Annotated in this window: 34 protein-coding genes and 2 pseudogenes; 25 read left to right on the top strand and 11 right to left on the bottom strand. The window is 72.0% G+C overall.

Features of this window, described 5'->3' with window-relative positions; all coding sequences use genetic code 11:
- Positions 1-427 precede the first annotated feature (427 nt).
- The 4 genes from QCN29_RS30550 (at position 428) to QCN29_RS30535 (ending at position 5,053) form a co-directional block, all read left to right on the top strand.
- Positions 428-910: a trypsin-like serine protease gene (locus QCN29_RS30550; RefSeq protein WP_279932237.1), complete on the top strand. Its 483-nt coding sequence runs from the start codon at positions 428-430 to the stop codon at positions 908-910.
- A gap of 370 nt (positions 911-1,280) precedes the next feature.
- Positions 1,281-2,813, top strand: coding sequence for an FG-GAP-like repeat-containing protein (locus QCN29_RS30545; protein ID WP_279932235.1), 1,533 nt, complete (start codon positions 1,281-1,283; stop codon positions 2,811-2,813).
- Between the two features lie 432 nt (positions 2,814-3,245).
- A complete protein-coding gene (locus QCN29_RS30540; protein WP_279932233.1) occupies positions 3,246-4,058 on the top strand; it encodes an oxidoreductase in 813 nt (270 codons plus the stop codon).
- Between the two features lie 17 nt (positions 4,059-4,075).
- Complete coding sequence (locus QCN29_RS30535) at positions 4,076-5,053, top strand: AraC family transcriptional regulator (RefSeq protein ID WP_279932231.1); 978 nt, start codon at positions 4,076-4,078, stop codon at positions 5,051-5,053.
- A 121-nt stretch (positions 5,054-5,174) separates the two neighbouring features.
- On the opposite strand, the gene QCN29_RS30530 is transcribed toward QCN29_RS30535, so the two are convergent.
- Positions 5,175-5,678 (bottom strand): carboxymuconolactone decarboxylase family protein, encoded by a 504-nt coding sequence (locus QCN29_RS30530; RefSeq protein WP_279932230.1) that lies wholly within the window; start codon positions 5,676-5,678, stop codon positions 5,175-5,177.
- A 27-nt stretch (positions 5,679-5,705) separates the two neighbouring features.
- Here QCN29_RS30530 and QCN29_RS30525 point away from each other — a divergent pair, with 27 nt between their 5' ends.
- The 4 genes from QCN29_RS30525 to QCN29_RS30510 all read left to right on the top strand — a co-directional run bounded on the left by QCN29_RS30525 (position 5,706) and on the right by QCN29_RS30510 (position 8,681).
- A complete protein-coding gene (locus QCN29_RS30525) occupies positions 5,706-6,221 on the top strand; it encodes a MarR family winged helix-turn-helix transcriptional regulator (protein ID WP_279932229.1) in 516 nt (171 codons plus the stop codon).
- Between the two features lie 83 nt (positions 6,222-6,304).
- Positions 6,305-6,895: a Uma2 family endonuclease gene (locus QCN29_RS30520; RefSeq protein ID WP_279932227.1), complete on the top strand. Its 591-nt coding sequence runs from the start codon at positions 6,305-6,307 to the stop codon at positions 6,893-6,895.
- A gap of 92 nt (positions 6,896-6,987) precedes the next feature.
- Positions 6,988-7,578: a Uma2 family endonuclease gene (locus tag QCN29_RS30515; protein WP_279932226.1), complete on the top strand. Its 591-nt coding sequence runs from the start codon at positions 6,988-6,990 to the stop codon at positions 7,576-7,578.
- Between the two features lie 104 nt (positions 7,579-7,682).
- Positions 7,683-8,681: an aldo/keto reductase gene (locus QCN29_RS30510; protein ID WP_279932225.1), complete on the top strand. Its 999-nt coding sequence runs from the start codon at positions 7,683-7,685 to the stop codon at positions 8,679-8,681.
- A gap of 316 nt (positions 8,682-8,997) precedes the next feature.
- Here the strand turns inward: QCN29_RS30510 and thpR are convergent, their stop codons facing one another.
- From thpR to QCN29_RS30495, 3 genes are all read right to left on the bottom strand, one after another.
- The gene (gene thpR, locus QCN29_RS30505) at positions 8,998-9,561 is read right to left on the bottom strand and encodes an RNA 2',3'-cyclic phosphodiesterase (protein WP_279932224.1); all 564 of its coding nucleotides are present in this window, start codon (positions 9,559-9,561) and stop codon (positions 8,998-9,000) included.
- A gap of 392 nt (positions 9,562-9,953) precedes the next feature.
- Positions 9,954-11,339, bottom strand: a complete 1,386-nt coding sequence (locus tag QCN29_RS30500) for an MFS transporter (RefSeq protein WP_279932223.1) — start codon at positions 11,337-11,339, stop codon at positions 9,954-9,956.
- 32 nt (positions 11,340-11,371) lie between these two features.
- Positions 11,372-11,809 (bottom strand): MarR family winged helix-turn-helix transcriptional regulator, encoded by a 438-nt coding sequence (locus tag QCN29_RS30495; protein WP_240137834.1) that lies wholly within the window; start codon positions 11,807-11,809, stop codon positions 11,372-11,374.
- A gap of 137 nt (positions 11,810-11,946) precedes the next feature.
- Between QCN29_RS30495 and QCN29_RS30490 the strand changes: the two genes are divergently transcribed.
- On the top strand, positions 11,947-12,168 hold the full coding sequence (locus QCN29_RS30490; protein ID WP_279932221.1) for a ribbon-helix-helix protein, CopG family: 222 nt from the start codon (positions 11,947-11,949) through the stop codon (positions 12,166-12,168).
- Positions 12,169-12,296: 128 nt separating this feature from the next.
- Here QCN29_RS30490 and QCN29_RS30485 read toward each other — a convergent pair whose 3' ends face one another.
- Positions 12,297-13,781: an NCS2 family permease gene (locus QCN29_RS30485; RefSeq protein WP_279932219.1), complete on the bottom strand. Its 1,485-nt coding sequence runs from the start codon at positions 13,779-13,781 to the stop codon at positions 12,297-12,299.
- Positions 13,782-13,922: 141 nt separating this feature from the next.
- On the opposite strand from QCN29_RS30485, the gene QCN29_RS30480 reads away from it, so the two are divergent.
- Both QCN29_RS30480 and QCN29_RS30475 read left to right on the top strand, forming a co-directional pair.
- Positions 13,923-14,219: a DUF2530 domain-containing protein gene (locus tag QCN29_RS30480; RefSeq protein WP_279932218.1), complete on the top strand. Its 297-nt coding sequence runs from the start codon at positions 13,923-13,925 to the stop codon at positions 14,217-14,219.
- Between the two features lie 53 nt (positions 14,220-14,272).
- Entirely contained in the window at positions 14,273-16,873 is a 2,601-nt protein-coding gene (locus QCN29_RS30475; protein WP_279932216.1) for an HAD-IC family P-type ATPase, read from the top strand.
- A gap of 157 nt (positions 16,874-17,030) precedes the next feature.
- Here the strand turns inward: QCN29_RS30475 and QCN29_RS30470 are convergent, their stop codons facing one another.
- The 4 genes from QCN29_RS30470 to QCN29_RS30455 all read right to left on the bottom strand — a co-directional run bounded on the left by QCN29_RS30470 (position 17,031) and on the right by QCN29_RS30455 (position 22,955).
- Entirely contained in the window at positions 17,031-17,906 is an 876-nt protein-coding gene (locus QCN29_RS30470; protein ID WP_279932215.1) for an NAD(P)-dependent oxidoreductase, read from the bottom strand.
- The gene (locus QCN29_RS30465) at positions 17,903-18,634 is read right to left on the bottom strand and encodes an SDR family oxidoreductase (RefSeq protein ID WP_279932214.1); all 732 of its coding nucleotides are present in this window, start codon (positions 18,632-18,634) and stop codon (positions 17,903-17,905) included. The genes QCN29_RS30470 and QCN29_RS30465 overlap by 4 nt, the downstream gene beginning before the upstream one ends.
- Before the next feature lie 26 nt (positions 18,635-18,660).
- On the bottom strand, positions 18,661-19,626 hold the full coding sequence (locus QCN29_RS30460) for a LysR substrate-binding domain-containing protein (RefSeq protein WP_279932213.1): 966 nt from the start codon (positions 19,624-19,626) through the stop codon (positions 18,661-18,663).
- 176 nt (positions 19,627-19,802) lie between these two features.
- Positions 19,803-22,955, bottom strand: coding sequence for a sacsin N-terminal ATP-binding-like domain-containing protein (locus QCN29_RS30455; protein ID WP_279932211.1), 3,153 nt, complete (start codon positions 22,953-22,955; stop codon positions 19,803-19,805).
- A gap of 584 nt (positions 22,956-23,539) precedes the next feature.
- On the opposite strand from QCN29_RS30455, the gene QCN29_RS30450 reads away from it, so the two are divergent.
- Positions 23,540-24,733: an IS701 family transposase gene (locus QCN29_RS30450; protein WP_279932209.1), complete on the top strand. Its 1,194-nt coding sequence runs from the start codon at positions 23,540-23,542 to the stop codon at positions 24,731-24,733.
- 98 nt (positions 24,734-24,831) lie between these two features.
- Here QCN29_RS30450 and QCN29_RS30445 read toward each other — a convergent pair whose 3' ends face one another.
- Positions 24,832-26,742: a helix-turn-helix domain-containing protein gene (locus QCN29_RS30445; RefSeq protein ID WP_279932208.1), complete on the bottom strand. Its 1,911-nt coding sequence runs from the start codon at positions 26,740-26,742 to the stop codon at positions 24,832-24,834.
- Between the two features lie 286 nt (positions 26,743-27,028).
- Between QCN29_RS30445 and QCN29_RS30440 the strand changes: the two genes are divergently transcribed.
- Together QCN29_RS30440 and pabB are read left to right on the top strand one after the other, a co-directional pair.
- Positions 27,029-27,754: a methyltransferase domain-containing protein gene (locus QCN29_RS30440; RefSeq protein WP_240137844.1), complete on the top strand. Its 726-nt coding sequence runs from the start codon at positions 27,029-27,031 to the stop codon at positions 27,752-27,754.
- 17 nt (positions 27,755-27,771) lie between these two features.
- Positions 27,772-30,570: an aminodeoxychorismate synthase component I gene (pabB, locus tag QCN29_RS30435; RefSeq protein ID WP_279932207.1), complete on the top strand. Its 2,799-nt coding sequence runs from the start codon at positions 27,772-27,774 to the stop codon at positions 30,568-30,570.
- An 8-nt stretch (positions 30,571-30,578) separates the two neighbouring features.
- Here pabB and QCN29_RS30430 read toward each other — a convergent pair whose 3' ends face one another.
- Complete coding sequence (locus tag QCN29_RS30430) at positions 30,579-31,700, bottom strand: transaldolase family protein (RefSeq protein WP_279932205.1); 1,122 nt, start codon at positions 31,698-31,700, stop codon at positions 30,579-30,581.
- A gap of 230 nt (positions 31,701-31,930) precedes the next feature.
- Between QCN29_RS30430 and QCN29_RS30425 the strand changes: the two genes are divergently transcribed.
- The 11 genes and pseudogenes from QCN29_RS30425 to QCN29_RS30380 form a co-directional block, all read left to right on the top strand.
- The gene (locus QCN29_RS30425) at positions 31,931-33,100 is read left to right on the top strand and encodes a 3-deoxy-7-phosphoheptulonate synthase (protein WP_279932203.1); all 1,170 of its coding nucleotides are present in this window, start codon (positions 31,931-31,933) and stop codon (positions 33,098-33,100) included.
- Positions 33,101-33,142: 42 nt separating this feature from the next.
- Positions 33,143-33,913 carry a 2,3-dihydro-2,3-dihydroxybenzoate dehydrogenase gene (locus QCN29_RS30420; protein ID WP_240137860.1) on the top strand — a complete coding sequence of 257 codons (771 nt, stop codon included), beginning with the start codon at positions 33,143-33,145 and terminating at the stop codon, positions 33,911-33,913.
- Between the two features lie 121 nt (positions 33,914-34,034).
- A complete protein-coding gene (locus QCN29_RS30415) occupies positions 34,035-34,688 on the top strand; it encodes an isochorismatase family protein (RefSeq protein WP_279932242.1) in 654 nt (217 codons plus the stop codon).
- Positions 34,685-36,658 carry an anthranilate synthase family protein gene (locus QCN29_RS30410; RefSeq protein WP_279932201.1) on the top strand — a complete coding sequence of 658 codons (1,974 nt, stop codon included), beginning with the start codon at positions 34,685-34,687 and terminating at the stop codon, positions 36,656-36,658. Before QCN29_RS30415 ends, QCN29_RS30410 begins: the two co-directional genes overlap by 4 nt.
- The gene (locus QCN29_RS37215; RefSeq protein ID WP_398860279.1) at positions 36,655-36,996 is read left to right on the top strand and encodes a hypothetical protein; all 342 of its coding nucleotides are present in this window, start codon (positions 36,655-36,657) and stop codon (positions 36,994-36,996) included. The genes QCN29_RS30410 and QCN29_RS37215 overlap by 4 nt, the downstream gene beginning before the upstream one ends.
- Entirely contained in the window at positions 36,993-37,517 is a 525-nt protein-coding gene (locus QCN29_RS30405; RefSeq protein ID WP_398860277.1) for a shikimate kinase, read from the top strand. Before QCN29_RS37215 ends, QCN29_RS30405 begins: the two co-directional genes overlap by 4 nt.
- Positions 37,518-38,298: 781 nt before the next feature.
- Positions 38,299-40,488, top strand: coding sequence for a transketolase (gene tkt / locus QCN29_RS30400; RefSeq protein ID WP_398860275.1), 2,190 nt, complete (start codon positions 38,299-38,301; stop codon positions 40,486-40,488).
- Positions 40,485-41,765, top strand: coding sequence for a 3-phosphoshikimate 1-carboxyvinyltransferase (gene aroA, locus QCN29_RS30395; protein ID WP_279932199.1), 1,281 nt, complete (start codon positions 40,485-40,487; stop codon positions 41,763-41,765). The genes tkt and aroA overlap by 4 nt, the downstream gene beginning before the upstream one ends.
- A 41-nt stretch (positions 41,766-41,806) precedes the next feature.
- Entirely contained in the window at positions 41,807-43,048 is a 1,242-nt protein-coding gene (locus tag QCN29_RS30390; RefSeq protein WP_279932198.1) for a 3-hydroxybenzoate 6-monooxygenase, read from the top strand.
- A pseudogene (locus QCN29_RS30385) lies at positions 43,045-43,515 on the top strand (chorismate synthase); the annotation flags it as partial. The gene QCN29_RS30390 and the pseudogene QCN29_RS30385, both read left to right, overlap by 4 nt.
- 2 nt (positions 43,516-43,517) lie before the next feature.
- Positions 43,518-44,077 (top strand): annotated as a pseudogene (locus QCN29_RS30380) (chorismate synthase); the annotation flags it as partial.

Here is a 44,077-nt window from a genome sequence, read left to right as displayed (position 1 = left end):
CGACCTGATGGCCATCTGGGGTGACGGCACCCTCCACATCTACACCGGCAAGGGCAACGGCCAACTCAACACCCAGGTACCGGTCACTCTCGGCGGGAACACCTGGAGCACCATCAAGCAGATGGCGTAAACAGGGGGCACATGCACCTCACGCCAGGGGTGCGTCTAGGGCCATGCCGCAGCCAGCCTCTTGCCCTACGGAGGGCTCCGGAATGCGCCGGAACGGCGACAGATCCGGGCTCTCGCGCCGCTGTGCGACCTCCCGGGTTGCGACTGTCTGGGGGCTTCCCTCTTCTCTGGCAACCCCAACGATGAGGAAGGCGGCCGTGTCCGCCATGCGGGCACGGCCGCCTAGAGCGCAGAAGCCAATGATTGTCGGACAGGAACAAGAAGCAGAAAAGGCCTTGTCCTTCATAACCCCCATGCCATGTTCACGCGCGGCCTTTTCGCCGCCGGAATCGAACCCGCCGTCACCGCCGGACTTGTCACCGCGGCACCGGTCGCCCAGGCGGTCTCCGGCACGCCCGCGGCCGCCGGCGACCACGCCTTCACCGCCCAGCTCCGCATCGGCGAGGGCGACGCCATGCGCGGCTGCTCCGGCGCGCTAGTGCACCAGCAGTGGCTGCTCACCGCCTCACCGGGCGAGCCCGTACCCGCCGGCAAGCCCGCGCTGGAGTCCACCGCCACCCTGGGCAAGCAGAACCTCGACATCGTCGAGGTGGTTCCGCGGAACGACCGGGATATCGTGCTCGTCAAGCTGGCGCAGCGGGTTCAGGGCATCGCACCGGTCAAGGTCGCCGGGAAGGATCAGCGGCCATGTCACCGTGCCCCTCGGCGGCGACTCCTGGCGAACCGTACTGGAGCTCGTCGGACGGCGACGGTCACCCGGAAAAGCGGGGACTCCCAATGATCCGCCAGGCTATTGGACTGCCCAGCGGATCGATCGCTCACAGGCGGCACTTCACAGCACACCCAAGACCGTGGCCACCTGCAATTATTGGCGCTTACATATGATTTACTCGGCATGCCAGAGGTGAGCTGGTTGTCCCGATGCTCCGGAGGGTGTCTTTCTTGACCCCGCCCCGAGCCGGGACCGACAGGGCGTCATAAGCGCACGGCGCGATCTGACCAGGGGGACCAGGGGGATCCTGATGCTTGCACACGCGCCGCAGCCGACAGCGGCCACTTTGCGCCGGAACGACGACGGGTCCATGGGCCGGCGGTGACGCCGGAGCAGACGACCGGCTCTCCGTGACCAGAGGGGAACAGGAACACCGACCATGTCGAGCAATCGTCCGCGCAAGGCGATCACCGGGGGACTGATGGCGACCGCCGTCGCGGCCCCCTTCGCCATCGCCGCGCCCGCCCATGCCGTCGTCGGCGACGCCGTCGAGCAGGGCGCGTACGCCTTCACCGCACATCTCGCTGTCGACGACACCGACCGCGCCTGCTCCGGCGTTCTGGTGGACCACCAGTGGGTCCTCAGTGCGGCGAGCTGCTTCGCCGAGACTCCGGGGAAAGCGGTCCCGGCCGGCAAGCCCTCCGCCAAGACGGTCGCCACCGTCGGGCGGGCCGATCTGTCGGCGAGCGGCGGGCATACGAGCGAGATCGTAGAGCTGGTGCCCAGCCCGGACCGCGAACTGGTGATGGCGCGCCTCGCCAAGCCCGCGGACGGCCTGACTCCGATCGACCTGGCGACCGACGCCCCGGCGGCCGGTGACTCCTTGAAGGTGGCCGGCTTCGGCCGCACCAAGACCACCTGGGTGCCGGAGCGTCTGCACGCGGGCACGTTCACCGTTGACTCCGTCACCGACACCGCGGTGAACATCAGCGCCGAGGACGGAGCGGGGGCGGTCTGCAAGGGCGATGCCGGCGGGCCGGCATTCCGGGAGAGGAGCGGCGTCTTCGAGCTGGTCGCGGTCAACAGCCGTTCATGGCAGGGCGGCTGCTTCGGTGAGACGGAGACGCGGACCGGTGCGGCGGAGAGCCGTGTCGACACCGCCGCCGGGTGGATCCAGCGGATCCGTCTTGCGTCCCTGCACCAGAATGTGACGGACCTCGTCACCTCTGCCGACTTCAACGGCGACGGCCGCCCCGATGTCGCCGCCATCCTCAAGGACGGCAATCTGCACGCCTTCTACACCGCCGCGAACGGCAAGCTGCAGTACGGTCGCGAGCTCTGGAAGCACGACGGCAGCTGGCGGCACAAGTTGAAGATCGTGGGCGGTGATTTCAACGGCGACGGCCGCGCCGACATCGCAGCAGTCAACGGCGACGGGAACCTCCACCTCTACCCGGGCACCAGCGGCGGCCGCCTCGGATCACCGCTGAAGATGTGGAAGGACGACTCCTGGCGCAACTTCCTCAACGTGACCCGCTACCGCGGCGTCGGCTGGGAGCGCGACGGGCTGATCGCCATATCGCCCAGCGGCGGCCTGTACGCCTACCCGAGCGCTGCCAACGGCGTGCTGTCGGGCAAGCGGCACGAGATGTGGCACGACAAGACCTGGAACAAGAAGCACATCAGCAGCGGTGACTTCAACGGCGACGGCCGGGACGACGTGATCGCCGTCGCCCAGAGCGGCGGCCTCCACCTCTACAAGGGCAACGCCAAGGGCAAGCTCGACTCCGGCGCGTCCATGTGGCACGACGAGTCGTGGGGCGGCTTCCGCGTCATCATGGGCGGCGACTTCAACGGCGACGGCAAGGGCGACGTCGCGGCGATCAACAGCAGCGGAGGGCTCTACCTGTACCCGGGCGACGGCAAGGGCAAGCTCGGCTCCCGCACGGCGATGTGGCCTGCCAAGTCCTGAGCGTCTCCTCAGCCGCCGCCGACGGCGGCTCTTCGACGGCAAGGACCTCGGCCGCCTCTACTTCGCCGACGTCACCGGCGACGGCAGGGCGGACCTCATCGTCCACGGCCGCGACGGCAGAATCGCCGTACGCAAGAACATGGGCGACTACCTCAACGGCAGCTACCTCAGCGGCAGCACGCTGATGATCACCCGGTGACCCCGTCGAGCAGCTGACCGGCGCACAGACCGGCCGGTCCCCCGAACGACCCGCGAAGGCCGCAGCGCCTCGCGGGTCGTTCGCCGTCCGCCCTCGGGGTGCGCGGCAGCCGCAGCCGGTCTGGCGCGTTGTGCAAGTGGCCTGGCGTCTTCTGCCAGTGCGGGCCGCGCCGGCCCCCCGTAGCGTGACAGGAGAAGCATTCGGGATCATTCGGCACAGAAAGCAGAAAAGTCATGCGAACAGCCCTGGTCACCGGCGCCTCGTCAGGCATGGGCAAGGAAACGGCCAAGAAACTCCTCGACGAGGGCTACGCGGTCTACGCCGTCGCCCGCCGGGTCGAGCGGATGCGCGACCTGCAGGAACGGGGCGCGGTGACCCTCCGGATGGACATCACCCGCGACGAGGACGTCAAGGCGGTCGTCGACCGCATCGCGGCGGAACGCGGCGGGGTGGACGTCCTGGTCAACAACGCCGGATTCGGCATGTACGGGGCGATGGCGGACACCTCCGTCGACGACGCCCGGTACCAGTTCGAGGTGAACCTCTTCGGCCTCGCCCGGCTCACCCAGCTGGTGCTGCCGTATATGCGCAAACAGGGTTCGGGCAGGATCGTGAACATCTCGTCGGTCGGCGGCAGGATCTACACACCGCTGGGCAGCTGGTACCACGCCACCAAGCACGCCCTGGAAGGCTGGTCGGACTCGCTGCGCCTGGAGGTCGCGCCGTTCGGCGTCAACGTCGTCATCATCGAACCGGGCGTCATCGAAACCGAATTCGGCGAGGTGATGGTGGAGCCCATGCTGGAGCGTTCGGGGTCCTCCGACTACAGCGGGCTGGCGCACAGGCTGGCCGCGGCCACCCGGGAGAACTACAAGCGCGGCGGCGGCACCCCCGCCTCCCGTCTGGCCGAGGTGATCGTCGGCTCGATCACGGCACGGCGGCCCAAGACGCGGTACGTTGCGGGCAAGTACGCCAAGCCGCTGATCGCCACACGCAGGTGGCTCAGCGACCGGACGTTCGACCGCCTGGTGATGCGCTTCGTGTGAACCCCGCAGGAGACGTCATGCCCGCTGATCTGTTCACCGTGCAGGCCTCGACCCGGGCGCTGCTGACGGACCTCGGCCTCTCGCCCGGCGATGTGCTGCGCCGGGCGGGGCTGGCGCAGGATCTGTTCGCCCGGACGCCGGTACAGCTCACCGCCGAGGAGTACTTCTCCCTGTGGCGGGCGGTCGAGGCGGAGGCCGACGACCCCGAGCTGCCGCTCACCGTCGCGCGGGTGCTGTCCCCGGAAGTCTTCGACCCGCTGCTGTTCGCCGCGTTGTGCAGTCCGGACCTCCGGGCGGCGGCCCGCCGGATCGCCGCGTACAAGAAGTTGATCGGCCCCATGGCCGTCCAGGTCACGGAGGCGTCCGGCCGGCTCACGCTGGTGCTGGCATGGCCCCCGTCGGTGACGCCGCCGCCTCTGCTGGCGGTGACGGAACTGGTCTTCTGGGTGGTGCTGGCCAGGGTCGCCACCCGGGCGCAGGTGTCCCCGTTGCGGATCACCACCCCTGAGCCGCCCCCGGACGCCCGCCCCTACCTGGACTTCCTCGGCGCCGCCGTCGAGCGCGGGCCACAGCAGTCGATCACCTTCTCGTCGTACGACGCCGACCGGCCGTTCCTCACCGCGGACCCGCGCATGTGGGACTTCTTCGAACCGGAGCTTCGACGCCGGATGTCCGAGCTGGAGTCGGGCGCCACCGCGACCGAGCGGGTCCGGGCGGCGCTGCTGGAACTCCTGCCCGCCGGCAGCGCCGCGATGGAGGCGGTCGCCCGATCGCTGACCGTGAGCACCCGCACGCTTCAGCGGCAGCTGAAGGGCGAGGGCACCACCTTCCAGACGGTCCTCAACGACACCCGGGAGACCCTGGCCCGGCACTATCTGGCCCACTCGCAGCTGACGGTGCGGGAGATCTCCTTCCTGCTCGGATACGAGGATCCCAACTCCTTCTACCGCGCCTTCCACACCTGGACCGGCCTGACTCCCGCGCAGCTGGGCTGACCTGTGCGGGAGCCGCACGCATCGGTGTCGCGAGGCCTTCCCAAGCCGCGAGCACCCGGCCTAGGACCCGGATGCCGCCCGCCGTCAGAGCCCTCTCCCGGGGCGCGGGCCGCCCGCTTCGCTACGCCCGTGTAAGGCGGTTCGCGAGCGTCGACATCGTGTAAGTGCCGATGCCCATCACCACCTCCAGCGCATGCTGCCGGGTATAGCCGTGCGCCAGGAACGCCCGAAGGTCCGCGTCCTGAACCGCACCGGCCGTGTCGAGTACGAGCAGCGCGAACCGCCGTACCGCCTCAAGGCGTTCGTCGCCGACCGGCCGCGCCTCGCACAGCGCGGCCACCAGCGCGTCATCGGCGCCAAGGGCCCGCAGCTTCCCCGTGTGCATCGCGACGCACACCTCGCATCCGTTGCGTGCGGCGACGGCCATGATGACGACCTCGCGGGCGACGGGCTCCAGTGTCGTCTGCTCGAACATCGCGCTGAGCCTTAGGAAGCCGTCCAGCAGATGCGGTGAGGTCGCGAGCTTCGCGACCGCTCGCGGCAGGTGGCCCAGGCGCTGGACCGTCGCCTCCATCGCGCGGCGCGAGCCCTGCGGGGCCGACTCAAGGGTGTGCTCGACGAACATGGGCTGCCAGCTCCTACAATCGACAACATGGTTGACCATAAGAACGTAAACCAGGTTGTCGATAAGGGCAATGCCCCGGCGGCCGACACCCCCGGGTACGAGCTGCCCCTGCTCCTCTTCGCCGGGTTCCGCTCCCTCATCGACCGCCTGCACACAGAGCTCGCCGCGCAGGGACACCCCGACCTCCGGCCCGCCCACGGCTTCGCCATGCAGGCGATCGGGCGCGACGGGGCGACGGCGAGCGAGGTCGGGCGGCGGCTCGGGGTCTCCAAACAGGCCGCGGGCAAGACCCTCGACCGCCTGATCGCCCTCGGCTACTGCACCCGCACCGACGATCCGGCCGACGCCCGCCGCAAGCTCATCCGCCTCACCCCGCACGGAGCAGACGCCCTGACCCGCTCCGCCGCGATCTTCGACGAGCTGCGCGCGGAGTGGGCGAAGACCCTCGGCACGGACCGCCTGCGCGCCATGGAGGCAGACCTCCGCACGGTCACACCGCCCGAGAGCTTCCGCCTCGACGCGGCCGGCTGGCTCGGCGGCTGACTGACCGCCGTGACCTTCCCCGCGTGCGTATCGTTGTACTGCGCGCTGCCTGTGATCGAGCGGCAGCGGGGAGGAGCGCCGCGATGACCGTCGTAGCAGCCGACAGGATCGAGATGGCCAACAGCAGCGACGAGCTCACCTTGGACACGCTGTTCGAGTGGCTCGAGAAGATGCCCGTCCCCGAGGGATACAAAACCGAGATCGTCGGGGGGCACATCTTCATCTCGCCGCAACGGGACGTCCACTGGGACATTATCGCGGGCATCATTGAGCAGTTGCGGACAAAGTTCCCCAGGACAAGGCTCAAGTCTGACGTCCGTATCGACTTCCCGGGTCACCTCAACGGCTTCGCCCCCGATGTGGCGCTGCTCAGTGACGACGCCGAGAAGAGCGCACAGGGGCGCTGGAGCTACCAGGACGTGCAGTTCGTGGCCGAAGTCATCTCCAAGAACACCGCCCTGAACGACTACGGCCCCAAGAAGGCCGCCTACGCCGAGGCCAAGGTCCCCGCCTATCTCATCATCAACCCCTACACCGGCAAGTGCGTGCTTCACACGACCCCCAAGAACGGCGACTACGACACCGACGCCAGGTTCACCTTCGGCGACGAGATCGACCTCACCCACACCCCCGCCGGCCTCACCCTCGCCACCGACGGCTTCCCCCGCGACTGACACTTCCTCGCTGCCGCCGTGTCCTCTCCTCCCTGCGTATCGTTGCACTTGGCGCTGCCTGCGATCGAGCGGCAGCGGGGAGGAGCGCCACGATGACCGTCGTAGCAGCCGACAGGATCGAAATGGCCGAAAGCAGCGACGAGCTCACCTTGGACAACCTGTTCAAGAGGCTCGAGAGGATGCCCGTCCCCGAGGGATACAAGGTCGAGATCGTCGGGGGGTCCATCCATATGTCGCCGCAGCGGCAGACGCACTGGGAGATCATTTTCAGCATCGCCAGGCAGTTGGCCGCTGTGTACGCCCCGCAGCGGCTGGCTTCAGACGTCCGGATCGACTTTCCCGGATATCTCAACGGCTTCGCATGCGACGTCGCAGCGTTCACCGAGCAATCCAGAAAAAATGCCAAGGGTCGCTGGCGCTACCAGGACATCGAGTTTGTCGCGGAAGTCATTTCCAGGGACACCGCCGCAAACGACTACGGCCCCAAGAAGGCTTCCTACGCCGAGGCAGGCGTCCCCGTCTATCTGATCGTCGATCCGTACGTCGGCAAGTGTCTGCTCCACACGGGCCCCAAGGACGGCGACTACGCCAGTGAGGCGAAGTTCGACTTCGGCGACGAGATCGACCTCACCCACACCCCCGCCGGCCTCACCCTCGCCACCGACGGCTTCCCCCGGGATTGACATCCGACTGACATCCGACTGACATCCGCCCGACCGGCGCAGCTCGTCCGCGCCGCGCGCGTTCCCTTGCCTGGAGCGGACTCCAAGGCGTTGGCTTGGCGTCCATGAAGTACACGCAGCTCGGGCGTACGGGACTCAAGGTCAGCCGAATCGTCCTCGGGACGATGAACTTCGGGCCGCAGACCGACGAGGCGGACAGCCACACCATCATGGACGCCGCGCTCGACGCGGGGATCAATCTCGTCGACACCGCGAACGTGTACGGCTGGGGCGAGAACAAGGGCCGTACGGAAGAGATCATCGGCAACTGGTTCGCCAAGGGCGGCGACCGCCGGGACAAGGTCGTCCTCGCCACCAAGGTGTTCGGCAACATGGACACGGGCGGCGGCGGTCCCTGGCCCAATCACGACCGGCTCTCCGCGCTCAACATCCGTCGGGCCGTCGACGCCTCGCTGAAGCGGCTGAAGACCGACTACATCGACCTGTACCAGTTCCATCACGTCGACCGACGCACGCCCGTCGACGAGATCTGGCAGGCCATGGACGTCCTGGTCCAACAGGGCAAGGTCCTCTATGTGGGGTCCAGCAACTTCCCGGGCTGGAAGATCGCGCAGATGAACGAGGCAGCCGGCCGCCGCGGCTCGTACGGCCTGGTCAGCGAGCAGTGCCTGTACAACCTGGCCGAGCGGCGCGCCGAGATGGAGGTCATCCCGGCCGCGCGGGAGTACGGGCTGGGGGTCGTCCCCTGGTCGCCGCTGAGCGGCGGGCTGCTCGGCGGGGTGATCAGGAAGGAGCGCGAGGGCGGCGCGACCCGGTCCGGGGCCGGGCGTTCCGCTCAGGCGCTCGCGAACACCGAGGTGCGGGGGCAGATCCAGGCGTACGAGGAGCTGCTCGGGGAGCACGGTCTGGATCCGGGCGAGACCGCGCTGGCCTGGCTGCTCACCCGGCCCGGGGTGACCGGCCCAATCGTCGGGCCGCGCACCGCCAACCAGCTTGCCTCCGCACTGCGCGCGGTCGAGCTGGAGCTGTCGGACACCGTGCTCGCGGCGCTGGACGAGATCTTCCCGGGGCCCGGGCCCGCTCCCGAGGCATTCGCCTGGTGAGCAGTGCGGGGCCGGCCGACCGCAGCGCGGGGCAACCGACCGCAGCGCGGAGCAGCCGACCGCAGCGCGGGGCGGCCGCATGAACACAGGACGGCTGGTCAGAACGCGGGGCAGCCGCCAGAACACATAACAGTCGGCTGGATCACAGGACAGCAGCCGGAGCACGGGGCAGCCGTCAGAGCACCGACGCCACCGCGATGATCGCGAACATCAGCACAAGCGCACCGGCCATGATCCGGTTCCGGGTCTTCGGGTCCACGCTTCGAGATTAACCGCACCGGCCCCGCTCCTTCCCCGGAGGGGCGGGGCAGCGCAATCAGCGGCCCAGCTCCCACTCGCCCACGGTCTCGTACCGCGGCCGCGCGCCCGGGGCTCCGCCCCTCGGCAGATTGCTGCGGACGAGAGCCAGCCGGGCCACCTCCCACGGCTCGCCCTCGAAGCCCTCCAGCGCCGTGACGTACGGTCGCAGGTCGGCGTCGAAGCGGGCGCGTGCGATCGTCAGATGGGCCTGGTAGCGGCGGTGCTCGTCCATGGGCACGCCTGCGCGGCGCGCGGCCGCGTCGGAGCGTTCCGCGAGGAGCCGCAGCTCGTCGAGGCCGCCGGCGGCGCCGATCCACAGCGCCCGTTTGCCGAACCGTCCGCCCCCGTGCGCGCGCAGCGCGAAGGGTGCGCTCCGGTGCGCCGCCCGGGACAGCCGCTCGTGCAGCTCCGGCAGCAGCCTGTCCTCCACCTCCCCCATGAAGGCGAGCGTGTAGTGCCAGCCCTCCGGGGTGCTCCAGCGCAGGTCGTCCGCGCCCGGGAGGGATCTCAACCGGTCGACGGCGCGGCCGACTTCGTCCAGCGCCGCGGGGGGAGGCAGTACGGCGGTGAAGAGTCTCATAGGGCGAGTCTCCCACCGCCGCCGGGGCCTGCGGCACCGCGCGTCGGGCCGCCGCGTGCCGGGCTCGGCGCCCCGCTCCCGCCCGGCCCCTCGCCCGCAGGCCCCACGCCGCCGCGGCGCGCGCTGCCTGCGGCCACGGGCTTTCGGCCATGGGCTGCGGTCACGGGCTGCGGCCGCGAGCTGCGGTCACGGGCTGACCGGTCACAGGCTGCGGCGATGGGCTGCGTTCACGGGCTGACCGGTCACAGGCTGCGGCGATGGGCTGCGGTCACGGGCTGACCGGTCACAGGCTCGGTGACGGGCTTCATGCGCGCCGCGCTCGCCCCCTGGGAGTCAACCCTGCGGGGGCTCCGGGCCGCCGGCCCGCTGCGTCGGGCGGAACGGCGGCGCGGTCACACCGCCGGCGTCAGCTCTTCCGCCGGTTCCCGCGCGCGCTGCTCGTCGGCGGTGCGGGGGTCACGGGGTACGAAACGCACATGCGGGCGGAGACCGGGGCGCAGGTCCACCTTGAGCCGCAGACCGCCCACACGGGCCAGGATCAGGCCCACGCACGCAGCCGCGATCAGTGAGACCGCGCCGCCCGCCGCGAAGCCGACACGCGGGCCGAAGGTGTCGGTGATCCAGCCGACCAGCGGTGCGCCGATCGGCGTGCCGCCGATGAAGACCATCATGAACAGGCTCATCACCCGTCCCCGCATCTGCGGGTCCGTCGCCATCTGGAGGCTGGAGTTGGCCGTGACGTTCACGGTCAGGCCGAACATCCCGAGGGGGGCCATCAGCGCCGCGAAGACCCAGAAGGCGGGCGCAAACGCGGTCACGATCTCCAGCAGGCCGAAGATCAGCGCCGCGCCGACCAGGATGCGCAGCCGCGAGGCGCCGCGGCGGGCGGCGAGCAGCGCGCCCGTCAGCGAGCCGGCCGCCATCAGTGTGTTGAGCAGGCCGTAGGCGCCCGCTCCCGAGTGGTACACGTCGTCGACGAAGGCCGTCAGCCAGATGGGGAAGTTGAAGCCGAAGGTGCCGATGAAGCCGACGAGGACGATCGGCCAGATCAGCTCGGGCCGCCCGGCGACATAGGCGAGCCCTTCGCGCAGCTGACCCTTGCCGCGCGGCGCGCGCCGGGCCTTGTGGAGTTCGGCGGACCGCATCATCAGCAGGCCCGTGATGGGCGCGAGGAAGGACAGGCCGTTGAGGAGGAAGGCGTACCCGCTGCCGACGGCGGTGATCAGTACGCCGGCGACGGCGGGCCCGACGAGCCGGGCGGACTGGAAGTTGGCGGAGTTCAGGCTGACCGCGTTGGGCAGCTGCTCCGGGCCGACCATCTCGGAGACGAACGACTGGCGCGCGGGGTTGTCGACGACGGTGACGAGGCCGAGGAGGAAGGCGGTCAGATAGACGTGCCAGACCTGGACGTGGCCGCTGAGGGTGAGGCCGGCGAGGGCGAGGCCGGTCAGGGCCATCGCGGACTGGGTGGCCAGCAGCAGTGGCCGCTTGGGCAGCCGGTCGGCGAGGACTCCGCCGTACAGGCCGAAGAGCAGCATCGGAAGGAACTGCAGCGCGATGGTGATGCCGACGGCCGATGCGGAGCCGGTGAGGGTGAGCACCAGCCAGTCCTGGGCGATGCGCTGCATCCAGGTGCCGGTGTTGGAGATGACCTGCCCGGTGGCGAAGAGCCGGTAGTTGCGGATCTTCAGCGAGCTGAACATCGAGGTTCGGTCGGCGGTGGGTGTCGTCGTAGGGGCAGGTGCGGGTGCGGAGTCTGCTCCGGGTCCCGTACGCAAAAGGGTTCGCCTCCCAGGGTGTCGGCGGCTGCTTACATGTGCGCGAGCTTCTCCAGTACGGGTGCGGCCTCGCGGAGCTTGGCCCACTCGTCCTCGTCCAGGCCGTCGGCGAGGGCTGCCAGCCAGGCGTTCCGCTTGCGGCGGGACTCCTCAAGCATGGCCTCGGCCTGCTCGGTCTGGCTGACCACCTTCTGCCGGCGGTCGTCGGGATGCGGCTCCAGCCGGACCAGTCCCTTGGCCTCCAGCAGCGCCACGATCCGGGTCATGGACGGCGGCTGGACGTGCTCCTTGCGGGCCAGCTCTCCGGGGGTGGCGGAACCGCAGCGGGCGAGGGTGCCGAGCACCGACATCTCGGTCGGGCTCAGCGATTCGTCGACGCGCTGGTGCTTGAGGCGTCGGCCCAGCCGCATCACGGCCGAGCGGAGGGAGTTCACGGCGGCCGCGTCGTCGCCGTGGTTCAGGTCAGGCATAGTCCTTAGGGTAGCTCATTAGTCAGCCTAAGAATAGTCGTGTTCTTGCCGTCACGTGTCACTCGTCCGAGTGAGCCACATCCGGAAAGTGACGCCACCCGTGTGGCGCACTGGCCACCCTGGGCGACATGGGATGCATGGGATCGGCATCGGGATCGACATCGACGGTGCTCAGCCTGCGGATAGACGAAGAGCTGCTCGACCGGCTCCGGCAGCATGCCGCCAGACGCGGGGCGAGCGTCCAGGACTACGTCCTCCGGACGCTCGCCCGCGTCGATTTCGACGAGCGCTTCCACGCGGCCGTCGACGAGACGGAGAAGTTCTACGGAGACCGTCCGACCGCGACGACCACGACATGAGACCGGACGCCATGACGCGAGGCCGGGCCCTACGACATGAGACCGGACCCCACGACGCGAGACCGAGCCTCACGACATGAGACGGGCCCTACGACGTGAGACCGAGCCTCACGACATGAGACCGGACCCTACGACGTGAGACCGAGCGCCGGCATCACGTAGTAGAAGGCGAACACCGCCGACACGGCGTACATGGCGACGGGCACCTCACGCCCCCGGCCCGCCGCCAGCCGCAGCACGCTGAAGGCGATGAAGCCGATCCCGATCCCGTTGGTGATCGAGTACGTGAACGGCATCATCACCATGGCCAGGAACGCCGGCACGGCGATGGTGAAGTCGCCCCAGTCGATGTCCCGCACCGAACCGGCCAGGATCAGAAAGCCCACGGCCACCAGGGCGGGCGTCGCCGCCTGCGAGGGCACCATGGTGGCCAGCGGGGTCAGGAACAGCGCCAGCGAGAAGAGCCCCCCGGTGACCACGGACGCCAGGCCCGTGCGCGCGCCTTCGCCGACGCCCGCCGTGGACTCCACAAAGCAGGTGGTCGCGGACGAGGAGCTCGCGCCGCCCGAGGCGACCGCCAGACCGTCCACCAGCAGGACCTTGTTGATTCCGGGGACGTTGCCGTCCTCGTCCATCAGCTTCGCCTCGTCGCCGACGGCGAGGATGGTGCCCATCGCGTCGAAGAAGCACGACAGCAGCACGGTGAAGACGAACAGCAGGCCGGTGAGCAGCCCCACCTTCTCGAAGCCGCCGAACAGGCTCACCTGGCCGATCAGCCCGAAGTCCGGGGAGGCGACCGGACTGCCCGGCCACTCGGGCGTGGTCAGCCCCCAGGCCCCCTCCGGCAGATCCGCAGCCAGCTGGACGGCGGCCGCGACGGCCGTCATCGCCACGATGGAGATCAGAATCGCACCCGGCGCCTTGCGGATGATCAGTGCGAGCGTCAGCAGCACGCCGACGACGAAGACGAGGACCGGCCAGCCGCCCAGATGGCCGTCCGGGCCCAGCTGGAGCGGGACGACGGTGTCGGCTTCGTCCGGGATGCGGGAGACGAAGCCGGAGTCCACCAGGCCGATCAGCATGATGAACAGGCCGATGCCGATCGCAATGCCCTTGCGCAGACCGAGCGGCACGGCGTTCATCACCCGCTCGCGCAGTCCGGTGGCCACCAGCAGCATCACGGCGAAGCCCGCCAGCACCACCATGCCCATGGCGTCCGGCCAGGACATCCGGGGCGCGAGCTGGAGGGCGACGACGGTGTTCACCCCGAGGCCGGCCGCGAGCGCGACCGGGACATTGCCGATGACGCCCATGAGCAGCGTGGTGAAGGCGGCGGTGATCACCGTGGCGGTGACCAGCTGGCCGCCGTCGAGGTAGTTCTCGTGCAGGTCGTGCGCGCTGCCGAGAATGATCGGATTCAGCACGATGATGTACGCCATCGCGAAGAACGTGGCGAACCCGCCGCGCACCTCGCGGCCGAAGGTGGAGCCGCGCTCGGAGACCCGGAAATAGCGGTCGAGCGCAACGCCGAGGCGGCCGTGACCGGAGCCCGGCTGCCGCTGCGGCTGCGGGGACTGCCGACCGTCCGCAGGGGCAGTGGCCGTGGGGGTCATACGGGAACCTCGTCGATGCTCTGTTCGGCTGTTCATACGAATGCAAGGGGTTGGACGCAAACCGTTTCAGTATGAACACATAAACGAGAGAGCGGTATCTCCGCGCGTAGACCCATCGTGGGTACCCACTACGCTGAGCGCATGGCTGGATTTCTGAAGTGGACGCCCGAGCACGAGGCGCCAGAGCCGCTGGAAGGGCCCGTCGTCGCCACCATCACCGGCGGCACGATCCTGTGGTTCGTCCTCTTCCTCGTGCAGGTCCCCTTCTACGGCTGGTTCGACGACCGCGATCTGACCTGGTGGGTGTGGACGTGCCTGGCCGGCGCGGGCCTGGGCCTCATCGGCATCTGGTACGTGCGCAAGCGGGACGCCGCGATCAAGCGCGCGCAGGCCGGGCGCGTACCCCCCGGGGACGATGTGTCTCCTCCCGCAGTCTGAAGTTCACCCCGCTCGGGCGGTGAACCACGGCAACCGCCCTTACCGTCAGAACCATGACGCAGCGGGCGAGAGTCGACGGGGACGGGGACGAGGATGGCGGCGGCGACGGCCGGGACGGCCCCGAGCCGGCGCCGGGCCCCCTCATAGACGCGGGGGCGGAGCTCGACCCCGTACATCCGCGGACGCTGCCCGCAGCGAGCACCGAGACCGCCAGGAGCCCCGCGGGCGCCAGAAGCCCCGCGGGCGCTGAGCGGGGCGCTGAGCGCGACGGCGAGCGCGCGTGGCGTGCTGAGCGCACTGCGGCGCGCCCCGCCGGGCTGAGCACGGCGGAGGTCGCCGAACGCGTCGCCCGCGGCGAGGTCAACGACGTCCCCGTACGCAGTTCCCGCTCCACCGCGGACATCGTCCGCGGCAACGTCTTCACCCGCTTCAACGCCATCATCGGCGTCCTGTGGGCGATCATGCTCTTCGTCGCGCCGATCCAGGACAGCCTCTTCGGCTTCGTCATCGTCGCCAACACCGGCATCGGCATCATCCAGGAGCTGCGCGCCAAGAAGACCCTCGACGGGCTCGCCGTCATCGGGGAGGCCAAGCCGACGGTGCGGCGGGACGGCGTCGCAGCCGAGATCCACACCTCAGAGATCGTCCTCGGGGATCTGATCGAACTCGGCCCCGGCGACAAGGTCGTCGTCGACGGGGAGGTCGCCGAGGCCGACAGTCTGGAAGTCGACGAGTCGCTGCTCACCGGCGAGGCCGACCCCGTCGTCAAACACCCCGGCGACCAGGTGATGTCGGGCAGCTTCGTCGTCGCGGGCGGCGGCGCGTTCACCGCGACCAAGGTGGGGCGCGAGGCGTATGCGGCGCAGCTCGCCGAGGAGGCGTCCCGCTTCACGCTCGTCCACTCCGAGCTGCGGTCCGGGATCTCCACGATCCTCAAGTACGTCACCTGGATGATGGTCCCGACCGCTCTCGGCCTCATCATCAGCCAGCTCGTCGTCAAGGAGCACGCCTTCGACGACTCGGTGGCGCGGACGGTCGGCGGGATCGTGCCGATGATCCCCGAGGGTCTGGTGCTGCTGACCTCCGTCGCCTTCGCCATCGGCGTCATCAGGCTGGGCCGCCAGCAGTGCCTGGTTCAGGAACTGCCCGCGATCGAGGGCCTCGCGCGCGTGGACGTCGTCTGCCTCGACAAGACCGGCACCCTCACCGAGGGCGGCATGGACGTCACCGAGCTGCGCACCCTGGGCGGCACGGAGGAGGAGTACGTACGCAAGGTGCTGGGCGCGCTCGGCGAGGCCGATCCGCGGCCCAACGCCTCACTGCAGGCGATCATCGACGCGTATCCGGACAGCGAGGAGTGGCGGTGCACCCAGGCCCTGCCCTTCTCGTCCGCGCGCAAGTACAGCGGCGCAAGCTTCAGCGAGGGCAACGGCGAGAGCTCCAGCTGGCTGCTGGGCGCACCCGATGTGCTGCTCGCGCCGGACGATCCGGCCCTGGACGAGATCGAGCACCTCAACGAGCAGGGCCTGCGGGTGCTGCTGCTGGCCCGCGCGGCGGACGGGCCCGGGGGGCTCGAAGGGGCCGATGCGGCCAGGGACGCCAAGCCCGCGGCGCTGGTGGTGCTGGAGCAGCGGCTGCGGCCGGACGCGTCGGACACCCTGCGGTACTTCGCCGAGCAGAACGTCTCGGCGAAGGTCATCTCCGGCGACAACGCGGTGTCCGTGGGCGCGGTCGCGGGCAAACTCGGGATGCGCGGCGCGGAGCACACCGTCGACGCCCGGCGGCTGCCGGAAGAGCGGGACGAGATGGCGGCGGAGCTGGAGGAGAACGCCGTCTTCGGGCGCGTCACCCCGCGGCAGAAACGCGACATGGTCGGCGCGCTCCAGTCGCGCGGGCACACGGTCGCCATGACGGGCGACGGCGTCAATGACGTCCTGGCGCTCAAGGACGCCGACATCGGGGTGTCGATGGGGTCGGGTTCGGAGGCGACCCGCGCCGTCGCGCAGATCGTGCTGCTGAACAACAGCTTCGCGACGCTGCCCTCGGTGGTGGCGGAGGGACGGCGGGTGATCGGCAACATCACCCGGGTCGCGACCCTGTTCCTCACCAAGACCGTGTACTCGGTGCTGCTGGCGATCCTGGTGGTCCTCACTCAGGTCGAGTACCCCTTCCTGCCGCGGCATCTGACGCTGCTGTCCACGCTGACGATCGGCGTGCCCGCCTTCTTCCTGGCGCTCGCCCCCAACAAGGAACGTGCCAAACCGCACTTCGTACGGAGGGTGATGCGGTACGCCGTCCCGGCCGGGCTGATCGCGGCGGCGGCGACCTTCGCGACGTATCTGCTGGCCCGGGTCCACTACAGCGGCCCGGACGCACTCGCCGCGGAGACCAGCGCGGCGACCCTGACCCTGTTCCTGGTCTCCCTCTGGGTCCTGGCCATCATCGCCCGCCCGTACACCTGGTGGCGCGTGGGTCTGGTGGCGGCGATGGGACTCGGTTTCCTGCTGGTGCTGGTGATCCCCTGGCTTCAGGACTTCTTCGCGCTGAAGCTCGTCGGCACGACGATGCCCTGGACTGCGGTGGCGATCGCGGCGGCGGCCGCGGGGGCGCTGGAGCTGGCCTGGCGGCAGGTGACCCGGAGGTTCCAGACGTAGGGCGGGCCGGGCAGGCCCGCCCCTCAGACACGTTCACCGGCACCACGAGGAGACGGAGGCGTGTCGTCCGCCGGTGCGACGGCCTGAGCCCGCAAGGGCCGCCCCAGGGTCGGGGGCTGTGCCGCGGGGCCGCTCCGGGGCGGCCCCGCGGGGCGGGTCACCGGTAGGTCGCCGCGACGGCGGTGAGGTCGTCGTCGGCGTGGCCGGTGGCGTCGGCCCGTTCGTAGCAGGCCAGCGCCGTGCGGGTCATCGGCGTCCGGTCCGCGAGCTCATCGGCGAGCGCGGTCAGATACCGCAGGTCTTTCGCCGCGAGCCGGACCGGGAAGTTCGGTGTGAAGTCACCGGCGGTCATGACGCCGATCGCGCGTGCGGCGGCCGGGCTGGTCACCGGCAGATCGGTGAGGACGCGGACCGCTTCCGCCGGGTCGAGGCCCGCGCGGCTGGCGACACCCAGCAGTTCGGCCATGACAGCGACCTGGGTGGCCAGGGCCGCGTTCACGATGAGCTTCAGCGTGGCGGCGGCGCCGTAGTCGCCGACGTGCTGGATACGCGCCGCGCTTTCCTCCAGTACACCGCGGGCGTCCACCAGGACCTCGGGCGGGCCGCCGGCCAGATGTACCAGTGCGCGTGCCTCGACCTGGGGGCGAGACCCGATCATCGGCGCCTCCAGAAACCGCAGCCCGGCACCGGTGGCCGTTGCGGCCAGCTTCCGGACCCAGCCCGGGGACAGCGTGCCGGCGTCAATGGCCAGGACTCCCCGCGGGGCGCCGGCCAGCACCCCGGTGCGCGGGTCGAGCCATACGGTCTCGGAGGCGTCGTCGTCGGTGACGGTGACGAGCACGACATCGGCTCGGGCGGCGGCGTCCGCCGGGGAGGCCGCCGCGGTCGCGCCCGCGGCGGCCAGCCGCCGCACCGGTTCGGGGGACCTGTTCGCCACCACCACCGGATAGCCGCCGGCACGCAGATTGCGCGCCAGGCGGGCGCCCATCGCGCCCAGCCCGATCACCGCGACGCGGGGCAGTGCCGTCGTCATCGGCCCTCCCCGGAGAACGCCCGCTCGAAGCCCTTGGGGTCGGTCCACCACAGCTTCGACATCTCCTCGGAGACGGGGTCGGGGAAGATGTCGGTGTGCCCGGCGGCGACACCGTCCACGACGGCCTCCGCGACCTTGCGCGGCTCGGCCTTCGGCACATCGTCGAACCCGGCGAGCATGTCGGTGTCGATGCCCCCGGGGTACACGCCGTGCACCGCGATGCCGCGTGGGCGCAGCCCCGGGCGGATGGACTGGGTGAAGGAGTGCAGTGCGGCCTTGGAGGCGGCGTAACCGGCCATGGGCGGTGTGCCGGCCAGGGCGAGCAGCGACAGCACATTGACGACGGCCCCGCCTCCGGCGCTCTCGATGACCGGGGCGAAGGCACGGATCAGATCGACGGCGCCGGTGTAGTTGGCGGCCATCTCCGCCGCCGGCTCGTCGCGGCCGGCGGCGAACGGGTCGGCGAAGTGCGCCGTGCCCGCGTTGTTGACCAGCAGCGTCACATCGGACGCCTGCGCGACGGCGGCGCTGATGTCGTCGAGGGAGGTGAGATCGAGCCTGAGCGGGACCACCCTGTCCCGCGCGGCCGCGGCCGCGGCCGGGGACTCGGGGTCGCGAGCGGCCGCGTACACGCGCCGTGCGCCCCGCTCCAGCAGGACCTCGACCAGGGCGCGGCCCAGGCCGCGGTTCGAACCGGTCACCAGAGCGACCGAGTTGTTGATGTCCATGCCCGGAACGCTAGAAAGCCCCGCCGTTATCCGTCCAATATGAATCCAGACTCCTGTGATTTGTCATACTGATCACTGCTGGTGAGGTCGAGGATCATCGTCCGCAGCAGCTCCGCACCCGGGTGGTCGCTGCCCGCCAGCCGGGCCGGTCCGGTCACCAAACGGGGTGCGGCCCCTGCCAGCGGCCGGAACACGACCCCGGAGCGGGTCAGACCGCGCGCGACCGACCGCGCGGCGAACGCCACGCCCATCCCCGCGGCCACCAAGGCCAGGATGGTCTGAAGCCCGGTGGCCTCATGCGCGACACGGGGCGCGAATCCGGCCGCCACGCAGGCGTCGGTGTACCGGTCGTAGGTCTGCGGCTCCAGCTCGCGCGGAAACAGCACGAACCCGTCTTCCGCCAGGTCGGCCAGCGCGATCGCGTCCTCGCCCGCCAGCCGGTGCCCGCGCGGCAGCGCGACGCCGACCGGGTCCTCGAACACCGGCGTGGTCTCCAGACCGCTGCCCGGATCCACCGGCAGATGCACCAGGCCCAAGTCCAGCTGCCCCAGCTGCAACAGCCTCACCTGATCGGCGCTCTTGTGCTCCGCGACGCGCACCTGCAACTCCGGGTAGCGCACCCGTGCCGCACGCAGGACCGCGGGCAGCAGGCTGTACAACGCCGTGCCCACGAACCCGACGCGCACCGTCGCCAGCTCGCCCCGCGCCACCCGGCCGCCGTCGTCGACCACCCGGTGGGCCTCCCCCAGCAACCGCCGGGCGCCGGCGAGCAGCACCTCCCCGGCGGGGGTCAGCCGCACGCCACGGCGGTTCCGCGCCAGCACCTCATACCCCAGAGCGTCTTCCAGTGCCTTGACCCGGTAGCTCAGACCCGGCTGGCTCAGATGCAGCCGAGCCGCCGCACGACCAAAGTGCAGTTCCTCGGCCACCACCGCGAACAGCCTCAGATCCCCGAGGTCGACCACGGGCTCCCCGCCGTCAATACCCTGCACCCTGCACCTCCGCCAACCCTCCCGTCCCACAGCACAGCACTCCCCCACAACGTAGCGGGCCGGCCGATCGCGGACCGCGCCCTCACGACCGCCTGCGGTCCGACGGCCACGCGGCCGGCAGGCCCCGGCCCCGGGGACCCCCCGCCTTACGGGTACGTACCAGCCCAAGCGGAGCGTCACGCGTCGAACCAGCGGTCGCGGGCCAGTTCCCGCTCCCTGTCCGGGTCTTCCAGCAGCGCCGCCACCTCGAAGCGCCTCGGCCACTGGCCCGCCGCCCAGGCGAGGCCGGCCGCGACGCCTTCCAGGGTGGCGGCGTGGAGCGTTCCGTCCGGGGTCTGCCGCCAGTCCAGTTCGACGCCGCCTGCGAGGAGTTCCTCGTGCTCGACGTACGAGGACGGGGCGGCCGGACCGAGCAGGGTGCGCACCGGCGCCGGGACGTCGCGCTCCTCGCCGTCCGTCGTGACCTCCGCCGCGACGGTCTCGCCGAGCCGCCGCACCTGCAGCAGCTCCGCCAGCTCGGCCGCCTGCCCCGGAGCGACCGGCAGCAGGGGCAGCCCGCCCGTCAGCGGCAGCAGATCCGGCGCGTCGGCCACGACCGCGTCCGCCGCATCGACCACGCGGACCTCGCCGTCCACGACGGCCCGCAGCTCGTCCGGCAGGGTCACCTGCTCCGGGTCCAGCTCGGCCATCGCCGTGTACAGGCCGTGCAGCTGTGCGGCCCGCACCGGCCGGTCGGGGTCCGCCAGCCGCCCCAGCAGCTCGGCCGCGCCGCCCGGTTCGTCCAGCAGGGCGCCGACCGTGGTCCGCACACCGAGGGCCCGCAGCACCTGGGCGTCGTCAAAGCCGGTTGCGTCGACCGTGTCGTACAGGCCCTCCAGCAGCGGGTCCCCGCCCGCCGCCCGCAGACCGGCGGGCCTGCGGCCGTCGAGGACCGGGTGGTCGCGCAGCCACCAGGCGGTGTACGGGCGTACGGTCTCGGTCGTCCCGTCCGGCAGCAGAATCCGCACCTGCTGGGTGAGGGCGTCCCGCAGCGGCGGCTGCGCCAGCAGCGCCAGGGCCTGCGGCCAGGCGTCGTCGTCCACCAGGTCCAGGTCGCGCACGGCGACGATCTCGGTGGCGACCGGCGGGAGGGGGGTGTCCGGCAGCCGGTCGAGGACGTCCTCGCACCATACGTCGACGGCGTCGAGCAGCCCGGCGTCGTCCGGCTCGGGGAAGTCGCCGTCGCGGGGCTCCAGTTCGTCGGGGTCGAGGACGACGTCCTCGGCGCGTACGAGGGCGAAGTTCGCCAGCACCCCGCAGGCGGCGAGCGGCTGCTCGCCCCACCGTTCGGCCAGCTCCGCGTCGCACAGCGCCAGTTCGTCCGCGCGCATCACGGAGGCGAAGGGGCTGCCCGGCAGCACCAGTTCGGCGGCGGGCGCCGGCTCCCCGTCCTCGTCGGGAAGGGCGAGCGCGCCGAGCCACGGCTCGTCGCCGGGGTCCAGATCGGCGTCCCGTACGAGCGCGAGGACGGTCTCGGCGAGTTCGTCGGCGTCGAGGGAGTCCTCCTCCCACATCTCCCCGGCGTCCAGCGAACCGGCCACCGCCGCCCGCACCTGGGGTGTCGTCAGCACGGCGCGCGGCGTCGCGGGCAGCGCGCCCAGCTTCTCCAGCAGCGGATGCGCGGCGTCCGGATGGGCGATCTTCAGACCGAGGCGGGCGAGCTGCGGCGGGGTGTCGGGCAGCGGCAGCAGGGTCTGCCGGGGCCCGATCGTCGTGCGGCCTCCCCCAGAGCCTCCGGCCGGGGAGGTGCCCCCAGCCAATGGGACCGGGAGGCCGGAGAGCCGGTCCGGGTCCACCCCGGCCAGGCTGTCGTACAGCCGACGCCACCACTCGGGCGCACGCTCGAGCCCGGCGAGCCGGTCGATCGCCTCGGTCAGCGGGACGCGGGCGACGCCGAGCGTCCGCAGCTCCACACGCCGCTCCAGACCGGCGGGCAGCAGCGACGGCATGACCTCCGCCAGCACGCGTACGGTGTCGACGCCCGCGCCCTCCAGCACCTCCGCCTCGATGGCGCGCAGCCCCTTGGTTTCTCCTTCGGCCGTGTCGTCGCGCGGGGCGGCCGGCTCCAGGAACGCGACGCGCGGCAGCCGGGTGAGGATCTCGGCGCGCAGCGCCCCGTCCAGCTCCCCCTTGCCGAGCGGGCCCGGCACCAGGTCGACGGTCCCGACGGACACCGGCTCCCAGTCGGCGAGCAGCTCGGCGTAGGCGTCGGCAGCACGGCCGACGAGGAAGTCGGCAAGGGGGCCGCGCGCCGGGTGGCGGCGGGTGGTGTCCAGGGGAAGCGAGGCGATGAGCAGCGCGGGGACGCCGAGGGGTTCGTCGGTGGGGGTGGGGGCGTGGACGACGGGTGCGGTGCGGGGGCGGGCGGGCGCGCCGTCGTCGTCCACGGGCACGGCCCAGGTGACGGACCAGTGCGGGCGCAGCCGCTCCTCGACGGGGCGGTCGGCGAGCAGTGCCGCGTCGACGGGGCCGCCGTGGCTGACGACGCGCCAGCGGCGGTCGCCGTGGGCGCTGTCCTCGACGTGGACGTACGGGCCCTGCGCGGTGCGGCGCAGGATGCGGGCGCCGCCCGGGGTCTCGACGACGATCTCGTCGAGACCGGGGAGGGTGAGCAGCAGGGCGTCGTCGATGCCGGCGAGGAGGCGTTCGACGAGATCGACGGCCGCGCCGTCGCGCAGGGGGAGGACGACGACGGTGTCGTACCCCTCAGGCGCGGTGCCCTCGGCGGGCAGCGGCAGCCGCAGCAGCGGGACGTGGCCCTCGCGGCGGCGCAGCTCGTCGCCGAGGCCGGGGCTGGCCTTGGCGGCCTGCGCGGTCAGCTCGCGGGCCTCGGCGAGCGACCAGCGGACGCCCCCGTGACGGCCGACGACCGCGGGTTCGTCGCTGACGGCGAGGACGGCGGCGAAGCCGACGCCGAACCGGCCGACGGCCGACTCATGCCCCTCCCGCTTCGCGGAGGCCCGCAGGGTGCTGAGGGATTCGACGCCCGCGGCGTCGAGCGGCGCGCCGGTGTTGGCAGCGGCCAGCACGGCGGGTTCGCCGGGGGCGCGGCTGGGGTGCAGGGTGAGCCGCAGCCGGCCGCGGGCACCGGCTCGGGCTGCGGCGTCGGCGGCGTTCTGGGCGAGCTCCACGACGAGGCGGTCGCGGTAGCCGCCGAGCGCGAGGTCCTCCTCGGCGTTCGCGTCCTCGCGGAAGCGCGCCGGGCTGGCCCCCCAGGCGTCGAGCACGCCGCGGCGGAGTCGGGCCGTGCCGAACGGGTCGTGGCCCTCGGTGGTCCTGACGACGCTCACGGTGCGCTCCACTCTCTGCTCTGTGTCCACGGTGCCTGCCTTGTCGCCCGAAGGTACCGCGCGGAACGCCTTTCCCGATGCCGGGGGCACCGGGGCCCGCCGGTGCGGGTCGCCCGGGGCGCGGGCGGGCCCCTTTCCCCCCTGCCCCTACTCGCCGCGGCACGCACCCTGCTGTCCGGCGCTTCGGCGCACCAGGTCCCGGGACAACTCCCCCGCGCGGCACACCCATCCAGTCCCGGGACGCGGCCGGCCGGTCGGCGACGGGGCGGACCGGGCCGCCACAGGCAGATGCCGGCCGGGGCCCGCGCCCAGGGGGTGTGCTCCGGCCACTGCCAAGGGGGGTCGATCGGGGGACGGATGGTGACCAGGCCACCATGACCCAGCGCCGGGAGGGCCGTCGAGCGGTGTAAAAGCACCGTCCGTGGGGGTGTTCGGGGCGGTTTGCGGGGCCGCCCCGACGCCGCCGGGTGGCAGGCGTGCATCACGGGGCCCAGGTGTGTGATCGGCGCACCTGGGCTGCGGGACGCCCCGGACCGCACCGTGATGGGACCGCTTCGTGGCGGTCAGCGAGGGACGGGGTAGCCATGGAAACCAAGGTTGTGAGGGTCGACAGCCGACGCGCACACGGGGTGCCGGAGGCGATCGTGGGGGAAGTCTGCTCGGAGCTGTTCGCCGGGCTGGCGCGCAAGGACCAGCGCTGCAAGGGCGAGCAGTATCTGCGCGGACTGCTGACGGCCCAGGGGCGCAAGTCGATCCGGAACATCGCCGCGTCCGTCGGAGACGGCGCGGCGGAGCAGAGCCTGCACCACTTCATCTCGGCGTCCACCTGGGACTGGACTCCGGTGCGCGCGGCGCTCGCCCGCTATCTGGAGCGGGTGATGCGCCCGCGCTGCTGGGTGGTGCAGAACGTTGTGATCCCCAAGGCGGGGCAGCACTCGGTCGGGGTGACCCGGCGGTTCGTGCCGAGCCTCGGGCATATCGTCAACAGCCAGGAGGCGTACGGCGTCTGGGCCGCCAACGAGGAGATGAGCAGCCCGGTGAGCTGGCGGCTGAAGCTCTCCGCGGAGTGGCTGCGGCAGTGCAGGAGCGGTGTGCCGGGGCATCCGGCGGAGCAGCCGGCCACGACGTCGCTGGCCTGTGTGACCGACGCGGTGCGTCAGGCGCAGTCGTGGATCGGCGGTCCGCCGCGCCCGGTGGTCCTCGACCTCCCGGAGAGCGACCCGTCTCAGACGGCCCGCGGTCTGCGCGCCGCCGGGCTGCCGTTCCTGATGGCCGTGCACGGCACCACGCGCGTGACGGCCGCGGATCCGGCGCTGGCGGGCACCGGCATCGGGGAGGTCTCCGTGCAGCAGCTGCTGCGGGTGGCCGGTCCGCTGCGCCGCCCGGTCACCTGGACGGACCCGGAGACCCGACGGCTGCGCACGAGCCTGGTGACCGCCCTGCGGGTGGAACTGCCCGCCGCGGGCCCGGTGTTGCTGCTGGGCGAGTGGGGCGACCCCCGCGGCTGGCCGCGCAAGTGCTGGATCACCGACCTGTCGGGGGCCGCCTGGGGCGATCTGCTGCGTCTCGCGCAGCTGACCCGCCGGGTGGAGACCGACTTCAACCGTACGTCGGTCAACGTCGGCGTCGTGGACTTCGAGGGGCGGTCCTTCGACGGCTGGCACCGGCACACCACCCTGGCGTCCGCCGCTCAGGCGGTGCAGACCCTGGCGACGGCGGACGGCCGGGTGCGCGCCGTGGTCCGACCGGTGGCGCAGCCGCTGGCCCAGCCGGCCTGACGGGCGACGCCCCGGGCTGCACCGTCAGCCGTGCCGTCAACCGGTCCGCAGTGGCCGTCCGGTGCACACCCGCGGGCCCCGGCGGGCCCCGGCGCGCATCAGCCCCGCGCGCGGTCCGTCTGGCCGCTGCGCCGTCGCACCAGGGCCCGCCTGGTGCGCTGGAGCTGGAGGGCGAGCTGCACCTCCAGCGCCCGGGCGGGCTCCTGCCAGGCGGCGCCGAGGAGTTCGGTGATCCGCTCCAGCCTCCGGGAGACGGTATTGGGGTGCACATGCAGGGTCTCCGCGGCGCGGGTGGGGCTGCTGGCCGAGGCGAAGTACGCCTCGAGGGTGCGCGCCAGCTCGGTGGCCTGCTGGGCGTCGTAGTCCAGCACCGGCCCGATGGTGCGGTTGATGAAGCCGACGGTGTTGGGACTGTCGGAGAGCAGCAGTCCGAGGAAGCCCAGCTCCCGGGGCGAGACGGCGACCCCGACGCCGCCGAGGGCGGTCACCGCCTCCAGGCAGCGCCGTGCCTCCTGGTGGACGCCGAGGATGTCGGCGGGGTTCGTGGTCGGCCCCGCAGCGCCGACGGTCACCGGGCTGCCGAGGACGGTGGAGAGCTCCGAGGACAGTGCCTCTCCCACGGCGACCGGGTCCGTCCCGGGGAGCAGCATGACGATGCAGTCGCCGTCGACGCTCTTGAGGCCGGACAGCCGGTGCGCGTAGGAGGAGGCCCAGACGACGGCCCGGCCCCGTATGCCTCCCTCCGGGCGGGCGACCGCGACGGTGTGCGGTTCGTCGAGGTCGACGGAGAGCCGGCGGGCCCGCTCGGCGAGCTGCGCCGGGGGCAGCCGGGAACCGCTCAGCAGATCGTTGAAGAGCAGGTCGCGCACCTGCCCCTCGGCGGCCGCAGCGCTGCGCCGCATGAGCAGTAACACGGCGGTGATCTGGGCGACCGACCGAAGCAGGTCGATCTGGTGTTCGCTGAACGGTTCCTGCGGGTTCTGCGGCGCGAGGACGAGCGTGCCGAGCATCTCGTCCCGGGAGGCGGCGGGGCAGAGCCAGAGGCCGCCCGGGGACCGGATGGGCCTGCGCTCGGTGTGCGTGTCGAGGGAGAGCGTGTCAAGCTCGGACTCGTCCAGCTCGGGGAGTTCGCCGGCAGAGGCCAGCCTGCGGCCTGCCGGGTCGCGGACCAGCAGCGAGCCGTGCAGCAGCTTCGCCGACTCCGCCGCGAGGCCGGCCAGGTCGCCGCCTTCGAGCAGCAGGCCGAGCAGGTCCGAGTGCGCGTCGCCGAACTCCCGGGCGGCGGCGAAGGAGTCCTTGGCGCGGGAGGTGTCCAGCTCCAGTTCCGCGACCTCGTCCCGGGTCCGCTCCAGCAGCCGGGTCTTCTCGATGGCGACGGCGGCGAGGTCGCCGAGCGAGCTCATCAGCGAGACCTCGTCGGGCGCGAAGTGCCGGACCCGGCGGTCGGCCACGTACAGGACGCCGAAGGTGGACTCCTCCGACTGCAGCGGGACGGCCATGATGGCCTGCAGCCCTTCGGCGCGCACCACGTCGTCGATGGTCTCGGAGTGCGCGAAGGTGTCGTCGCGGAGATAGTCGGCGGACCAGAAGGGCCCGGAGCGCTGGGTCGCCTGGCTGCCGACGCCGCCCTGCATGGGCACCTCGAACCCCACGGTGATCGCCGAGGCGTGGCCGTCCGCCGCCCGTACGCGCGAGCAGTCGGCGTCGAAGTCGTGGAAGGTCACCCAGGACATGTCGAGCCCCAGCAGCAGCCGGGCGCGCCGGGTGATGACCTTGAGCAGGGCGTCCAGGTGATACGGCAGCGTCAGATCCCTGGCGGTGTCGACGAGGGCGGAGAGACCGGCCTCGCGCTGCTGGCGGCGGGCGAAGAGCGCCCGGATGCCCAGGGAGAGGTCTTTGGCCCGGTTCAGCCGGTCGAGGGTCCCGGCGCGCGCGCCCCCCTGACGCGCCTGCCTGACCACTGCCTCGAACTCGCTCTCGGGCGCCTCCTGGGCGAGCAGCTCGAGCATTGTAAAAGCATCAACATCCGACGACCGGTCTTCCGGCGTCATTCCCGCCCCCCGAGTTCTCAAGACGCATGGACTGGCTGAAAGTAATGCGGATGGTAAGGGTTGGTCAACAATCCGTTGGCTCCGGACAGTCCAGGTCAACACGGCACACGGTGACTGGATCACCACCCCCTCCGATCAACGGTGTCGCCGGACCACCTTCTGGAAGCTCTCGTTCCGCCTGAATGCTGATTGCACGTGCCCGGCTCGCGGGCACCTCGAGAACGACTAGAGGGGGAGGGGTCCCATGTCTCGGATCCAGAGCTTCGAGCGTTCCATCGCTCGCAGCCGCGCATCACTGACCAGGGAAGACCGGCCGGAGACCTTCACGTTGTGCGGTCGCGAGTGGGATCTGCTCGACGAGGTGTTCGCACCGGTCTACTCACCGTCGACCGGCATCGCACTGGAGTTCCTCGGTCTCAACCACGAACCGCCGCTGCCGCACTCCGGTTCCTTCCTGGAGGTCGGCTGCGGCACCGGAGTGATCGCGGTGATGGCGGCACTGGCCGGATACGAGCGGGTAGTTGCGTCCGATATCAGTCCCCGCGCTGTCGAGAACGCGGCCGTCAACGCCGAACGGCACGGCGTCACTGGCCGATTCAGGGCCGTGCACAGCGACCTGTTCTCCGGGCTTGACGACGGCCAGCGCTTCGACACCGTCTTCTGGAGCTCCAACTACGTGCTGGGCCCGGAACAGTACGAGTACAAGTCCGTGCACGAGCAGGCGTACGTCGACGCCGGCTACCGCACCCACCGCCGGTATCTGGAGCAGGTCCTCAATCGGCTTGCTCCGGGCGGCTCGGCACTGCTGCACTTCAGCAACCGAGGCGACGAGGCGACCCTGCACCGAATAGCCGAGGAGTGCGGCCGTGAGCTGCGCACAGTGCGCGCCGACACCGTCCGCGAGGGCGAGTACGGCGACGACTCGGTCACCCACATGCTCCTTCAGATCGTCCCGGCAGCCACCGTCTGAGCCCAGGAGAGGTCACCGTGCGCACGCTGCTCGTCGACAACTACGACTCGTTCACATACAACCTCTTCCACCAGCTCGCCGAGGTGAACGGCAGGGAGCCGGAGGTCATCCGCAACGACGATCCGCGCTGGCGGGCCGGGCTGCTGGCCTCGTTCGACAACATCGTGGTCTCCCCCGGTCCCGGGCATCCGGGACGGGCGGCGGACTTCGGCATCTGCCGCGAGATCATCGAGGAGTCCCGGCTGCCGCTGCTCGGCATCTGCCTGGGGCACCAGGGCATCGGGCTGCTCAACGGCGCGGCTGTGGGCCGCGCGCCGGAACCCTTCCACGGGCGGGTGTCCTCCGTGCTGCACGGCGGTGACGGGCTCTTCGCCGGGGTGCCCTCTCCCATGGAGGCGGTGCGCTACCACTCCCTCCGGGTGACCGAGCTGCCGCCGGCGCTGGAGGCGGTCGCCTGGACGACGGACGGGGTGCTGATGGCGCTGCGGCACCGCGAACGGCCCCAGTGGGGTGTGCAGTTCCACCCGGAGTCGATCTGCTCGCAGTACGGGGTCAGGCTGCTGGGCAACTTCGCGGAGCTGAGCCGGGCGCGGCGGGAGCACCGGGCGCCGCGGCCGCTTGCCGTCGCGGGGCCGGTCGGCAGCGCACGACCCGTCGGCGTCACAGGACCGGTCGGCGTCACAGGACCGGTCGGCGACACACGAAGACCCGTCAGCGCGACGCCTGCGGACGCAGGGCCCAGGGGTGCGATGCCCGTCGACGCGACGCCTGCGGACGCAGGGCCCAGGGGTGTGATGCCCGTCGACGCGACGCCTGCGGACTCGAGCCGGGCGGCGGGCGTCGCCTGGGGTCCGGCCGCCCGGGCCGCCGCCCCCGCACGGCACACGCCCGCCCCCGCCCGTACGCCCGTGCCCGCCCCTACGCCTGCGCCCGTGCCGGTGACGTCCATGCCGGTGACGTCAGCGGCGGGGCCACCCGCACCGGAGACGTCCGCGCCGGAAGTGTCCGCAGCGCGGCAGCTGCGGGTGCTCGCCGAGACGCTGCCGACCCGCTGGGACGGCGAGATCGTCTATGACCGGCTCTTCCGCGGTCGCGACCACGCCTTCTGGCTCGACAGCAGCCGTCCGGACGCCGGGCGCGGCCGCTTCTCCGTGATGGGCGACGCCTCCGGGCCGCTGGCCCGGGTGGCCCGCGCCGATGTGTGGAGCGGCACGGTGACGGTGAGGGCCGCGGCCGGCACCGAGATCGTCGCGGGGCCGTTCCTCGACTGGATCGACCGGGATCTGCGGTCCTGCCGCACGGACGTGCCGGAGCTGCCCTGCGAGTTCGCGCTCGGCTGGGTCGGATATCTGGGCTACGAGCTGAAGGCGGAGTGCGGGGGCGAGGCGGTGCACCGCTCCCAGGACCCCGACGCGACGATGGTCTTCGCGGACCGGGCGGTGGTGTTCGACCATGCGACGGGCATGACCTGTCTGCTGGCTCTGGCGGAGGAGGGTTCGGCGTCGGGCGGCGTCGCGGCCGCGCGGGTCTGGCTCACCGCGACGGCGGACGCGCTCGCCGCGTGCGGCGTCCCTCGGGACGGGGGCGAAGCCCCCACACCCGCGGCACTCAGCGCGGGCGGCGTCCAACGGCCGGACCCGTACACGGGCGTGGGCGCTCCCACGGCGCAGCTGTCGGCGGCCGGCGTGCCGATCGGCCGCACGGGCGGCAGCAGCGGTACGCGGGAAGCCCGGCCGAACGCAGCCGCCGCCGGGGCGGAGGCCGCGGAGGCGCTCCGCGCGGCAGGCGCCGCCGCGTCGGCCTCCGGCGGGTACGAGGCCGACCGGGACGCCGGACCGCTCGGCGACACCGGGAGGGCGCTCGACGCCTACCCGGGCGGCCCCACCGCGCCGGACGGCGTCGAGATGGTGCTGCGGCACGATCACGAGGCGTATCTGGAGCTGATCGCCGAGTGCCAGCGGCAGATCGCGGCGGGCGAGACGTACGAGGTGTGTCTGACGAACATGGCAGAGGTCCACGGACGTTACGACCCGTGGACCGCCTACCGGACGCTGCGGCGGACCAGCCCCGTGCCCTTCGGCGCGCTGTTGCAGTTCGACGGGCTGGCCGTGCTGAGCACCTCGCCCGAGCGGTTCGTCGGCGTCTCGCGCGACGGGCTGGCCGTATCCGAGCCGATCAAGGGGACCAGACCGCGCGGGCGCACCCCGGAAGCGGATGCGGCGCTCGCCGCGGATCTGCGGGAGGCGGAGAAGGACCGCAGCGAGAACCTGATGATCGTGGATCTGGTCCGCAACGACCTCGGGCGGTGCGCCGTGCCCGGCTCGGTCGAGGCGGACGAGATCTTCCGGGTCGAGAGCTATGCCACCACGCACCAGCTGGTGAGCACCGTACGGGCCCGGCTGCGGCCCGGCCTGAGCGCCGTGGACTGCGTGCGCGCGTCCTTCCCCGGCGGTTCCATGACCGGTGCGCCCAAGAAGCGCACCATGGAGCTGATCGACCGGCTCGAAGGCGGGCCGCGCGGGGTGTACTCGGGGGCGATCGGCTACTTCTCGCTCACCGGGGCCGCGGACCTCAGCATCGTCATCCGCACCGCTCTGATCACCGAGGACCGGGTCCGCTACGGCGTGGGCGGGGCGGTAATCGCCCTGTCCGACCCGGAGGCGGAGTTCGAGGAGACCGCGGTCAAGGCCGCCCCGCTGCTCGCGATCACCGGCGCCGTGTTCCCGCGACGCGACGCCGTGTCCCCGCACGGCGCGGCGAGCGGGCCGGAGCGGCGGGCGGAGCGGCGGGCGGAACCGCAGCGGATCGCGCTGTGACACAGCCGTCAGCGGTGTTCCCAGGAGTGCTGGAGGCGCGCGAGCTCCGCCGTCTCCAGCACGCCCGCCAACTCCCCGATGCGCACACCGTGCCGCTCCAAGGCCGCCAGGGCCCGCCGCCCCTCGCCGTGGGTGTTGAGCAGAGTGTCGCCGAGGAGTTCGAGTTCGTCCGACGCGGTTTCGAGGATGTCCAGGGGCATGGCGATCGCCGTGTTCCAGCCGATGAGGGAGGCGATATGACGGGAGTGCGGCTCGGTCCACAGCAGCCGCGGCGGACGCGCCCCGCCTGCTCTGAGCACCCGCCACCACTCGCTGGCGAGCCGCTCCTCCCGTACGCGGAACACCTGGCGCGCCACCGCCACGGCGGCCGTGTCGACGACCTCGCACGCCCTCGTCCTGCCGCCTGCCTCGCACGCCCTCGTCCTGCCGGCGGCCTCGCGGGCCTTCGCCGCCGCCGGGCCCCCGGGAATCCCCGGGGTCTCCGAGGCGGGCCCGGCCGCCCTGGCCCCCGCCGCCCCCGGGACCGCGGCCGGCCCTCCCCCCGCGCCCTGGGGACGTGGGCGGCCCCCCAGCCGTGCGTTGGCCTCCGAGTCGAGCGGCCCGACCGGGAAGGAGGCCACGCAGGCGATCGTCTGCAGGGCGAGACCCGAGGCCAGCGCCCGCTCCATGCCGGAGAAAAAGGCGTCGAGGACCTGTCCGTAGCGCTCCGCGCAGAACACGAGGGCGCTGTCCACACCGATCCCGTCGGCGACACACGCGCCGAGCGCGACCAGTCCGGCGGATGTCGCCGGAATGCGCACCAGCAGATTGGGGCGGCCCACCTCGCGGTGGATATGGCGCGCTTCCTCGGTCAGCGCCTGCGCGTCATGGGCGATGCCCGGGTTCACGGGCACCGACACATGCCCGTCATGACCCCCGCTCGCCTCGTGAACGGGCCACAGCGCATCGCAGGCTCTCCGGGCGTCCGCAGGTGAGGAAGGGGGTCTCACCGCGCCGCGGAAGAGCCGTGCCTCGGTGAGCTGGTCCGGCGCACCACCGGTGACTCCGCCCCGCCCGCTGTCGGCGAGCCACGGGGAGACACCCTCGGCGGCCAACCGCTTGAGCAATACGATGGCCGATTCGCTGTTCATGCACCGACCTTAGGGCGCGGGCGGCGTAAGGCGGCAGAGAGATGAGGCGTCTGTGTCAAGTCGCGGCCGGAAATCTTCGGCTGAATATGTCAACGGCCGTAAGCCCTTCTGACTTGACCAAGTGAGCCTCACTTGACGAAGTGGCGATCGACCGTTGGTTTCCGGCCTACGGCCATTCCCAGACTCCTCAGTGCATCCGTTGGGGCAGTTACAGCACTGGGAGGTACCACGTGCAGGAAGTTGACCTCTGGAGGACCCTGCCGGCAGGCCAGCAACCCGACTGGCCGGATGAGAACGTTCTCGCCACCGTGCGCGAGAGGCTGGCCAGCGCGCCGCCTCTCGTCTACGGGGACGATGTGAGGGAGCTGCGTTTCCTGCTGGCCGCGGCGGCGGCGGGCGACCTGCAGGTCATACAGACCGGGGACTGTGCGGAGGACCCGGCCGAATGCACCCCCGGCTATGTGGCGCGCAAGACGGCGCTGCTGGACGTGCTCGCCGGTGTGATGAAGGCACGTTCGCTCAAGCCCGTGATCCGGGTGGGCAGGATCGCGGGCCAGTTCGGCAAGCCCCGCTCCAAGCCGACCGAGATCGTGGGCGGCGTCGAACTCCCCTCGTACCGGGGCCATATGGTCAACAGTCCGACGCCGGACCCGGTGCTGCGCCGTCCCGACGCCGAGCGGCTGTGGGCCGGCTACCGGGCGGCGGCGGTGGTCATGGAGCTGCTCGGCCGGCACGGCGGACGCCGGCCCTTCCCGGCCGAGGCCCCCGTGTGGACCAGCCATGAGGCGCTGCTGCTGGACTACGAGGGCCCGATGCTGCGGACCGAGCCGGACGGCGCCCAGCTGCTGACGTCGACCCACTGGCCGTGGATCGGCGAGCGGACCCGTGAGCTGGACGGCGCGCATGTCGCGCTGCTGGCGTCGGTGTGCAACCCGGTGGCGTGCAAGGTCGGTCCGAGCATCACCGTGTCCGAGCTTGTCGCCCTGTGCGAGCGCCTCGACCCCGAGAGGGATCCGGGACGCCTCACCCTCATCGCCCGGCAGGGCGCCGGGACCGCGGCCGAGCGGCTGCCGGAACTGGTCCGGGCGGTACGGGAGGCCGGGCACCCGGTGCTGTGGCTGTGCGACCCGATGCACGGCAACACGGTCAGCGCCCCCGACGGGGTCAAGACCCGCTATATCGCCACCGTCGTCCGCGAAGTCGAGGAATTCCAGACCGCCGTCATCGAAAACGGCGGCACAGCGGCGGGTCTGCACCTGGAAACCACCCCGGACGACGTCCGCGAATGCGTTCTGGACCCCTGCCACATCGACGAACTGGGCGAGAAATACACCACTTTCTGCGACCCCAGGCTCAATCCCTGGCAGGCATACGGCGTCGCCGCCGCGTGGCGTGGCTGAAGCCGTCGGAGCGAGGGGACAAGGAGGCACAGCAGTATGGAAATGGAAGGCAAGACCGCACTGGTCACCGGAGCCGCCGGCGGCATAGGCGAGGCGATCGTCAACGCCCTGGCCGAACGCGGCGCGCGGGTGGCCGCCGTCGACCGGGACGCCGACCGGCTCCGCGAACGCGTCAAGTACGCCGTGGAGCAGGGCTACCCGGTCCAGTCGTTCCCCGCCGACATCACCTCCAGCACGGAGGTCGAGTCGCTGGTCGACGACGCCGAGGCTCTCATGGGCCCCATCGACTACCTCGTCAACGCCGCCGGGGTGCTGCGGCTGGCCGAAGCCCGGAAGCTCACGGACGAGGAGTGGGCCACCACCTTCGCCGTCAACACCACCGGCGTCTTCTTCGTGTCCCGGGCCGTCGTCAACCGCATGGTGACGCGGCGGAGCGGGGCGATCGTCACCGTCGCCTCGAACGCGGCCGGCACCGCGCGCGTCGAGATGTCCGCGTACGCGGCCTCGAAGGCGGCGGCGACCATGTTCACCAAGTGCCTGGGCCTCGAGGTGGCCGAGTACGGCATCCGCGCCAACATCGTCGCCCCCGGCTCCACGTACACCCCGATGCTCACCTCCATGTGGAAGGACGACAGCGGCGCCCAGGCCTCGCTCGACGGGGTGCCGGAGGCGTACCGCGTGGGCATCCCGCTGCGGAAGCTCGCCCAGCCCGGGGACGTCGCCGACGCGGTGGTGTTCCTGCTGTCGGACAAGGCCGCGCACATCACGATGCACGACCTGACGGTGGACGGAGGTGCGGCGCTCGGTGTCTAGCACCCTTCAGCAGTCAGGTCGGCAACCGGGTCGGCAGTCAAGCGAGCAGTCAAGTGAGCAGTCAGGGGAGCAGTCGACCCGGCTGCCGAGCCCCGGAATCCCCGCGATCAGCCCGTATCCGATGCCGCGCGCCGACGAGCTGCCGGCGAGCACGCCCGCGTGGACGCCGGACCCCGCCCGGGCCGTGCTGCTCGTCCACGACATGCAGCGCTACTTCCTGGCCCCCTTCCCCGCAGGGCAGCAGCCCGTCACCACGCTGGTGGACAACGCCGCGCGGATACGCGACTGCTGCGCCGCGCTCTCCGTCCCCGTCGCGTACACGGCGCAGCCCGGCGGCATGGACGCGGAGCAGCGCGGTCTGCTGAGGGACTTCTGGGGTCCCGGCATGACCCCGAGCGCCGAACACCGGCAGGTCGTGGCCCCGCTGGCCCCCGCCCCAGGCGACTGGGTGTTCACCAAGTGGCGCTACAGCGCCTTCCACCGCACCGAGCTGCTCGCCCATATGCGGGCCGCCGGGCGCGATCAGCTCATCCTCTGCGGGGTGTACGCGCACGTCGGCGTGCTGATGACGGCTGTCGAGGCGTTCAGCCACGACATCCAGCCCTTCCTGGTCGCCGACGCCGTCGCCGACTTCAGCCCGGAGGAGCACCACATGGCGCTGCAGTACGCGGCCACCCGCTGCGCCGCCCTGACCACGGCGGAGGAACTGGTCACCGCCCTGATGGCCGGCCCGCCGTCGCCGGTGGGCGCCGGCTCCCGCAAGGAGGAGTCATGACAGAAGACCGCGACCTGCTGGGGCGGGTGCTCACCGCCGATCCGCCGCCGTTCGCGCTGGTGTACCGCCCCGAGACCACCGGGCCCGGCCGGGTCGATCTGCTGCTCGGCCCGGTCGGCGAGGTCGACGGCCTCGCCGCACTCCCCCTCCCCGGCCGGGAGGAGCGACGGGAGGTACGGGGCGCGGGACGCGACGCACAGGACGACGGCGGCGCCCGCCAGGACCTGCTCGCGCTCATCCCGTACCGGCAGATCGCCGAACGCGGCTACGACGCCCCCGACGACGGTGAACCGCTGCTCGCCATGGCCGTCGAGGAGCAGACGACGGTGGCGCTGTCGGAGGTGCTGCGCCGCATCCCCGACCTGCCGGTACCGCTCCGCGAGGGCGGAGGCTTCGACGTCGACGACACCGCCTACGCCCGGACGGTCCGGGAGGTGATCGCCCAGGAGATCGGCACCGGCGAGGGCGCGAACTTTGTGATGAAGCGGTCGTACGTCGCGGAGATCGCCGACTACTCCGTCTGCGCCGCGCTGCGCTTCTTCCGGCTGTTGCTGGAGAAGGAGTCCGGCGCGTACTGGACGTTCATCGTGCACACCGGGGACCGTACCTTCGTCGGCGCCTCCCCCGAGCGGCACATCAGCGTCGCGGGCGGCCGGGCCGTGATGAACCCCATCAGCGGCACCTACCGCTATCCCGACTCCGGGCCCACCCTCTCCGGGGTCATGGAGTTCCTCGCCGACCGCAAGGAGTCCGACGAGCTGTACATGGTCGTCGACGAAGAGCTGAAGATGATGGCGCGGGTGTGCGACACCGGCGGCCGCGTCGTCGGCCCGCACCTCAAGGAGATGGCGCGGCTCGCGCACACCGAGTACTTCATCGAGGGCCACACGACGCGCGATCCGCGCGACATCCTCCACGAGACGCTGTTCGCGCCGACCGTCACCGGCTCCCCGCTGGAGAGCGCCTGCCGGGTCATCAAGCGGTACGAGCCGGGGGGCCGCGGCTACTACAGCGGCGTCCTGGCCCTGATCGGCCGGGACGCCGACGACGGCGACACACTGGACTCGGCGATCCTGATCCGCACCGCCGACATCGACGCGGGCGGAACGATGCGGATCGGCGTCGGCGCGACCCTGGTGCGCCACTCCGATCCCCTCTCCGAGGTCGCCGAGACCCGCTCCAAGGCGGCCGGGCTGCTCGGCGTCCTCGGCGACACCGGGCCGCGCCGCCTCGGCGGCCACCCGGACGTGCGGGCCGCGCTGGAGAGCCGCAACGACTCCATCGCGGGCTTCTGGCTCGACGACGTGGCCGGGCGGCTCCGCGAGATGCCAGGAGTGGCCGGGCGCAAGGTGCTGGTCGTTGACGCGGAGGACACCTTCACCGCGATGCTGGCCCACCAACTGCGCGCGATGGGCGCGCGGGTGACGGTGCGGCGGTTCGACGAGCCGTACGCCTTCGAACCGTACGAGCTGGTCGTCATGGGACCCGGTCCGGGCGATCCCCGGGAGTCCGGCCACCCCAAGATCGCGCACCTGCGGACGGCGATCGACACCCTCCTGTCGTCGCGGCGGCCGTTCCTCGCGGTGTGTCTCAGCCACCAGGTGCTCAGCGCCCGCCTCGGTCTGGAGGTACACCGCAGGGCCCACCCCAACCAGGGGGTGCAGCGGGAGATCGACCTGTTCGGGCGGACGGTGCGCGTCGGCTTCTACAACACGTTCGCCGCGCGCGCCGGCGACGACAAGGCGGAGACCGACGTCGGCGTGGTCGAGGTCAGCCGGGACCGGGCGACCGGCGAGGTGTACGCGCTGCGCGGGCCGGGCTTCCGGTCCCTGCAGTTCCACCCCGAGTCGGTGCTCACCGAGGACGGCGTCCGCATCCTCGGCGAGGCGCTGACCGGGCTCCTGGAAGGACAGTCGGGAGGGCGCCCGGAAGGGCACCCGGAAGAACTGGCGGAAGGACACCTCGTATGAAGGCCGCCGTCGTGTGGTGGGACCTCAAGGACACCGGGCACAGCGCCGAGTCGCTGCGGGACTTCCTGCGGGACGAGGCGATCGACCGGTTCGCCGGAATCGACGGGTTGCGGCTGAAGTTCTGGATCTCCGACCCGGAGACCGAGCGCTGGGGCGCGGTGCTGCTGTGGGAGTCGGCCGAGGCCGCGGCCGCGCCGCTGCCCGCACGGGCAGTCGAGATCATCGGGCGGCCGCCCGTCCACGCCACACTGTTCGACGTGGAGGCGGTGGTGGAGGGCCGGCACTCGGACCCCGACCTGTCGGCCCAGGGCCTGGCCAGATCGGCCGGGGCCCCATGACCGACCCGCTGGCGGTCCTCATCGGGCTGCCGGGCAGCGGCAAGACCACCGTCGGCCGGCTGCTCGCACAGCGGCTGGGGGCGGACTTCCGCGACACCGACGCCGATGTGGAGCGAGCCGCCGGGCTCTCGGTCCGGGAGATCCTCCTGGAGCGCGGTGAGGCCGCGTTCCGGGTACTGGAGCGGGAGGCGGTGCGGCGGGCGCTCGCCGAACACCCCGGCGTGCTCGCCGTCGGCGGCGGGGCCGTCCTGGACGACACCACCCAGCGGCGGCTGGCCGGCCATCGGGTCGTCCACCTCCGCGTCGGCGCGGCGACCGCGGCGGCCCGGGTGGGCGGCGCCCGCACGCGGCCGCTGCTCGCCGACGACCCGGCGGGCGAACTCCGCGTCCTGGCCGCCGTCCGCCTCCCGATCTACGACCGCCTGGCCGCCGCGTGCGTCTGGTCCGAAGGCCGCGGCCCGGAGCGCACGGCGGAGGAGATCGCGGCGCTGCTGCCGGTGGCCGTGGCGGGCGGGGGATAACCGGGGCTCCGCCCCGGACCCCGGTTTCCGGGGGCTCCGGCCCCCGGACCCCCGCGCCTCAAACTCCCCCAGCTACCGCTGGGGGTACCCCTGGGCAAGGCTGATTTTTCCAGCCCGTCCGGCGATTGTGGACCAAGAACCCGCACACCCCAGCCCCGCCTGGANCCGTCCGGCGATTGTGGACCAAGAACCCGCACACCCCAGCCCCGCCTGGAGGTACCTCCGTGGGGGTACCCCTGGGGGCACCTCCGTGGGGGCACCCCCGGACGAAGTCTGGGGGAGGTAGCTGGGGGAGGTAGCTGGGGGAGATTGAGGCGCAGGACCCACACACCCCAGCGGCGCTTTGAGGCGCAGGACCCGCATACCCCAGCCCGTCCGGCGATTGAGGACCAAGGACCCGCACACCCCAGCCCGTCCGGCGATTGAGGACCAAGGACCCGCACACCCCAGCCCCGCCGGCGATTGAGGCGCGGGATCTGGGGCGGCGCCCCGGCTACACAGCAACCGCACCGGCGACTGTCGGCCACCTGACGAAGTGCCAATGAGCCACTCCGCACAACCGCCCCCGCACCCCCAGGGTGTTCACAGGCGGCCGCACGGACCCCACCCCGCGCCGCCCGGCACAGGACGGCCGCGGGCCGTCGGGCGCCCCCTTCCGCCCGACGGCCCCGGCACATCCCCCCTTCCCCCCACCCCTGCCCCCGGTGCGACGACATCCCTTCCGGATCCCTCCGGGTCCACTCCGGTGGATCCCCTCTGGCGAAGGAGCCCTGAGCAGACGGTGAGTACCTCATTGGAGACCCCGCTGGAGACCCCGCCCCGCGGCCGCTTCGAGTGGAGCGAGCTGGACCGGCGCGCCGTGGACGTCGCGCGTGCGCTGGCCGTGGACGCCGTGGAGACGGCCGGACACGGCCACCCGGGCACCGCGATGAGCCTGGCCCCGGCCGCGTATCTGCTGTTCCAGCGGCTGCTGCGGCATGACCCGGCCGACCCCGCGTGGGCGGGCCGGGACCGCTTCGTGCTGTCGTGCGGCCACTCCAGCCTGACCCTCTACACCCAGCTGTACCTCTCCGGGTACGGCCTGGAGCTCGACGACCTCAAGGCGCTGCGCACCGCGGGGAGTCTGACGCCCGCGCACCCCGAGTACGGACACACCCCGGGCGTCGAGACCACCACCGGACCGCTCGGCCAGGGCTTCGGCAACGCGGTCGGCATGGCGATGGCGGCCCGCCGGGAGCGCGGCCTGTTCGACCCGGACGCGGCGCCCGGCGCGAGCCCCTTCGACCACACGGTGTGGGTGTTCGCCTCGGACGGCGACCTGGAGGAGGGCATCAGCCATGAGGCGGGCTCCCTCGCCGGGCACCAGCGGCTCGGCAATCTGGTCGTGCTCTACGACGACAACCACATCTCCATCGAGGACGACACGCAGATCGCCCAGTCCGAGGACGTGCTCGCGCGGTTCGCGGCGTACGGCTGGCACGTACAGCAGGTCGACTGGACCGGGAACGGGGCGTACGAGGAGGACGTGCCCGCCCTGTACGGGGCCCTCGCCGCCGCCCGTGCGGAGACCGGCCGGCCCTCGCTGGTCGCCCTGCGCACCGTCATCGGCTGGCCGTCGCCCGGCAAGCAGAACACCGGAAAGATCCATGGCGCGGCGCTCGGCGCGGCCGAAGCCGCGGCGACCAAGGCGGCGATGGGGCTGGACCCCGAGGCCGCCTTCCAGATGCCGGCCGACGTCCTCGCCCACGCACGCCAGGTGGCCGAGCGGGCCCGCGACGACCGCGCCGTGTGGGAGAAGCGGTACCGGGACTGGCGTGCCGCCTGCCCGGAGCGGGCCGCGGAGTTCGACCGCATCTCCGCCCGCGAACTGCCCGAGGGCTGGGCGGCGGCGCTCCCCGTCTTCGAGCCGGGCACCGAGGTGGCGACCCGCAAGGCGTCCGGGGAGGTCCTCGGCGCGCTCGCCTCCGTACTGCCCGAACTGTGGGGCGGCTCCGCCGATCTGGCCGAGTCGAACAACACCACCATGAAGGGCGAGCCGTCCTTTGTGCCGGAGGAGCGGGCGACCGCCGCCTTCCCCGGCCACCGCTACGGCCGCACGCTGCACTTCGGCATCCGCGAGCACGCCATGGGCGCGATCCTCAACGGCATCGCCCTGCACGGCGGCACCCGCCCCTACGGCGGCACGTTCCTCGTCTTCTCCGACTACATGCGCCCGGCGGTGCGGCTCGCCGCCATGATGCGACTGCCCGTCACCTACGTGTGGACGCACGACTCGATCGGCCTAGGCGAGGACGGCCCGACCCACCAGCCCGTCGAGCATCTGTGGTCGCTGCGCTCCATCCCCGGTCTGGACGTCGTGCGCCCCGCCGACGCCAATGAGACGGCGGTCGCCTGGCGCACCGTGCTGGAGCACGCCGACCGCCCCGCCGGCCTGTGCCTGAGCCGGCAGAGCCTGCCGGTGCTGGACCGGTCCCCCGACTCGGGCGTGGAGTCCGCGGAGGGCACGGCGCGCGGCGGCTACATCCTGGCCGAGGCGTCCGGCGGCATCCCGGAGGCGATCCTGATCGCCACCGGCAGCGAGGTGCACATCGCGCTGGACGCCCGGCGCATCCTCCAGCGCGACGGCGTCCCCACCCGGGTGGTGTCGATGCCGTGCCTGGAGTGGTTCGGCGAGCAGGGCCAGGAGTACCGGGACCGGGTGCTGCCGCCCGCGCTGCGCGCCCGCGTCTCCGTCGAGGCGGGCTCCGTGATCGGCTGGCACGCGCTGGTCGGCGACGCGGGGCACACGGTCGGCCTGGACCGGTTCGGCGCGTCGGCCTCGTACCGGCAGCTGTACGAGCAGTACGGCTTCACGGCGGAGCGGGTCGCCGCGGCCGCCCGCGCGAGCGTGACACGGCAGCGGGACGCCCGCCGGCGCGACGCCGACCGGGACGGACGGCTGGCGAACCCGCTGCGCCGGGGGCTGGCATGACCACCGCCGCGGCGCCCGTCGTCGCCCGAGTCCCCGGTTCGAAGAGCATCACCAACCGCGCGCTGCTGCTGGCCGCCGCCGCGTCCGGCGCCAGCCGGCTGTACGAGCCGCTCGTCAGCGAGGACACGATCGCCTTCCGCACGGCGCTGGCCGGCCTCGGCTACCGCATCGTCAGCGGCCCCGGCGACGCCTGGTGGGAGGTGACCGGCAAGGGCCACGGCCCGGTCGGCGGCGGCCGTGTGTGGTGCGCCGACGCGGGCACCGCCGCGCGCTTCCTGCCGCCGTTCGCGGCGACCGGCAGCGGGGACTTCCTCTTCGACGGCTCCGACCAGCTGCGGGCCCGCCCGCTCCAGCCGCTGGCCGACGCGCTGACGCGGCTCGGCGTGAGCGTGTGGACCGACCCGTGCGGCGGGCTGCCGCTGCGAGTGGCGGCCGCGGGGGCCTGGGGCGGCGAGCTGTTCGTGGAGGGCGGCCTCAGCAGCCAGTATCTGAGCGGTCTGCTGATGGCGGCCCCGCTGCTGCGGTCCCCGCTGACCGTCCGGTTCCGGGATCTCGTCAGCCGGCCGTACGTCGATATGACCATCGCGCTGATGCGGGAGTTCGGGGCCAAGATCGTCGAACGCCCCGACGGCCCCGTCGAGATCGCGGCCGACGGTTACTGCGCCACCGGGCTGCGGGTGGAGCCGGACGCCTCCGCCGCCTCGTATCTCTTCGCCGCGGCGGCCGTCACCGGGCGGAGCGTCACCGTGCCGGGTCTGGGGACGGACAGCATCCAGGGAGACGTGCGCTTCACCGACGTGCTGGCCCGGGCCGGCGCCCATGTCGAGGTGGGCGAGGAGGGCACGACCGTCACCGGCGCACCGGACGGACGGCTGCGCGGCGGCTTCGAGGTCGACATGGGCGACATCTCCGACACCTTTATGACGTTCGCCGCGATCGCCCCGCTCGCCGACGCCCCCGTCACCGTCCACGGCATCGGACACGCCCGGCTGAAGGAGTCCGACCGGATCGCGGCGGTCGCGCAGAACCTCGCCGGCTGCGGGGTGCCCACCGAGGTCGGCCGGGACTGGATCACCGTCCACCCCGCCGCGCGTCCGCACGGGGCGCGGATCGCCTGCCACCGGGACCACCGGATCGCGATGGCCTTCTCGGTGCTCGGGCTGCGGGTCCCCGGGATCACCCTCGACGACCCGCGCTGCGTGGCCAAGACGTTCCCCGGCTTCCGCGCGGAACTGGGCCGCCTCTTCCTCGAGCAACCTGCTCCCACCCGCGTTTGAGAACCGTTCAAGACCCGTTTGAGAAAGGACCCGAGACCACCATGGCTCACACGATCGTCGCAGGCGGCGGCATAGGCGGACTGGCCACGGCCATCTCCCTCGCACGGCACGGCCACCGCGTCACCGTCCTGGAGCGCCGGGACGCCTTCACCGAGCTCGGCGCGGGCATCCAGCTCGGCCCCAACGCCTTCCATGCGATGGACCGCCTCGGCGTCGGCGCCCAGGTGCGCGCCCGCGCCGTCTACATCGACGAGCTGCGCTTCATGGACGGCACCACCGGGCGGCGGGTGGCCTCCATGCCGCTGACCGACGCCTACCGGGAGCGGTTCGGCAACCCGTACGCGGTGGTGCAGCGCATGGACCTGTACGAGCCGCTGCTGGAGGCATGCCGCCGCCACCCGGACGTCGAGCTGCGCGTCGACTGCGCGGTGACCCGGTACGAGCAGACCGCGGGCGAGGTCACCGCCGTCCTGGCGAGCGGCGAGCGGGTCACCGGCACCGCGCTGATCGGCGCGGACGGCATCCGCTCGACCGTGCGGCGGCAGCTCGTCGGCGACGGCGACCCGCGCGTGTCCGGCCACACCATCTACCGCTCGGTGATCCCGATGGAGGAGGTGCCGCAGGAGCTGCGCTGGAACACGGTCACCCTGTGGGCGGGCCCCAAGTGGCACTTCGTGCACTATCCGATCGGCGGCGGCGCGTACTTCAACCTGGCCGCCACCCGCGACGACGCGGCCGCGGAGGCGCTCGTCGGCAAGCCCGCGGCGCGTGACCACGTGCTGAACGAGTTCCCGGAGCTGGGCGAGACGGCCCGGCGGCTGCTGGAGCTCGGCCGCGACTGGAAGGCCTGGGTGCTGTGCGACCGCGACCCGGTCGACGGCTGGACGGACGGCCGGGTCGCCCTCCTCGGCGACGCCGCCCATCCGATGCTCCAGTACGCGGCGCAGGGGGCCTGCCAGGCCCTGGAGGACGCCGTCGTCCTCGGCGAACTGCTCGGCGGCAGCGGCGCGGACGAGGTGGTGCAGCGGCTGGAGAAGTTCAACGCCGAGCGGCGCGAACGCACCGCGCGCACGCAGCTCGTCGCCCGTGAGATGGGCCGCCGGCTCTACCACCCGGCGGGCGCGGCGGCGCGGGAGCGCAACGCGATGCTGTCCTCGCTGTCGGCTCAGGACATGTACGACAAGGTGGCCTGGCTGCACGGCGACTGCGACTTCGTCGCGGACGCCGGGGTCCGTGCCGGGGTCCGTGCTGCCGGGGCCCGTGCTGCCGGGGCGGCGCGTTGAGCAGGTTGCGCTGGCTGACCGCGGGGGAGTCGCACGGACCCGCACTGGCAGCGACGCTGGAGGGGCTTCCCGCCGGTGTGCCGATCACCACCGCGATGGTGGCGGATGCGCTGGCCCGGCGGCGGCTCGGCTATGGCCGGGGTGCGCGGATGAAGTTCGAGCGGGACGAGGTGACGTTCCTGGGTGGTGTCCGGCACGGGTTGACGCTGGGTTCTCCGGTGGCCGTGATGGTGGGGAACACGGAGTGGCCGAAGTGGGAGCAGGTCATGGCCGCGGATCCGGTGGACGCCCAGGAGCTGGCGGCTTTGGCGCGTAACGCGCCGTTGACCCGTCCGCGTCCCGGCCATGCGGATCTGGCGGGGATGCAGAAGTACGGGTTCGATGAGGCGCGGCCCATTCTGGAGCGTGCGAGTGCCCGGGAGACCGCGGCGCGGGTGGCGCTGGGTGCGGTGGCCCGTTCGTATCTGAAGGAGACGGCGGGNTGGCGGGGATGCAGAAGTACGGGTTCGATGAGGCGCGGCCCATTCTGGAGCGTGCGAGTGCCCGGGAGACCGCGGCGCGGGTGGCGCTGGGTGCGGTGGCCCGTTCGTATCTGAAGGAGACGGCGGGGGTGGAGGTCGTCTCCCATGTGGTGGAGCTGGCGGCGGCGAAGGCGCCGTACGGGGTCTATCCGACGCCGGGGGATGTGGAGAGGCTGGATGCGGATCCGGTGCGCTGTCTGGATGCGGACGCCTCGAAGGCGATGGTCGCGGAGATCGATCAGGCGCACAAGGACGGTGACACGCTCGGCGGTGTGGTGGAGGTGCTGGCGTACGGGGTGCCGGTGGGGCTTGGGTCGCATGTGCACTGGGATCGTCGTCTGGACGCCCGGCTTGCGGCGGCTTTGATGGGCATCCAGGCCATCAAGGGTGTGGAGGTCGGCGATGGCTTCGGTCTTGCGCGGGTGCCCGGTTCCAAGGCCCATGACGAGATCGTCCGGACGGGGGAGGGCATCAAGCGGACCTCGGGTCGTTCGGGCGGCACGGAGGG

The organism is Streptomyces chengmaiensis (genome assembly GCF_029846775.1).
Taxonomy (GTDB): domain Bacteria; phylum Actinomycetota; class Actinomycetes; order Streptomycetales; family Streptomycetaceae; genus Streptomyces; species Streptomyces chengmaiensis.
This window is presented reverse-complemented; position numbering and strand designations above follow the sequence as displayed.

Bases quoted from the DNA above. Each gene is read 5' to 3' on its own strand.
- QCN29_RS30550 (WP_279932237.1), top strand. From the start codon at position 428: ATGTTCACGCGCGGCCTTTTCGCCGCCGGAATCGAACCCGCCGTCACC.
- QCN29_RS30545 (WP_279932235.1), top strand. From the start codon at position 1,281: ATGTCGAGCAATCGTCCGCGCAAGGCGATCACCGGGGGACTGATGGCG.
- QCN29_RS30540 (WP_279932233.1), top strand. From the start codon at position 3,246: ATGCGAACAGCCCTGGTCACCGGCGCCTCGTCAGGCATGGGCAAGGAA.
- QCN29_RS30535 (WP_279932231.1), top strand. From the start codon at position 4,076: ATGCCCGCTGATCTGTTCACCGTGCAGGCCTCGACCCGGGCGCTGCTG.
- QCN29_RS30530 (WP_279932230.1), bottom strand. From the start codon at position 5,678: ATGTTCGTCGAGCACACCCTTGAGTCGGCCCCGCAGGGCTCGCGCCGC.
- QCN29_RS30525 (WP_279932229.1), top strand. From the start codon at position 5,706: ATGGTTGACCATAAGAACGTAAACCAGGTTGTCGATAAGGGCAATGCC.
- QCN29_RS30520 (WP_279932227.1), top strand. From the start codon at position 6,305: ATGACCGTCGTAGCAGCCGACAGGATCGAGATGGCCAACAGCAGCGAC.
- QCN29_RS30515 (WP_279932226.1), top strand. From the start codon at position 6,988: ATGACCGTCGTAGCAGCCGACAGGATCGAAATGGCCGAAAGCAGCGAC.
- QCN29_RS30510 (WP_279932225.1), top strand. From the start codon at position 7,683: ATGAAGTACACGCAGCTCGGGCGTACGGGACTCAAGGTCAGCCGAATC.
- thpR (WP_279932224.1), bottom strand. From the start codon at position 9,561: ATGAGACTCTTCACCGCCGTACTGCCTCCCCCCGCGGCGCTGGACGAA.
- QCN29_RS30495 (WP_240137834.1), bottom strand. From the start codon at position 11,809: ATGCCTGACCTGAACCACGGCGACGACGCGGCCGCCGTGAACTCCCTC.
- QCN29_RS30490 (WP_279932221.1), top strand. From the start codon at position 11,947: ATGGGATCGGCATCGGGATCGACATCGACGGTGCTCAGCCTGCGGATA.
- QCN29_RS30485 (WP_279932219.1), bottom strand. From the start codon at position 13,781: ATGACCCCCACGGCCACTGCCCCTGCGGACGGTCGGCAGTCCCCGCAG.
- QCN29_RS30480 (WP_279932218.1), top strand. From the start codon at position 13,923: ATGGCTGGATTTCTGAAGTGGACGCCCGAGCACGAGGCGCCAGAGCCG.
- QCN29_RS30475 (WP_279932216.1), top strand. From the start codon at position 14,273: ATGACGCAGCGGGCGAGAGTCGACGGGGACGGGGACGAGGATGGCGGC.
- QCN29_RS30470 (WP_279932215.1), bottom strand. From the start codon at position 17,906: ATGACGACGGCACTGCCCCGCGTCGCGGTGATCGGGCTGGGCGCGATG.
- QCN29_RS30465 (WP_279932214.1), bottom strand. From the start codon at position 18,634: ATGGACATCAACAACTCGGTCGCTCTGGTGACCGGTTCGAACCGCGGC.
- QCN29_RS30450 (WP_279932209.1), top strand. From the start codon at position 23,540: ATGGAAACCAAGGTTGTGAGGGTCGACAGCCGACGCGCACACGGGGTG.
- QCN29_RS30445 (WP_279932208.1), bottom strand. From the start codon at position 26,742: ATGCTCGAGCTGCTCGCCCAGGAGGCGCCCGAGAGCGAGTTCGAGGCA.
- QCN29_RS30440 (WP_240137844.1), top strand. From the start codon at position 27,029: ATGTCTCGGATCCAGAGCTTCGAGCGTTCCATCGCTCGCAGCCGCGCA.
- QCN29_RS30430 (WP_279932205.1), bottom strand. From the start codon at position 31,700: ATGAACAGCGAATCGGCCATCGTATTGCTCAAGCGGTTGGCCGCCGAG.
- QCN29_RS30420 (WP_240137860.1), top strand. From the start codon at position 33,143: ATGGAAGGCAAGACCGCACTGGTCACCGGAGCCGCCGGCGGCATAGGC.
- QCN29_RS30415 (WP_279932242.1), top strand. From the start codon at position 34,035: ATGCCGCGCGCCGACGAGCTGCCGGCGAGCACGCCCGCGTGGACGCCG.
- QCN29_RS30410 (WP_279932201.1), top strand. From the start codon at position 34,685: ATGACAGAAGACCGCGACCTGCTGGGGCGGGTGCTCACCGCCGATCCG.
- QCN29_RS37215 (WP_398860279.1), top strand. From the start codon at position 36,655: ATGAAGGCCGCCGTCGTGTGGTGGGACCTCAAGGACACCGGGCACAGC.
- QCN29_RS30405 (WP_398860277.1), top strand. From the start codon at position 36,993: ATGACCGACCCGCTGGCGGTCCTCATCGGGCTGCCGGGCAGCGGCAAG.
- aroA (WP_279932199.1), top strand. From the start codon at position 40,485: ATGACCACCGCCGCGGCGCCCGTCGTCGCCCGAGTCCCCGGTTCGAAG.
- QCN29_RS30390 (WP_279932198.1), top strand. From the start codon at position 41,807: ATGGCTCACACGATCGTCGCAGGCGGCGGCATAGGCGGACTGGCCACG.